Annotated in this window: 41 protein-coding genes and 1 pseudogene (1 of these 42 only partly in view); 10 read left to right on the top strand and 32 right to left on the bottom strand. The window is 54.2% G+C overall.

The genetic code is table 11. From position 1 onward, the window contains the following. Positions 1–321 precede the first annotated feature (321 nt). Positions 322–1,461: a glycoside hydrolase family 88 protein gene (locus MKY12_RS06070; protein ID WP_339254669.1), complete on the bottom strand. Its 1,140-nt coding sequence runs from the start codon at positions 1,459–1,461 to the stop codon at positions 322–324. A gap of 16 nt (positions 1,462–1,477) precedes the next feature. Continuing rightward, positions 1,478–4,612 (bottom strand): alpha-mannosidase, encoded by a 3,135-nt coding sequence (locus tag MKY12_RS06065; RefSeq protein WP_339313186.1) that lies wholly within the window; start codon positions 4,610–4,612, stop codon positions 1,478–1,480. A 182-nt stretch (positions 4,613–4,794) separates the two neighbouring features. Here MKY12_RS06065 and MKY12_RS06060 point away from each other — a divergent pair, with 182 nt between their 5' ends. Next, positions 4,795–5,706, top strand: coding sequence for an AraC family transcriptional regulator (locus tag MKY12_RS06060; protein ID WP_339254665.1), 912 nt, complete (start codon positions 4,795–4,797; stop codon positions 5,704–5,706). 27 nt (positions 5,707–5,733) lie between these two features. Then, entirely contained in the window at positions 5,734–6,123 is a 390-nt protein-coding gene (locus MKY12_RS06055; protein WP_339254663.1) for a hypothetical protein, read from the top strand. A gap of 77 nt (positions 6,124–6,200) precedes the next feature. Here the strand turns inward: MKY12_RS06055 and MKY12_RS06050 are convergent, their stop codons facing one another. Continuing rightward, entirely contained in the window at positions 6,201–9,038 is a 2,838-nt protein-coding gene (locus tag MKY12_RS06050; protein WP_339313185.1) for a glycoside hydrolase family 3 C-terminal domain-containing protein, read from the bottom strand. A 255-nt stretch (positions 9,039–9,293) separates the two neighbouring features. On the opposite strand from MKY12_RS06050, the gene MKY12_RS06045 reads away from it, so the two are divergent. After that, on the top strand, positions 9,294–10,505 hold the full coding sequence (locus tag MKY12_RS06045) for a sugar efflux transporter (protein ID WP_339254659.1): 1,212 nt from the start codon (positions 9,294–9,296) through the stop codon (positions 10,503–10,505). A 24-nt stretch (positions 10,506–10,529) separates the two neighbouring features. On the opposite strand, the gene MKY12_RS06040 is transcribed toward MKY12_RS06045, so the two are convergent. The 4 genes from MKY12_RS06040 to MKY12_RS06025 all read right to left on the bottom strand — a co-directional run bounded on the left by MKY12_RS06040 (position 10,530) and on the right by MKY12_RS06025 (position 13,407). Next, the gene (locus MKY12_RS06040; protein ID WP_076076464.1) at positions 10,530–11,228 is read right to left on the bottom strand and encodes an SDR family NAD(P)-dependent oxidoreductase; all 699 of its coding nucleotides are present in this window, start codon (positions 11,226–11,228) and stop codon (positions 10,530–10,532) included. Positions 11,229–11,261: 33 nt separating this feature from the next. After that, the gene (locus MKY12_RS06035) at positions 11,262–11,738 is read right to left on the bottom strand and encodes a VOC family protein (protein ID WP_339254656.1); all 477 of its coding nucleotides are present in this window, start codon (positions 11,736–11,738) and stop codon (positions 11,262–11,264) included. A gap of 139 nt (positions 11,739–11,877) precedes the next feature. Then, on the bottom strand, positions 11,878–12,705 hold the full coding sequence (locus MKY12_RS06030) for a metallophosphoesterase (RefSeq protein WP_339254654.1): 828 nt from the start codon (positions 12,703–12,705) through the stop codon (positions 11,878–11,880). Positions 12,706–12,825: 120 nt separating this feature from the next. Continuing rightward, positions 12,826–13,407, bottom strand: a complete 582-nt coding sequence (locus MKY12_RS06025; protein ID WP_339254652.1) for a TetR-like C-terminal domain-containing protein — start codon at positions 13,405–13,407, stop codon at positions 12,826–12,828. A 299-nt stretch (positions 13,408–13,706) separates the two neighbouring features. Here MKY12_RS06025 and MKY12_RS06020 point away from each other — a divergent pair, with 299 nt between their 5' ends. Then, entirely contained in the window at positions 13,707–15,137 is a 1,431-nt protein-coding gene (locus MKY12_RS06020) for a DHA2 family efflux MFS transporter permease subunit (RefSeq protein WP_339257351.1), read from the top strand. A 162-nt stretch (positions 15,138–15,299) separates the two neighbouring features. Next, positions 15,300–15,590 (top strand): hypothetical protein, encoded by a 291-nt coding sequence (locus MKY12_RS06015; protein WP_036725809.1) that lies wholly within the window; start codon positions 15,300–15,302, stop codon positions 15,588–15,590. Between the two features lie 44 nt (positions 15,591–15,634). Here MKY12_RS06015 and MKY12_RS06010 read toward each other — a convergent pair whose 3' ends face one another. Together MKY12_RS06010 and MKY12_RS06005 are read right to left on the bottom strand one after the other, a co-directional pair. Further along, positions 15,635–15,976 (bottom strand): hypothetical protein, encoded by a 342-nt coding sequence (locus tag MKY12_RS06010; RefSeq protein ID WP_339254650.1) that lies wholly within the window; start codon positions 15,974–15,976, stop codon positions 15,635–15,637. A 195-nt stretch (positions 15,977–16,171) separates the two neighbouring features. Next, positions 16,172–18,550 (bottom strand): ABC transporter ATP-binding protein/permease, encoded by a 2,379-nt coding sequence (locus MKY12_RS06005; RefSeq protein ID WP_339254648.1) that lies wholly within the window; start codon positions 18,548–18,550, stop codon positions 16,172–16,174. Positions 18,551–18,764: 214 nt separating this feature from the next. Between MKY12_RS06005 and MKY12_RS06000 the strand changes: the two genes are divergently transcribed. Next, positions 18,765–19,439, top strand: a complete 675-nt coding sequence (locus tag MKY12_RS06000; protein WP_339254646.1) for a response regulator transcription factor — start codon at positions 18,765–18,767, stop codon at positions 19,437–19,439. Further along, on the top strand, positions 19,436–20,479 hold the full coding sequence (locus MKY12_RS05995) for a HAMP domain-containing sensor histidine kinase (RefSeq protein ID WP_339254644.1): 1,044 nt from the start codon (positions 19,436–19,438) through the stop codon (positions 20,477–20,479). Before MKY12_RS06000 ends, MKY12_RS05995 begins: the two co-directional genes overlap by 4 nt. A 120-nt stretch (positions 20,480–20,599) precedes the next feature. On the opposite strand, the gene MKY12_RS05990 is transcribed toward MKY12_RS05995, so the two are convergent. The 16 genes and pseudogenes from MKY12_RS05990 to MKY12_RS05915 all read right to left on the bottom strand — a co-directional run bounded on the left by MKY12_RS05990 (position 20,600) and on the right by MKY12_RS05915 (position 40,350). Continuing rightward, the gene (locus MKY12_RS05990; protein ID WP_339313184.1) at positions 20,600–20,959 is read right to left on the bottom strand and encodes a hypothetical protein; all 360 of its coding nucleotides are present in this window, start codon (positions 20,957–20,959) and stop codon (positions 20,600–20,602) included. Between the two features lie 378 nt (positions 20,960–21,337). Further along, positions 21,338–22,018, bottom strand: a complete 681-nt coding sequence (locus MKY12_RS05985; RefSeq protein WP_339313183.1) for an RAP domain-containing protein — start codon at positions 22,016–22,018, stop codon at positions 21,338–21,340. Positions 22,019–22,416: 398 nt separating this feature from the next. Further along, positions 22,417–23,583 (bottom strand): Gfo/Idh/MocA family oxidoreductase, encoded by a 1,167-nt coding sequence (locus tag MKY12_RS05980; RefSeq protein WP_339313182.1) that lies wholly within the window; start codon positions 23,581–23,583, stop codon positions 22,417–22,419. A 28-nt stretch (positions 23,584–23,611) separates the two neighbouring features. Then, positions 23,612–25,216: a response regulator transcription factor gene (locus MKY12_RS05975; protein WP_036725823.1), complete on the bottom strand. Its 1,605-nt coding sequence runs from the start codon at positions 25,214–25,216 to the stop codon at positions 23,612–23,614. Between the two features lie 43 nt (positions 25,217–25,259). Continuing rightward, complete coding sequence (locus MKY12_RS05970; protein ID WP_339254638.1) at positions 25,260–27,023, bottom strand: sensor histidine kinase; 1,764 nt, start codon at positions 27,021–27,023, stop codon at positions 25,260–25,262. Positions 27,024–27,223: 200 nt separating this feature from the next. After that, on the bottom strand, positions 27,224–28,069 hold the full coding sequence (locus tag MKY12_RS05965; protein ID WP_339254636.1) for a carbohydrate ABC transporter permease: 846 nt from the start codon (positions 28,067–28,069) through the stop codon (positions 27,224–27,226). After that, on the bottom strand, positions 28,066–29,028 hold the full coding sequence (locus MKY12_RS05960) for a sugar ABC transporter permease (RefSeq protein ID WP_036725828.1): 963 nt from the start codon (positions 29,026–29,028) through the stop codon (positions 28,066–28,068). The genes MKY12_RS05965 and MKY12_RS05960 overlap by 4 nt, the downstream gene beginning before the upstream one ends. A 175-nt stretch (positions 29,029–29,203) precedes the next feature. After that, positions 29,204–30,553, bottom strand: coding sequence for an extracellular solute-binding protein (locus MKY12_RS05955; RefSeq protein WP_339313181.1), 1,350 nt, complete (start codon positions 30,551–30,553; stop codon positions 29,204–29,206). 201 nt (positions 30,554–30,754) lie between these two features. Next, the gene (locus MKY12_RS05950; protein WP_339254633.1) at positions 30,755–31,939 is read right to left on the bottom strand and encodes a hypothetical protein; all 1,185 of its coding nucleotides are present in this window, start codon (positions 31,937–31,939) and stop codon (positions 30,755–30,757) included. After that, complete coding sequence (locus tag MKY12_RS05945; protein WP_235191889.1) at positions 31,921–32,478, bottom strand: RNA polymerase sigma factor; 558 nt, start codon at positions 32,476–32,478, stop codon at positions 31,921–31,923. The genes MKY12_RS05950 and MKY12_RS05945 overlap by 19 nt, the downstream gene beginning before the upstream one ends. Before the next feature lie 181 nt (positions 32,479–32,659). Further along, complete coding sequence (locus tag MKY12_RS05940; protein WP_036725832.1) at positions 32,660–33,151, bottom strand: pyridoxamine 5'-phosphate oxidase family protein; 492 nt, start codon at positions 33,149–33,151, stop codon at positions 32,660–32,662. 107 nt (positions 33,152–33,258) lie between these two features. Further along, positions 33,259–33,966, bottom strand: coding sequence for a DNA alkylation repair protein (locus MKY12_RS05935; RefSeq protein ID WP_036725834.1), 708 nt, complete (start codon positions 33,964–33,966; stop codon positions 33,259–33,261). Between the two features lie 19 nt (positions 33,967–33,985). Further along, entirely contained in the window at positions 33,986–34,471 is a 486-nt protein-coding gene (locus tag MKY12_RS05930) for a molybdenum cofactor biosynthesis protein MoaE (RefSeq protein ID WP_036725835.1), read from the bottom strand. 114 nt (positions 34,472–34,585) lie between these two features. Beyond that, a complete protein-coding gene (locus MKY12_RS05925; protein ID WP_339314799.1) occupies positions 34,586–35,443 on the bottom strand; it encodes an Rpn family recombination-promoting nuclease/putative transposase in 858 nt (285 codons plus the stop codon). A 212-nt stretch (positions 35,444–35,655) separates the two neighbouring features. Then, the gene (locus tag MKY12_RS05920; protein WP_339257347.1) at positions 35,656–36,942 is read right to left on the bottom strand and encodes a cellulase-like family protein; all 1,287 of its coding nucleotides are present in this window, start codon (positions 36,940–36,942) and stop codon (positions 35,656–35,658) included. A gap of 60 nt (positions 36,943–37,002) precedes the next feature. After that, positions 37,003–40,350 (bottom strand): annotated as a pseudogene (locus tag MKY12_RS05915) (DUF5107 domain-containing protein). A 934-nt stretch (positions 40,351–41,284) separates the two neighbouring features. On the opposite strand from MKY12_RS05915, the gene MKY12_RS05910 reads away from it, so the two are divergent. Then, on the top strand, positions 41,285–42,181 hold the full coding sequence (locus MKY12_RS05910) for an AraC family transcriptional regulator (protein WP_339313180.1): 897 nt from the start codon (positions 41,285–41,287) through the stop codon (positions 42,179–42,181). A 105-nt stretch (positions 42,182–42,286) separates the two neighbouring features. Here the strand turns inward: MKY12_RS05910 and MKY12_RS05905 are convergent, their stop codons facing one another. After that, positions 42,287–43,990, bottom strand: coding sequence for an ABC transporter substrate-binding protein (locus tag MKY12_RS05905; RefSeq protein ID WP_339313179.1), 1,704 nt, complete (start codon positions 43,988–43,990; stop codon positions 42,287–42,289). A 141-nt stretch (positions 43,991–44,131) separates the two neighbouring features. Between MKY12_RS05905 and MKY12_RS05900 the strand changes: the two genes are divergently transcribed. Continuing rightward, on the top strand, positions 44,132–44,992 hold the full coding sequence (locus tag MKY12_RS05900; RefSeq protein WP_339313178.1) for a helix-turn-helix domain-containing protein: 861 nt from the start codon (positions 44,132–44,134) through the stop codon (positions 44,990–44,992). Between the two features lie 75 nt (positions 44,993–45,067). Here MKY12_RS05900 and MKY12_RS05895 read toward each other — a convergent pair whose 3' ends face one another. The 4 genes from MKY12_RS05895 to MKY12_RS05880 all read right to left on the bottom strand — a co-directional run bounded on the left by MKY12_RS05895 (position 45,068) and on the right by MKY12_RS05880 (position 50,156). Continuing rightward, on the bottom strand, positions 45,068–46,591 hold the full coding sequence (locus MKY12_RS05895; protein ID WP_339313177.1) for a glycoside hydrolase family 43 protein: 1,524 nt from the start codon (positions 46,589–46,591) through the stop codon (positions 45,068–45,070). Positions 46,592–46,738: 147 nt separating this feature from the next. After that, positions 46,739–47,404, bottom strand: a complete 666-nt coding sequence (locus MKY12_RS05890) for a serine/threonine protein kinase (RefSeq protein ID WP_339313176.1) — start codon at positions 47,402–47,404, stop codon at positions 46,739–46,741. A gap of 180 nt (positions 47,405–47,584) precedes the next feature. Beyond that, the gene (locus tag MKY12_RS05885) at positions 47,585–48,622 is read right to left on the bottom strand and encodes a Gfo/Idh/MocA family oxidoreductase (RefSeq protein ID WP_339313175.1); all 1,038 of its coding nucleotides are present in this window, start codon (positions 48,620–48,622) and stop codon (positions 47,585–47,587) included. 1 nt (position 48,623) lies between these two features. Then, a complete protein-coding gene (locus MKY12_RS05880) occupies positions 48,624–50,156 on the bottom strand; it encodes a DUF5605 domain-containing protein (RefSeq protein ID WP_339254615.1) in 1,533 nt (510 codons plus the stop codon). Positions 50,157–50,473: 317 nt separating this feature from the next. Between MKY12_RS05880 and MKY12_RS05875 the strand changes: the two genes are divergently transcribed. After that, positions 50,474–51,511 carry a LacI family DNA-binding transcriptional regulator gene (locus MKY12_RS05875; protein WP_339257343.1) on the top strand — a complete coding sequence of 346 codons (1,038 nt, stop codon included), beginning with the start codon at positions 50,474–50,476 and terminating at the stop codon, positions 51,509–51,511. Between the two features lie 128 nt (positions 51,512–51,639). On the opposite strand, the gene MKY12_RS05870 is transcribed toward MKY12_RS05875, so the two are convergent. Then, entirely contained in the window at positions 51,640–57,348 is a 5,709-nt protein-coding gene (locus tag MKY12_RS05870; protein WP_339254613.1) for a HAMP domain-containing protein, read from the bottom strand. 4 nt (positions 57,349–57,352) lie between these two features. Next, positions 57,353–57,671, bottom strand: partial view of an ATP-binding protein gene (locus MKY12_RS05865; RefSeq protein WP_339254611.1) — the end only. It continues 911 nt past the right edge of the window; only the last 319 of its 1,230 coding nucleotides appear in the window; its start codon lies off the right edge, out of view — the gene reads right to left on this strand; the stop codon is at positions 57,353–57,355.

Below are 57,671 nucleotides of genomic sequence, written 5' to 3'. Positions count from 1 at the left end.
TCGGGCCATGCGGCGGTATGTGAGCACAACGTATGCTGTTTTCCACATACATTCGGGCTATGCGGCGCTGCTGTACCAGCCGATTGCATTCGGTTTTTCGCATACCTTCAGCAACACAGTTACTCTACGAATCACTCTAAGAACTCTTATCCACAAATTTCCACACACCTTATCCACTGCAGGAGGAAACGATAGCTTCCTATGCAAAAAAAGCGGCAGCCGAGGACGATTCGTCCTTGGCCGCCGCTTGTCTGATCCGCTGGCTTCTGTCACCTGCCCACTTCCTGTTCCGACTCTTCTCGACTAAGCAGAGTTTCCGCCTCAGCAATAATGCAGCGCTTCACCCAGCGCGACCAGCGCCATCGCCTGGCCGTAGGCCATCGGGGCAATGATGATCCCTTTGTAGTCCTCCTTGGCTGCGCCGATGGGAGTACCGCCGGACACGCCGAGCACTGTGCCTTCGCCGTCAATTCTGTCCAGGATGGCGCGGATTGCCCGCAGAGCCGGTTCGCTATAGGCCTCCGGGAGCAGCCCCCGGCGCACACTGTTCAGAATACCAGCGGCAATCGCAGCCGAACCCGAAGTCTCGGTATAGCTGCCGGGGTCATCCAGCAGGGTATGCCATAGTCCGTCCCCGCTCTGACAAGCGAGCAAGGCTTCGGCCTGGGCCTGTAGCGTCTGCTGGAGATAGCTGAAGACTCCGTCTGCCAGATAGGGCCGCATCAGCTCCAGATATTCCGGCAGGCCGAGAGCGAACCAGCCGTTGCCGCGGCACCAGAAGGCTTCACTGAAGTTATGGCGCTCTGCAAAATGCCAGCCATGGAAGAAGAAGCCGGTTTTTTTGTCATACAGATATTTAATATGCAGCAGCAGCTGATGCAGCGAGGTCTCGCGCCACTGCGGGTTGTCGTACTTCACACCCATTTTGGCAGTGAACAGAATCGCCATGAACAGCGTATCAATCCAGATCTCGTTCTCATGGAGCGAGACCTCATGCTTCTGAGTCCCCGTAGTCACATGCTGATAGCCTTGCTCCAGCGTCCGGGGCAGGCCGTGCATTAACCATTCTATCCATTCGAGACTCAGCTCTCCGGCCTCTTCCAGTTCCATCAGCGAGAGCAGCGGGGCAGTCGTATTAATATTCCGGCTGGGTAGTCCCTTCGTAAGCTGCCGGGCCATCCACGGCTTGGTATATTCCGCATAACGGCCGTCCCCGAAATGCCGGTCAAGCTTTTGCAGGCCATACAGCCCCACTCCCTGCGGCCAATCCCACTCTTCCATCCCGAAGTCCCTGGCAAAATACCCCCGGCGTCCCGCGTCTTCCCCCAGGTTCTGCAATTCCGCTTCATTATCCGGCCGGCCCAGCTTCAGCAGCTTATTCGTGACCAGGTCCAGCTTCTGCATAACCTCTTCCTTGCTCACACAGCTAACCGGCACCGCTTGCTTCTCTCCTGCTCCCATCCTAGCCTCTCTCCTCTCAGCTCTGCGCCCCGCGCAGCTTGATTCTGAACGTCCTGATCTCATACGGCTTCACCTGGAAGCTCAGCTCCTCTGCTTCCTGCCAGTCTCCCAGCGGCTCCTCCATCAGATTGCATTCCTGCCAGGAAGCCATAGAATAGGCGCTATCTACAGTAATCTGTGTCCGGGAACCGGCGTACTCATGCAGCCGCAGCACCACATCCTTGCCGTCCTCCGAACGTTTGATAGCATCCACTGTCACATGTGCGCCATCAATATAGAGCAGCGGGGGCCCTTCCAGCTCACCTGCCACACTGCGAAGCGGATTATTCAGCTCCCACGCCTCCTGGACCACCCTGCCTTCGACGAAATCACCGGTATGCGGGTACAGGGCATACGTAAATTCATGATGCCCCTGATCCTGCTGCGGATCGGGATGAACCGCCGATTTCAGCAGCGTCAACCTTAGCACGCTGTCCTTGATGTCATAGCCGTATTTGCAGTCGTTGAGCAGCGCTATCCCATAGCCCTTCTCGCTGATATCCGCCCACTGATGGCCCACCGTTTCGAAGCGGGCGTAATCCCAGCTCGTATTCCAGTGTGTAGGACGCTTCACGTTACCGAACTGAATGTCATACGTAGCCTCCAGCGCATGAATATCCACCGGGAAAGCCACCTTCAGCAGCTGGTTATGCCCGTGCCAGTCCATCTCTGTGCGGAAGTCAATCCGCGCGGTATCCCGGTAGAAGATGATATCCTGGGTAACCGCTGTGCGGTGATAAGTCCAGGTCATACGCAGCACTGCCCGAAGCGGGCCGTTCTCGGTCAGCTCACATCCGGTCAGCTGAGTGATCTCTGTCATCTTTTCCTGGTAGAAAATATCGATATCCCACGCTTCAAAATCCAGCGGCTTATCCTCGAACACCTGAAGTACATTCCCGCGCTGTCCTGGCGCCAGCAGCTCACGGCCGCTCTTCCGGTCGATTATTGAAGTGAAGTGCCCCTGCTCATTCCACACCACTTCCACAAGCGGTGTGCTCAGCGTGTTGCCGGATACGGCTGCAAGCGGCTGAACCTGTGACTTCCCGGAGGCCTCAGCTGCTTGTCCGTGTACTACCTTCAGCACCGCCGTGCCCAGTGCAGGCACAGACGGAACATAGACCAGCACTTGTCCGTCTGCCGTCCGCTGCTGCCACAGCCGGTTCCCGTCAGCGTCATGAACCTGTGCAGAATCTGCGGCACCTACAGCAAGCAGTGCATAACGCGGACGGTTCCAGTTCGAGCTGTTCATCAGCGTGAGCCTGCTGTCATCCTTTTCCTGGACTACACCGTTAATCAGAGCTAGTGAGCGGGCTTCTCCTTCTGCATATTCAGCATCACTGTCCTCATAGACCTCAGCGATCGACGAACCGGGAATGATGTCATGGAACTGGTTGCGCAGCAGAATCTCCCAGATCCCGGTCAGTTCAGCCGCAGGATAAGCGGTTTCAAGATTCCCCTGTCTTACACCCATCAGCGTATGCAGCCACTCGGCATCGCGCAGCAGTAGCTCCAGGCGGCGGTTATATTTCTTGTTGCGGGCTTGTGAGGTATACGTGCCCCGGTGGCATTCGAAATACAGCTCACCGTTCCAGGTGTGTACGAACGCCTCCGTCTTCCCGATCCGTTCATGCAGTCCGGTGAAATACTCCCCGGCACTGCCCATCTCAATCTTCGGAATGCCCGGAAGCTTGTCGAAGCGCCGGCGAAGCTCCAGCATCTCCCGCGTCGGCCCGCCGCCTCCGTCACCCCAGCCGTATGCAAACATCAGGTGATCGTTGATCTCCTTATCCTGATAGGAATTCCAGATTCCGCGCAGCAGCCCTGCCGTCATCCGTCCGTTATATGTGTATTCAGCTCCATCCTTCTCGGAGGTCGTGATGAAATGCGTCAGCACCTCTGAGCCGTCCATCCCCCGCCACCAGAAGGTGTCATGCGGCATCCGGTTGAACTGATTCCAGCTGATTTTGGTCGTCATGAACGTGTCGATGCCCGATTTGCGCAGAATCTGCGGCAACGCCCAGCTGTATCCAAAGACGTCCGGCAGCCACAGGTACTTACTCTCTACGCCGAATTGTTCACGGAGATAGCGTTTGCCCAGCATAATCTGGCGGACCAGCGACTCGCCGGACGGGATATTACAATCCGACTCCAGCCACATCGCCCCTTCCGCTTCCCAGCGCCCTTCCTTCACCTTCTCGGTGATCCGCCCGAACAGCTCCGGATAATCCTGCTCCAGATAAGCGTACAGTTGAGGCTGTGTCTGAAGGAACTGGTACTCAGGGAACTCCTCCATCAGCCGCAGTACGGTGGAGAAGGAACGGGCTGTCTTTTCACGGGTATGCTTCAGCCTCCACAGCCAGGCAACATCAATATGGGTATGACCCACAGCCGTAAGCGTTACGTCAAAAGTCTGCGGCATCGCCTCTATCGCCTGATTCAGACTGGCGCCTGCCTGATACAGCGAAGCAGTATGCTCTGGCGAGCCCGGCTCCGACCAGTCGATCAGACGGAAGGCTTCGTTCAGCGCTCTAAGCAGCCACTGCTTCTCCGGCTGGTCTCTGCCCAGGTAACGGAAGGTGTCGAGCGCTGCCTTCGACATATAGAACAGATCATCAATGCTCTCGTCCAGATAGCCGATGAATGCTTCGCTGAGCCGGTGCTCCTGAATTCTGGGCACTCCGCCGCCCTCAAGTCCCGACCACAGCCGGAAGGCCAGCTCTACCGTCTGTCCGCCCCATTCATCACCGAAGATTACCTCTCTATGGTTGTTATCTACGCCCTGATAAGGCGACCCGTTCACGAACAGCAGCGATTCGAAGCCGGAGTTATTGAAGTCCCCTGTTTTGCCAAAATCAAATCTGCCGGCAATTTTGAAGCCTGCCTGACTAGGCGGCAGCACGATCTCTGTGCGCAGCCAGATGTAACGGTCCCGCCCGCGCCAATGCTCCTGAAGCCTGATGATGCCATCAAAGGCCACCGACTCCGGGTACACACCGTTAGCCCCTTCCTCATCTTCAGCGAACGCGAACTCAGTAAGCTCCTGAACCTTAAGATATCTATACTTTTCCACTTCGGCCTGGCGTTTGATCAGCTTTTCTTCTGTGAATAACATCTCTATCACTCCCTGTATCCGCTTTCATATGGTCACTATAGCAAACCTTTCACTCCAAAAACTACCCAACTCTTGCTGTATTCCGACCGATTCATTGCATATTTTGCTTTTTTGAGCCTATAATATACAGGTGGAAACGGCTTGGACTTCTATAGTAAACGGCAACGGTGAGGAGAGAGGCTATGCTTGACAGCGACCTGTTATATGACCAAGGATATAGCATACGTATCAATACTCCGGCTGATCCGCTCTTTTACTATTTCGACTACGATCAGCGCTCTCACGACATCAATATGGAGTTTCAGCACGATCATGACTTTTATGAGATTCATATTCTGCTGGATTCCAGCGCTACTCATATTATTGAAGGTAATGTACATGCCCTGCAGCAATATGACATTGTTCTGCTTGCTCCGTACCGGCTGCATATGACCCAGTATCCCGCAGGCCCGCCGCATAAGCGGCTGATTATCAACTTCAACCTGCCCAGGAATATACCCGGATTTGAGACCGCTTACAATGCAATGCTGCAGCCATTCTCCGAGGAGGTTCCGATCTACCGGTTCACCGGAGGCCCGCGCAGTGCCGTGTTCGAGCCGCTCAATGCTATTTTTAACTGTTCCCGCAGCGCTTCACCGCTGAACCCTGTGCTGATTCACAGTCTGTTCCAGCAGTTTCTGTGCAGTCTGTCCCAGCAGAATGACAAGAATGCGTACGTGCTGGAAGAGATCGGCAATGCCATGATGCAAAAAATCTATTCAATCACCGCCCACATTCACAGCCATTATGGCAGTGAGTTGTCCCTGGACTCCATCTCCAAGGAATTCTATATCAGCCCTTATTATTTATCGCACCAGTTCAGAACCGTCACCGGCTTCACCTTGACCGAGTACATCCAGATGACCCGCGTCCGCAAAGCCCAGCAGCTCCTGCTCCATACCCGGCACAAGATCTCCGACATCGCCGGACAATGCGGCTTCAACAGCTTCTCACAGTTCAACCGTATCTTCAATAAGCAGAGCGGCATGTCTCCGTCCGCGTTCCGCAAGGCGCAGGGGGCGTCTGGCGGGGCTTCGTCTTTGAGTTCGTATTGAATTAAATATCGAGGAGGAAAATGGAACATGGAAACGCTAAACTCCAGCAAAGATAACAGCGGCGGTGTCACGTATACAATCAGCACCCAATATGAAACCTATGCAAACTACGCGATTGAAGCCTCCCTTATCACCGATATCGTTAACGGCTTCGCCGAAGATCCGGATGATTTCATCGTCATTGATCCCAGTATGCCGGTAGAGGGAAGTCTGTATATGCAGGCCGCCCCTGTCCGCCATACTCCCCGCAGTATCGTTGTTGAATTACGCCTTGGCTATCCCGACGGGTCCTTCAGGCATTTCTCCAGGGAGATGACGGACAGAGATAGCGTGATCCGGATGCTGCTGGATTATTGGGGCTTGCAGAAGCTGCCTGCTTATTCCGCCTGGTCAGATGTGACGGATGAATTAAGCTAGACTTATCCGGGGACCGGATACACAGCAAAGCAGCGCTTCTCCCGTTACAGGAGAAACGCTGCTCTGTTAGCTTCTTGCTACACCATAAACTGAACGCGGCTGAGCAGAACCTCACCCTGCATGACAAGATACACATCTGTGGTTCCGGCATCCACATCCGCTATAGCGGACTGGTTGTGCCACTGCTGGACGCCGCCGGACGAAACCGCAAGTGTAGCCGCCAGCTTGCCGGACGGGCTGCCGGTCCGCACTTCAACTACGCCTCCCAAGGCGGAGGATACCAGTATCTCGACGCCTGCCGCCCCCTCTGCAAACCGGACATTATGGAAGGCGATCCATGCCCCTTCCTTCACCGGATGCACCGCAGCGCCGCCAGCCTTGCATTCATCAAGGAAAACCGCTTCGTAATCATCGTAATTCTCAGCCTTAACCGGCGTATACAGATCACGCGGCGGAACGGTCTCGCCATGCAACCTGATTGTGGCTGACAGCCGGATATCTCCCGAGGAACGGCCTGCCATCAGCATGTATTCCCCATCCTCCACACAGTACTGTTCGCGGCTGACGTCCCAGAAGGAAAGTTCAGCGGCCGGTAAGGTGAAGGTGACCGTCTGCTTCTGTCCGGCAGCCAGCCGGGTTTTGTCAAACCTCTTCAATTGCTTAAGCGGACGCCTGATCCGGGTAGACAAGCACTGGACATACAGCTGAACTACCTCGTCACCGTCTACACTCCCGCTGTTCTCAAGCTCTACGTTCAGACTGATAATACCATCCTGCTGTACTTCCTCCGCTGCCAGTGATAGCTTGTTATAATTCACCTGCGCATAGCTCAGACCGTGACCGAACGGATAGAGCGGCTCACCGTCAAAGTACATATAGGTTCTCTTGCCTTTGATAATATCGTAGTCCATGAATTCAGGCAGCTGGCTGACGCTTCGGTACCAGGTCATATTCAGCTTGCCGGACGGGCTGTAATCGCCGAACAGGACATCTGCGACTGCATGGCCCAGCTCCTGTCCGCTGTGCGAGGTGTACAGCACGGCCGGAATATGCTCGTCGATCCAGGTGGAGGAAATCGGATAGCTGCCGACGATCACCACGACGGTGTTCGGGTTGGCGGCATAGACAGCCTTGACCAGATTCTCCTGCTCTGCGGGCAGTACGATATCCGGCCGGTCAATCTCCTCCTTGCCGTTCAAGAGCGGATGGTTACCGACGAATACAACGGCAACCTCAGCGGCCCGGGCCGCTTCCGCCGCTGCTTCTACGCCGTTCACGACAACTTTCTTATGGAATTGGGCTGCTTCGGCAGACGTTTGTTCTTCAGCAGCGCGAATAGTTCCGTCCTCAGCACTGATAACGAGCGGCTGATTGTTCCAGGTCCGCAAGCTGACGGTGCCTTCCCCCTCCGGGACCAGATTCAGCGATTCCTTCACATACCAGCCATAGATTTCATCAGCGGAAGCGGTCAGTGTGCCGGCATCTGTCAGGGTAACATATTGTCCCCTGCTGGCAGATTCAAGGGTATGAGCGGTCCAGCCCCACGCCGTATGGCGGAACATCTCTCCCCGCTCCGGCTGATCATGCAGCACTGCGAGCCGTCCGTCCTCGCCCGTGATGCCCACTGCTTGTCCGCTGGCAGCGGAGGTCAGAATGATCCGGTCATCTCCGCTCTCGAAGGTGACCTGCTTACCTGCCAGCTTCTTGATGATTCCCTGCAAAGGGGTCACCGCATATGGCAGCGTACCGGAATACCAGTCTCTGAACGCTTCGTCCCCCAGCGTGCCGATCACAGCGACCTTGGACAACGTGGCTGCATTCAGCGGAAGGGCATTATCGTTCTTCAGCAGCACTATGGATTCCTTCGCAGCTTCGAGTGACAGCTCGCCATGCGCTTTGCTGAGAATGGCCGAGTCGTCTATCTTCGTATACGGATTACCTTCCTCCGGATCGAACTCACCGAGCCGGAAGCGGACGCGGAAGGTGTTCGCCAGCGCGCGGTCCAGATCCGCCTCGGTCAGCAGCCCTTCACGGATCGCCTCGTGAATAACCTTAATGGTCTCCTCTGTCTCTTCGGTCACACTGTCAATACCATTCTTGATGGATTCCGCCATGGACTGGGCGAAGGACTCATAATATTTATGGTCCTTCACAATCCCGAACAGATCTCCGGCATCGCTGACAATGAAGCCGTCCATCTCCCATTCGCCCTTCACAATCTCCATCACCGCCGGATGGAGGATAACCGGCACGCCGTTCACCGAATTGTAGGCGGTCATCATGGATTGTGCGCCGCCTTCCTTGAAGGCAGGCTTGAACGCTTCCAGATAATATTCGCGCATATTGCGCGGGTCAATGCTGGACGAAGCCACGCCCCGGTCGATCTCATTATTGTTCCCGAGGAAATGCTTCAGGGTCGCTACCGCTTTCAGATACACCGGATGATCCCCCTGAATTCCCTGGACGAGCGCTGTACTCAGCCGGCCTGTCAGCTCAGGGTCTTCCCCGTAGGCTTCCTCTGTTCTCCCCCAGCGCGGGTCCCGTTCCATATCCACAGTCGGTGCCCAGAGAGTCAAGCCGTTAATAGTGGGATTCTTGCGGTAAAAGGCTCTGGCCTCATCCCCGATCGCCGAGCCGATTCTCTGCAGCAGCGCCGGATTCCAGGTACAGGCGAGGCCGCTTGGCTGCGGGTAGGAGGTGGCTTTGCCCAGCCATGAAATCCCGTGCGCTCCCTCCGTTCCATGCTTGTAACCGCCTACACCCAGCCGTTCAATGGCAGCCTGATATTGCGGCATCAGACTGACTTTCTCCGCAAGCGTCAGCCGGGAGAGCAGATCCTGAACACGTTCATCTAATGGCAATTCCGTTTGTCTAAAAGGATATGCAGCAGCGTCCAAATGTAATCTCTCCTTCATTCTTCATGATAACGGTTTCATCTCCAGCCAAACCAGCGTCCTCTTTCCTCCGCACAGCCCGGCTGTCCTATCCTCCTCCATCTTAAAAGATCCTTCCTGACAATAACACCTGAACAATTGGCCCAAAAATCAGTTCATTATTAGGGATTCCGTACTGTAAAGACGTTAATCAGATACATCACATACTATTGACGTTATACTATAGATAAATCGAAGTTAAGACTAAACAATGCTGAAAGGAAGTTCACACACTCTATGCTCAAAAGAACCTATGCTCTGCTCCTCATTCCAACCTATCCTATATTCCTGCTCTGCATGCTGTTCCAGGGAATGGCCATCTCGATCAGCGCTCCATTCCTGGCGGTCTACTTCACAGAAGAACTCGGCGTATCCGCCGGAACCTTCGGAATATTTACAGCGGTGACGCTGCTTAGCGGAGTAGCCTTAAGCATGTTCATTGCCAAACGCTCCGACGCCGGGCTGAACCGCCGCAGGCTGATGGTGATCTGTATGATGTTCAACGCGGTGGCTTTTGCCGGATACATATTCATCCATGACTTCTACCCGCTGCTGGCCTATATGACAATATTCACCGCAGCCGGCGCCCCGGCGATGCCGCAATTATTCGCCAGTGCCAGAGAAGCTGTGAGCGCCAGCAGCTCTCCTGATCATGCCTTGGCTAACTCGGCCCTGCGCTCGATGTTCTCCCTTGGCTTCATCAGCGGTCCGCTGGTAGGAGCCGCCCTCCTGAGCCGCTTCGGATTTCAGGGGATCTTCTCGTCGACCACTCTGATCTTCCTGCTCAATGCTCTTCTGGTGTTCAGCTTCGTACGGCCTTCAGCCGCTAAGCAGCAGCCTCAACAGCGTGTCCGGCAGCCCGCCGGGGTGCAAAGGAATGCCAGGGTACTGGTTCCTTTTCTCATCCTGACCCTGCTCTATACCGGACACTGGGCCAATAATCTGAATATCTCCTTGTTCATTGTCAATACGCTGGGAGGCACTACACAGAATGTAGCTTCGGTGGCCAGTATCTGTGCGTTAATGGAAATTCCGTTCATGCTGGTGCTGGGGCTGCTGTCAGCCAAATACACAAGCAAGGCGCTGCTGGGCTGGGGAATGGCAATGGGGGGAATCTATTATGCGCTGGTGATCGGAGTAGGTGAGCTGTGGCAGCTCATCGCCGGACAGGTACTGCTGGCTTTTTTTGTCGCTGTGATCTCTGCAATTGGCATCAGCTATATTCAGGATCTGCTGCCGGACCTTCCCGGCTATGCCTCCACGCTGTACACCAATGCTACAACCATCGGCAGACTGGCCGGAAGCCTGGCGGGAGGAGCCGCAGCCCAGTGGTTAGGATACCGCCATTCCTACCTGCTCTGCGTAGTGCTGGTAGTCTGCTCACTGGGATTGCTGCTCTGGCCCCGCCGCTCTCCGGACGAGAACATTACAACTCCACTCGCCTCTTGACAGGTGAAGTGCCGGGCATGGCAGCTAGATATCCATATCCTTACCTGTGTAATCCACGAATCTGAAATGGCCGGACGGCTCGGCTCTCTGCCCGATCAGGTCCAGAATCCCTTCGGCACTGGTGCGCGGGTGAAGCGGTGCCTTAGCTCCGCCCATATCCGTAGGCATCCAGCCGGGATGGACGCTGAGCACATGGATGCCGCGGTCCTTCAGCGTGACATGGAGCTTCTGCGTGAACATATTGAGCGCGGTCTTGGAGATCGTATACGGATAGCTGCCCGGGTAAGCATTGGTGATACTGCCTGCCTCTGATGAGATATTAATGATTGAAGCATCCGGCCCTGTCAGCAGAGGTAGAAGGTGCTTGACCACCCGCATCGGCCCGTACAGATTGATGTCCATGGCATGCTGCATCTCTTCCATATCCAGCTCTTCAAGCGGGGTGTCCGTGGCATTCAGCACTGCGGCATTATTGATGATGACGCCGAGTGTCCGGGCCTGCTCTGTCAGGCTGGCGGCAAGTGCTGCTATTCCGGCCTCGTCCGTCACATCAAGCGTTACTAGAGTCAGCTTATCCCCGTGTACTGCCGCCAGATCAGCTAAGGCTGCCTGCCCGCGCGTCAGATCCCGTACCCCGGCAATAACAGCATGTCCACGCTCCAGCGCAGCCGCCGCCAGCTCAAGGCCCAGTCCGCGTCCCGCCCCTGTAATCAGAATATTCATTGTATAATTCCTCCCGTCTGAATTCTATTTGTATTACTGATCCTTATTATTACTGTTATCGTTGTCATTCTCCAGCAGTTCCAACACTACCTTCAATTCCTTGAACGTATCCAAGTAGGCATACCGTCCGCCGGTATACTCGCCCTTCTGCTGGAGCGGGAATCCCTTGCCTTCGAGCAGCATGATCTTGTCCTTCATGCCTTCGACCACGAACGCAATATGGTGAACCCCTTCCCCGTGCTCATTCAGGTAATCCCGCCAGGTGCTCGGTTCATGATCCGGTTCAATCAGTTCCAGTTGCAGAGAACCCATGTCGAAAAAAGCCAGCTTCGCCCTCGACCCTGTCCCTCCGCCGTTATACTCCGTCCGGGCAATGTCTGCCGTGTCCGTGATGCTGATCTGAGGCTTGTCCAGTCCGAAAAAGTCTGCATACGCCTGACTCACCTTCTCGATATCGTGAACCAGAATCCCAATCTGTGTCATGAAGTGATTTCCAAGTAATCCTGACATTCTGTTCTGCCTCCTTTATCTGCTGACCAGACAACCATACCCAACCTGTGAAAGGGCTGTCAAGTTCTCATAAGGCAGCAAAAGACAAAAGAGAATGTCCTTGAAGACATTCTCCTCAGTTATGCTCCGTCTAATTAGCTTAGTGGGCAATAAAAGCCTCGACTTTATAGCCTGATCCGCTGCTGGTTAATGTGGCGTTATAATAGCCCATATTCCCGCCGGGCTTGCATTTGTAGTCCCCGGAGCAGCCGGTGACGAAGAATTTGGTCTTGGTGTACCCCGGATAGATGTTATTCAGCTTCCGGTAGAATTTGTGACCATGATGTGTGAAGATCGCCAGCACCTTCTCTCTGGCTTTTGCCGGAATGGCTGTGAAGAACTTGGAGGTCTCGGCCGCACTGAGCACATGGCTGGAATCCACCGTAATGCCCTGTACCCGGAGCGGCCAGTGGAAATCAATAATATAGAAATACCTGTCATCCAGATTACGCAGCAGATTGAGGCTGGCCGGCGTGAACTGGCCCAGTGCGCAATCCAGCCATACATATCTCACCTTGCCCTGCGTTCCCGGAAAATTCATCTGTCCGGACACCGCCCCCAAGTATTGAGTGAACAACGACCGTGTGCTGGCCTCCCAATTTCCAATAGATGCCTTATAAGGGATGCTTCCCAGCGTACTGGTAACGGTGTCCTTGAATTCCTTATAGTACGTCCCGGCGTTATTCCCGTGATCCGCCCCCGCCTGGGTGTTATCTCCCCCGAAGATGATAAACCGTTTGTTCCCGCTGCTCACTGCCTTAGGCAAAAGACTCTTAAAGATGCTCAAGCTGTTACCATATCCCACATGGCTGTCACCAAACACCGCAAACTCAACTGTCTGTGCCTTGATTCTGCGCTTCACTCCGGGTACAGCCTGCCGCTTGGCGCGAAGCACCCGCTTCCGTGCCGGTCTTGCCTGTCTCTTCATCTCGCACCACCCCACCTCATCAAAAATAGCTTCAGAATACATAGTAGTCTCTACTATTTATATGCGGGAGGAATTGGCTGCTCTTGGACCTGTGGAGCCATCCTGATCTGCCTCCGGCAATCAATTCGCCCGTAGCGAAGTGATCTGCTTGGCCAGATACTGCGGTGTATACGGCATATCCTCCCGAAGCCAGGCGATGATGGTGCCAATGAGGGCCGCCGAGCCGTACCACACAGCGATGTCCTTCTGTACCGTTACTTCGGAAGCGTCATGCGCGGTAACCCTGCTCTCCACCCGTGCAGAAATAATGTCTGCCATCAGTTTAAAAAGCCGGTCGGTAAATATCGTGCTCTTCCGCGACGTAAGTACGATTTTGTAGAATTTGGCGTTCTCTGCAATATGCACAAGCAGGTGCTCCAGCATCGGCCACTTCTCTTCTGGTGCAGCTCCCATAAAGTCCGTATCCTCTCTCACCACTTCCAGAACCTCCTCAGCCATATCATCCGCCATTTTCTCCAGCATATCCGGGATATCCCGGTAATGCAGATAGAAGGTCACTCGGTTAATTTGGGCCCGCTGCGCAAGGCGGTTGACGGTGATTTTCTCTATGCTCATCTCTTCCATCAGCTCAATCAGAGCCTCTTTGAGGAATTGGCGTGTACGAAGGACGCGCGGATCTGTCCGCTCGTTGAGATTAGTCATATCTATTCGCTCCAATCTGCTCCCGCCCGAGAGCAGGCTACAATTTCAGTCTAAAGTGTCGTTTTTCAACCACATACACTACACATATCCTCTAAGTGTAAACTAATTTACATTTTCCCGAAAATCGTTGCTTGATTACATGATATTTTCATTTATAATCTACTTTATACATTGTAAACTATACGACACATTGTAAATTTAGTCCATGAGTTGGCGGTTTGAAAGGATGAAGAATAGTGAGTAACAAGACAGCAAGCAAAGAAGCCCAGTCCATTTCCAAGGGACCTATTCTTTTCGTAATGATTCTCGGTGCCTTTCTGGCTACGCTGAATCAGACCATTATGAGCGTGGCTACACCGGAGCTGATGCATGACTTCAATATTACGGCGGCCACGGCCCAGTGGCTCACTACCGGCTATATGCTGGTTAACGGTGTGCTGATTCCCATTACGGCCTATCTAATGCAGCGATTTACTACACGGGAGTTGTTCCAGGCCTCGATGTTTATTTTCTTTGCGGGTACCCTTGTATCAGCGCTCGCGGGAAGCTTCCCGGTGCTGCTTACCGGACGGATGATTCAGGCTGCCGGTGCCGGCATTATCATGCCGCTGCTCACCCAGGTTATTTTGACCCTCTTCCCGCGTGAGAAAAGAGGAGCCGCCATGGGGATGGTCGGGCTGGCCATTATCTTTGCCCCGGCTATCGGCCCTACGCTGGCCGGATATATTATGGAACGTTATTCTTGGGAGATGATGTTCTACGGCATGCTTCCACTCACGGTTATGGTCATCGTATGCGGTTTTATTTATCTGAGAAATGTGGCCGAGCGATCTTTTCCCAAAATCGATATTACCAGCGTGATCCTGTCCACCATCGGATTCGGCACCCTGCTCTATGGCTTCAGCCGGGCAGCCAGTGCTGGCTGGTCCAGCGCAGAGGTGCTATTGTCGCTGGCCGCCGGCGCCGTGTCCCTAGGATTATTCATATGGAAGCAGCTCACCTCCGTGAGCCCGCTGCTGGATCTGCGGGCCTTCCAATACAATATGTTCTCCTTGACCACCGTCATCAGTGTGGCGGTTACGATTGTGATGTATGCGGATATGATGCTGCTGCCGCTCTATCTGCAGAATGCCCGCGGCTTCACCGCTATGGAATCCGGCCTGCTGCTGCTGCCCGGCGCGGTGATTATGGGGGCGCTGATGCCGGTCACCGGCAAGCTGTTCGACCGCTTCGGAGCGAAATGGCTCGCCATTATCGGCCTGACGATCACGATTCTGACTACACTCAGCTTCGTGAATCTTACAGACTCGACAAGCTACGGTTATTTGATGCTGATGTCCACCGGCCGCCGGATCGGCATGGCCTTGCTGCTGATGCCGATTCAGACCCTCGGGTTGAATCAGCTGCCCTCCAGGCTGAATTCACATGGTACAGCGATCTCCAATACCGTAAGGCAGGTTGCCGGCGCAGTAGGCACTTCTCTGCTGGTCACCGTGATGACCAGCCGTACCGCCACTCACTTCCAGGAACTCGCAGCCAGCGGCGGAACTGCCGGCGAGACTCAGAAGCATATGGTAATGGAGGCTTCCATCCAGGGCATCAACGATTCCTATCTGGTTATTGTGGGCATCGGCATTATCGGGCTCTTACTCTCCTTCTTCATTAAGCAGGTGGGTCAAGCCAAGGAACCGGCCCTGAAGCAGCAGACCGTTGTCGCCGAGGAGGTCTGAGGAGAGCACCTGCCTGCTGTGCTATTCCATAGGCTGCTGACAGAAGAAGACCCGCGGAGCGCACTCCACGGGTCTTCTTCTACATCCTCGCATATACGTAGCGCTTATAGTACAATGATATCCTGAATGCTTATTATATCAAGAAAAGTAAGAGGTGCCCGAATGGCTATTAATTTCACAAAACCGGTGCTGGATCGTTTAAACCAGGAGATCGCAGAGATGGAAGCCGGTATTACAGAGCTGCAGAAGAAGACCCGCAAGACCAAGCTCAAGATCAACCAGCTGGAAAAAGACTGTAAGCTTAGCTCATCCCCAAGCTCCCTCAGCAGTAAAATGAGCCGTATCACCAAGCTGCAGGCCGAGCTCAAAAAAATCTCCCAGCAGCAGTTAGAGCTGTCCAAGGAGATTAACAAAAAGAAAACGCTGCGCGCCCAGCTGCCTTCTGCGGAGTAATCCCAGACTGCTGCTCCGGCTACCTCCAATGCAAGCGGCTGCTTTTATCTTGAGGGGCTTAGCCGGTCACGCATCCAGACTAACAAATAAATGACGCATAAGAACATCCAAAAGCCATTAGCGAATATACTCTGCTCCAGAACTACGGACAAAAGAATATGGTATGCGCAAGTGAATATCAGCAGTGATACTAACGCTACCGTCATCGTTCTGCCGGATACCTGCTGCGGAAGACTGGTTTTGGAAAGAAAATAAGCAGCGGCTACCGCTACAGTGATCGATAATACGATTCTCAGATTCTGATTCTCCAGCACATCGTGCAAGGTAATAATAGCCGCCAGCATAAGAAAACCTGCAATGACCTGTAACTTGCCTCTGGTCTTCATTTAATCCCTCCTGGATACATGATTAACTCTCTATTTCCTGTTATTTTATCCCACAATATCCCTGTATGTCTGTGATCTATGACGATTTATCATGCGGAAATTAAATGCAGAAAGAACCAAAGGAACGGATTCCCTTGGTTCTTCGTCATTTCATCATTTCGTTATTTCAGTCTGGCTGATCTGGACTACGGCTGGTTATTCACTGCGCAGGGCAGTCACCGGGTCCTTCTTCGCCGCCATCTTGGCCGGAATAGCTCCGCCCAGCATAGTGAGCAGGACGCTGATGACACCAAGAACGAGCGCGTGGAGCGGATTCAGCTGGGCGACATTTTTCAGCTCCGTCAGGTTGTAGAGGACTGCATTGACAGGGATGGTCAGCAGATAAGTGATGCCGATGCCCAGAATCCCCGAGCATGCTCCGATAATGAAGGTCTCGGCATTGAACACCCGCGTGATATCCTTCTTACGGGCACCCAGTGCACGCAGTACGCCGATCTCCTTCGTACGTTCCATCACGGAGATATAAGTAATGATCGCAATCATGATCAGGGAGACCACCAGGGAAATCGCCGCAAAAGCAATCAGCACCATCGTAATCCCGTCCATAATTCCGCCGGAAATGTTGGTGACAATAGCTGCGAGGTCGGTGTACTGTACCTGAGCTTCGGCAGCCTTCCCTTCATTCCACTTATCGAGATAAGCCGTTACAGATTCCTTGGCGCTGAAATCAATCGGATACAGCGAGACTGCGCTTGGAATATCCGTGGCCCCCAGCGCTGCAAGGGCATTCTCCTTCGTCATGGACGACATGCTGGCTGCCGCTGCCATCCCGGCGTTCACTAGCGGCATCTCGCCCATTCCGGTACCGGAGCCTCCGCCTGCGACCCCCTCCGACAGGGCTTGCCCCGTCAATACATTGATATCAGATTTCTCTTGTGCGAGTACAATTTTCGATTTCTGTGCATCTGCAATGAAGGAAGCCGCCAGCTCATCGGAGTAGACCAGGCCGGGCGACAGCGTTGAGATTGTCGACCCCTCCTGTGCGCGCAGCACACCGACAATATTAAGTGTTACTGCCTTAGGGCTGTTGTAGAGGTCATTCAGATTCCCTCCGGTTGCATTGACTACAAACTGTTCACCATTTTGCTTATAATAATCATTGTTCATGACCAGCTTAAGCGGAGTTCCGACCAGATCACTCAGATTGATACTCTTTGCTTCATAATCCAGTCCAAGCGCATTCACTGCTCCATCGGTCAGACGGTTGTACTGATCCACGATCAGCACAAGATCCGTCTTCTCTGTCGGGAATTTCCCCTCCAGCAGATCATAGTATTGCTCCAGATAGCTGCCCGAGGCACTGCCCTGTTTGCTTGGATACGGTGCTACTGTGATCTTGCTTTTATCCAGAACCGACGCTTTGTCCCCATTCTTCACCAGCCAGTTCATATTCACGGTACGGGTGTAAGAGACGCCGTCAATCAGCTTGGGATCGATTCCGTCAAGGTACTCGATATACTCCTTGGTCAGCACGTTCGTGTGGATGGCTGAATTCACCGTAGGGTCGTATGGATACAGCTTTTTCTCAGCCGGATAGGAGGGGAGCTCCGTTGTTTCCTGGCCTGGAGGACCTGCATTCTGCAAATTCATTGCCGTCTGGTTGATGGAGATCGGGAAGTTGGATAAGGCCCCGGTTTCATAGGAGCTGATCTGTTTGTCGAAGCCATTGGACAGGGACAGGATCAGGGCAATACCGATGATTCCGATACTGGAGGCAAAAGCGGTCAACCCCGTGCGCCATTTCTTGGTGGCAATGTTTTTGCCGGATAATTTGAGGGCTGTGAAAAAGCTCATGCTTGTCTGCTTCAGCTTATACGCACTTGAGGTCTTCTGTGTAGGCAGCGGATTGCTGTCCGAGATCGCATGACCATCCGAGAAGCGGATTACGCGGTCTGCATAGTTCTCTGCCAGCTCAGGATTATGGGTAACCATGATGACGAGCTTATCCTCGGCAATCGACTTGATCAGCTCCATGATCTGCTCACTGGTCTCCGAATCCAAGGCTCCGGTAGGCTCATCGGCCAGGATAATATCCGGATTGTTCGCGAGCGCACGGGCAATCGCCACACGCTGCATCTGTCCGCCTGAGAGCTGGTTCGGCTTTTTGTGCACATGATCCTTAAGTCCGACCTTCTCCAGTACCTCCAGCGCCTTGCGGTGCTTCTCGGCTGAAGATACCCCGCTGAGTGTCATCCCCATCTCCACGTTGTCTGTGATGCTTAAGTGCGAGATCAGATTATAACTCTGAAAAATAAAGCCGACACTGTTATTGCGGTACGCATCCCACTCGCTGTCCTTGAAGCGCTCCGTCGATTGGCCGTTAATGATCAGCTCTCCGCTGTCATACTGATCCAGTCCGCCGACGATATTAAGCAGCGTGGTCTTGCCCGAGCCGCTCTGGCCCAGAATCGCAACGAACTCACTTTCTCTGAAATTGAGATTTACTTTATCCAGTGCAACTTGAGTGAATTCGCCGGTCTTATAGCTCTTGGTAATGTTTTTTAATTGCAGCATTGTCCAGTCTCCCTTTCCATTCCTATACTCTTATTCTCTGTAGGTGCGACACACTTCCTGTCCTGCTGTTCCCCAGTATAATCGTCCAATATAAACTAAACCTAAACTCCCGGTTGAGATTAAGTTGATCTTGATGAGGTATACTTAAAAAACCACAGAACATATATACAGGCTATACGTTCTATAACATGGAACCGTTCCAGGAGGAGAACCTATGTTTACTATTCTTGTAGTTGAGGATGACGCCAAGCTGCGGCAGCTCTTCTGTACTGTACTGACCAGACACGGCTACCGCACGGTTCCGGCTGTGAATGGCGAGGATGCGCTGGCGATGCTGGATAAGGAATATATCGATCTGATGATCTGCGATATTATGATGCCCGTGATGGACGGCTTCGAGCTGACACGGATGATCCGGGACAACAATAGTCAGCTTCCGGTCCTGATGGTGACGGCGCGGGAGAATTTTGCCGATAAGCAGCAGGGCTTCCTCGTTGGCATTGATGATTATATGGTCAAGCCGGTCAATGTGAATGAGATGCTCCTGCGTGTGGGGGCGCTGCTGCGCCGGGCCAAAATCATCAGCGAACGCAAAATCGAATGGGGAGAAACGGTGCTGGACTATGATGCGTTAACCGTGATTCAGGGGCCTGAGCGCATCGTGCTGCCGCAAAAGGAATTCTATCTCCTCTATAAAATGATCTCTTATCCGAATAAAATTTTCACCAAGCAGCAGCTCATGGATGAAATCTGGGGGATGGACTCCGAGTCGAATGAGCATACGGTGGTGGTTCACATTAACCGGCTGCGGGAGCGTTTCAGGGACAATCCGGATTTTGAAATCGTCACGGTCAGAGGGCTTGGCTATAAGGCGGTGAAGCAGGGATGATTCGGGGAAGAGACAGGGGGCTATGGTGGTATTTCGTCTCAATGGTGTTCGTGATCATTCTGTTCTTTGTCTTCATCCTGGGAGTCATAGCCTTCCTGTATTACCGGCTGGGCAATCATACCAGGGAGCACGGCAATCCGTTTCCGCCCGTTCTGACGATGATGCTGTTCAGCCTGGTCGTCGGGACCACGATCACTATTATGGTGGGCAAGAAGATCCTGGCCCCGATTACAGACTTCAGCAAGGCAGCCAAAGAGATTGCAGACGGCAACTTCAATATCTATCTGAATGAGTCCCACCGGATCAATGAGATCAGTGAGGTGGCACATCATTTCAACCTTATGGTTCAGGAGCTTCGCAGCATCGAGACCCTCCGTAATGACTTCGTCGTGAATGTGTCTCACGAATTCAAGACGCCCATTGCAGCAATCGAAGGTTACGCCATGCTGCTGCAGGAAGAGAATCTGAGCAAGGAAGAGCATAACGAATATACCGGAATGATCATTGAGAGCTCACGGCAGCTCTCCAACCTGTCCGGTAACATCCTTAAGATATCCAAGCTGGAGAACCAGGAGATGCTCTCCGAGCTGGCCGAATATCCGCTGGACGAGCAGCTCCGCCAGGCCCTGCTGCTGCTGGAATCCCTCTGGTCCGCCAAGCAGCTCAATCTGGATATTGAGCTGGATGAGCAGCGGTATTATGGCAACGAGGAGCTGATGATGCAGGTGTGGCTTAATGTGATCGGCAATGCGATCAAGTTCACGCCGGAGGGCGGAACGATCTCGGTCGCGCTCCACTCGGACGGGGCCTGGATCTCGGTGGTCATCGCGGACACCGGCATCGGCATGACCCCGAAGGTGCGCAAGCACATCTTCGAGAAGTTCTACCAGGGCGACCCCGCCCGCGCTGCCGGGGGCAACGGCCTCGGCCTGCCGCTCGCCGCGCGCATCATCAGCCTGAGCAAAGGCACCATTGAGGTGCGCAGCGAGCCGGGCCAAGGCTCGGCGTTCACGATCAAGCTGCCGGTGGGCGGGGGGTGAGGGTTAGTTGAGGGGTTAGTTGTGCGCTCCCTTGCGGCCGCTTATGACGGGATCAGGCGGAATCTGGTGCACTAATGCTCCTCATTTCCGCCTACCCCACTTTCTGCGAATTCAGGAGCACTAATGCCCCTCATCTCCGCCTCGCCGCCGACTTTCTCCGCATTCAGGGGCACTTGTGCCCCTCATTTTCGCTCGCCACCGACTTTCGCCGGATTCAGGGGCACTTGTGCCCCTCATCTCCGCCTCGCCGCCAATTTTGCCGGATTCAGGGGCACTTGTGCCCCTCATCTCCGCCTCGCCGCCAACTTTGCCGGATTCAGGGGCACTTGTGCCCCTCATCTCCGCCTCGCCGCCAACTTTGCCGGATTCAGGGGCACTTGTGCCCCTCATCTCCGCCTCGCCGCCAACTTTGCCGGATTCAGGGGCATTAATGCCCCTCATCTCCACCTCGCCACCGACTTTCTCCGCATTCAGGGGCACTAATGCCCCTCATTTCCGCCGCGCCGCCAACTTTGCCGGATTCAGGGGCACTTGTGCCCCTCATCTCCGCCTCGCCGCCAACTTTGCCGGATTCAGGGGCATTAATGCCCCTCATCTCCACCTCGCCACCGACTTTCTCCGCATTCAGGGGCACTAATGCCCCTCATTTCCGCCGCGCCGCCAACTTTGCCGGATTCAGGGGCACTAATGCCCCTTATTTCCGCCTGCCGCCGACTTTCGTCGGATTCAGGGGCACTAATGCCCCTTATTTCCGCCTCGCCGCCGACTTTCTCCGCATTCAGGGGCACTTGTGCCCCTCATCTCCGCCGCGCCGCCAACTTTGCCGGATTTAGGGGCACTAATGCCCCTCATTTCCGCCTACCATATCTCTGAATCAATGAAACTATGAATCAGCTCGTACCGGCAGACTCGACTACTATCCTGCGCCAAAACGGGTTTAAATTTGCCTTTCTCACATAGAATATTGATATATTTCCTCGCAGTCCGCCGATTTACTCCAAGCCCCTCCACCACATCCACCGGCCGAATCATCCCATTCATCCGGCTCGCCATCCGCAAGATGTCGCGCTCTATCCTCGTAAATTGACTGCTCCCCTCCGAACTGGTTTTCAACAAACTTGGGGTTAGCAAAGCTTTCAGCAGGGAGATGGTCTGCTCCGGTGCAGACTCCAGATCATCGTACGGGATGGCGATGACGCGGTATCCGGCAATCTGCAGATACGTCTCCCGGTTCAGCTCTTGGCGGTATCTGGTCCGGTCCGTGTTCTGAACATGCGTCCCATATCCCTTGATCTCAATAGCGAACTTAACCTGTCCAGGCTTCCACACAAAATCCACAAAATACGGCCTGCCCCGCCAATCGGCAACCTCGTACTCCGGATGAAGATCATCCAACTTCCCGAAAATCGGCCACCATACCCGCTCCACAAACATTTGCTCCCCATGCCGGTGCCCCCGCTCCAGCCGGTCCAGACGTTCCCCCGTCCTGCGTTTCTTATGATACTCCAGCCATCTGTGATGCTCTTCAGCAAATCCCATTCCTCTCGTCCTCCTCAATAAAATTGACTCTCTCCCCGCAAACAGAGGTTGATCATCCCACTTGCTCACTTACTTCTTGGGGCGTCAAAACCTAAAGTTACTGACATATCCACGCACAAAAAATCCCGCACCCGATCAATCAGGGTGCGGGATGTGCTTCATCCGTTTTTCAGATTATAGTACCGGCTTGCTCCCCCCGTCAATAACATACTCCACTCATACAGTGACTTCGCATAAATAAATGCCTTTCCACTGCGAAAATGGCGGGGCCAATGTCCGCATGAGGCCGGGGTTTGAGCGAAACGAAGTTTGATCAAGCACACATACAGCCACAGCAATAGCTCAAGCCGGGCCAGAATGTGAGCAGCATAACCAGCAGCTACACTCCCGCCACAACCCTACTTCCCCTCCGCCCAGCACATCCGCTCTGCTCTTACGGCTTCGCCGGACTCAATGGCCTTCTCAATCAGCTTGCCGAGGTATACATCCTGCGAGGCTTCCTCCAGTCCGTAGAAGCCGGGGCCGCCAGCCGCATAGAGGGCCATCTTATCCAGACAGGACGCAATGGCGAGCTCGTCATCGTACAGCCGAGCCGGGGCGAACGGGTTGTTATACAGCCATTGCTCTCCGCAAATTATCCCTTGGAGGTAATAGCCTTCGGCATTCTCCTGTTCTCCACGGTTGATGCGCTTCAGCTCCATTTGCAGTGGCACCAGATTCTCCTGCTGGATCAGCACCCGGTTGTCGAAGATCTCCCCGCGCTCTCCGCGCACGCTAAGATGATTCGAGCGCGTCCATGAGCGGTGCTGGTCCTTGGTGAAATCGTAAAGGCCCAGCCGGTCTCCAAAATCCAGCCAGGCCAGATCCCTCTGCAGCGGAATCAGCTTGTCTTCAGCCGGAGGGCCGCTGCGGGTTGGTCCGCCAACCCAGCTGGAGTCGAACCGCATCCCCCGGATGACCGCCTCCTCGAACCCGATGCCGAGCATCCTGCGCATCAGGGCTGCCCCATGATACAGATGGGATACCGAGACCGTCGTCTCGGTGATTCTGCCCAGCCTGCCGGAGCGGATCAATGACAGCCGCGCCTCCTGGACCGGATGGTACGGGTACTGCTCTGCGACTTGTATCCAGGCCCCGTGCACAGTCAGCTCCTTATGCAGCTGCTCCAGCTCTTCCAGACTGGAGGCAGGCGGTGTCTCTGTCAGCGCCGGAAGGCCAATCTCGGCCAGCTGGTACAAATAGTTCATTGCCGCCCCGCCGCTGACGGAGACTACTGCGAAATCCGGGTCCTCATTCCGCAGCAGCTCGTCAAGGGAACGGTATGTCTGAACACCCCACGCAGCTTCTATCTCCTGTCCCTGGGCCCGGTCCCTGACTACAAGGCCGCCGATCCGAAACAGGTCCGGCAAGACCCGGGCAATTCGTAAATAATACTGTGCGCGGAATCCTCCTCCGCCGATAATGCTGAAGTTAACGGGCATACCCCTGTCCTCCTTGATGACACATTGATGTTGATGCAGCTCAGCCGCAAGTCCCTGCTCTGTCATCGCGGCTTCTATCATCATACTTGTCTCTAGCGGATTATATGTGTCATCATTTGATCAGCTCCGTGGGATTCATGCCGGTGATCTTCTTGAATAGAGTACTGAAATAAGGAATGTTCTTGTAGCCAACCCGCTCCGCCACTTCATAGACCAGCATATTGCGTTCCATGAGCAGCTCCCTGGCCTTCTCAATCCGTACCCGGGTCAGGTAATTGTTGAAGGTCTCCCCGGTAATGTTCTTGAAAATAATCGACAAATGATTCCGGGAGATGAACACCTTATCCGACAGATCAGCCAGCGTAAGCTCCTCGGCATAATGCTCATGAATGTAGTTCGTCATGAAATCAACGACCTGCCGGTGCTTACTGCTGCCCTTCCATTGACGGCTGGCACAGATGGCTGTGATTTTGGCGGACAACCAGCTTGCCAGCTGGTCGGGTATGGCCAGGTTGCCGATCTCCTGGGCAATCTGGTCATTGGTGAACAGATCATCGAGCACGAATCCGGACTCATACAGGGAGTAGGTGATAATGCCCCATAGCTCGCTGCCGAGCATCTGCACATAGCTGGCGGAGACCCCTTGCTGCGCTTGCAGCTCGGTAATGTATCCGTATACAAGCTGCTGCGCCTCCGCCTCCTGTGAAGCCTTCATCGCGGCGGCCAGCTTGTAAGAGAACTTCACCGGGAAGAGCACCCCACGGTCCTGCCCGCTGCTGTGGCTCTCCCGGTAGCAGTACACCTCATAGGCCGGACTGATCCGTAAGGCTCCGTGATCCATGGCGCGGAACGCCTCCTCCGTCGATTCTGGAATCTTCGTCCATGTATCCTTCAGTCCTCCAATCCCTATGCGGACTACCAGCCTGAGATACGAGTGGATGCTGTCGACCAGCCGGGTCCCCAGCTCCTCCAGCTGCTGTGTGCATTCTGCCTCGGGGTGAATAATCAGCAAGGCCCGGTAGCTGTTCAGCTCAGTGTATTCCATATTAGCGTAATGCTTGCGCGTAACCTCACAGGCAATGTTACTGACTGCGAAGCGCAGCAGATTCCAGTCCGAGACCGAGAAGGAGCTGGCCCGGTCATCACGGATCAGCTCGATCCCTATGCTTGCATGCCTGCCTTCCAGCCAGTAATGATACGAAGGCGGAAGATGGGAATTGTTCCGGTACGAAGGCTCCAGGGTGCCGACCGCAGCGGACCGGACCCATTCCTTCTCGACAAAAGGCTCATACAGCATCATTTTCAGCTCCAGCTCGCCTTGTCTGATCACCTTCTCCTGCTCTCTGAGCAGCTCTGCAATAACCTTGTGCAGGATCGTTCTAAGCGTAGGCAGACTGATCGGCTTGGAGACATAGTCACTGACCTGAAGCCGGAGGGCTTGTCTGGCATGCTCGAAGTCTGAATAACCGCTTAGAATAATGATTTTGCCCTTGAAGCCCTCGTTCCTTAATTGCTCCATCATCTCCAGGCCGCTCATTACCGGCATATAGATATCCGTGATTACAATGTCCGGGCTGGTTGCCCGGATCATCGCCAGACCGTCCTCCCCGTTCAGCGCCTCACCGGCCCATTCCGCACCCAGCTCCTCCCATGGAATCGCCCGTTTCATCCCCTGAAGTACTTGGCGCTCATCGTCAATAATAGCGATCTTCCACATCATGTCTGCCTCCTTAAGCTTCTCTGGCCCGCAGCAGCTGTCCTCAGCCTTCCTTCGCAGCGAGAGAAGCAGTCAGTATCTGTGCCGGAGCCTCTGTGAGCAGCGGCAGAACAATCTCTACCCGGGTCCCTCCCTCTTCACGTTCACTCAGTGTAACCCCGTAGTCATTTCCGAAATATCCGGCAATCCGCTCTCTCACATTCCGTATGCCATAGCCGCCGGTATGCCGCCTGTGCGGCCGCGCCTCCGGCTGCTTCAGGCCTGCCCCGTTATCATCAATTATAATCTGCAGCGTCTCCTCTACCTTAGTTAAGGAGATCCAGACATATCCGCTGCGCTGCTTATTGAAGCCGTGCACAATGGAATTCTCCACGAACGGCTGCAGGGTGAGCTTGGGAAGATAAGCCTCCTGAAGCCCCGGTTCCACCTCGATCGTGTACTCCAGACCGTCGCCCCAGCGGAGCTGCTGGATTTCGAGATAACACTGGATATGCTGCAATTCCTCCGATACCATAATGAAGCTTGCCCCGTTGGATAAGCCGATCCTGAACATCTGGCCCATCAGCTCCAGAATCCGGCTCAGCTCATCCTGTCCGGCCTCAATTGCCATCCAGTTGAGCTGGTCCAGCATATTGTAGAGAAAATGGGGATTGATATTGGCCTGCAAGGCCTCAATCTCCGCTTTGCGCTGCTGCTCGTACCGCCGCTCCAGCGACAGGTACAACTCCTCGATACGCTCGGTCTGCTTGCGGTAGCCGGAGAATAAATAACCGAATTCATTCTCGTAGTCGCTTGGCAGCTCTTCCTTGTGCCCGCCGACTGAATATATTCTCATAGCGCTTACAAGCTGCTTAATGGGCTTGGAGAATTGCCTGCTCAGATAATGCGTCAATAGCAGGACCAGCAGAATCGCTCCAATCCCGATCAGCCCGATCCATTCCGCCAGCTCCAGACTGCTTGCCGTAATCTGCTTCCAGGAGGTGAACTCAATCAGCGTCCAGATGGAATTATCCATTCTGGAGTAGACCAGCAGCGTATTGCCGGTATCCTTATCGCCGGGAATGTGGACATAGCCGGATTTGTTGCTCTTGAGGTCGATCCATTTCGACCACTCGCTCTGCTCCAGCGTCTCCCCGATGCTCAGAATCTGCTTGCCGGCGCTGTCCGCCATGATCCGGTTCGACCCGGAGGAGTTGCCGGTCAGCAGCGCACGGATTTCCCTGGCTTTAATATGAACGACAAGCACACCGAGATAGTCGTTCTCGTTCATGATTTTCCGGGCGAAGCTAAGCACCGGAATGTCTCCCTGCACACTGGGAATGGAATGTTCCCCCGACCAGGCGAAATCGCTTTTCACCAGATTCCTGGCCCAGGACTGTTTATCCAGATCGCGAATATTCCGGAATTGGATATAGCTCTGGCCGTCGCTCGGCATCGGCTCATCCATATACAGGTCAATCCCTTGAATCAACGGAATGGCATAGGTCAAATTGCCAAGCGCACTCTCAACGCTTACACGCTTGCGGTACCGCTCGAAATCATCCTGCCTGTTTAAGAGAAAGGTCGTCAGCTCGTTGTCCCGGGAGGTGGATAGTGAGATCTGCTCAATCATATCGAGCCGGGTGGTAATCTCATTGTTCAACTCATCCAGCAGCCGCTGCTGATAATGGGAGGTGGTCTGTACAAGGGCCTTGGAGGAGTTGCTGTAGCTGGTCCAAGCCGTTACCGCTATCACCAGAATAATTATAATGGCAAAGCTGTGAAAAAACAGACGGTCGATCCTGTACTTTTTAAAAGGATTGGTCAAGCGATCCCCTTCCTTCGCCTCCGCTTCATACGAAATAAACGGTAAAGCGTCGAATAAGGCTCAGGCGCTTTACCGTTATCGGACGGATGTTTTTTAAAAATATAAGAATTTATCTGTTTCACACAATAACTTATCCTTCTATTTCTCGCTGAAACGGTACCGCCCTTTAAAAGGACGGCAAAGTCGTTTCCACTTGCATCTTATCCCTTTATGCCTGTTGTCGCAATCCCGTCCACGAAATACTTTTGCAGGAAGGTGAACACAAGCGTTGCCGGAACAATAGAGACAAGCGACATGGCCAGAAGCTGGCCCCACTCGGCTGCAGACTGGGAGTCATTAATCATGCGCAGCGCAAGTCCCACCGTGTATTTGTCTACCGTGTTGATGTACAGGAGGTGTCCCAGGAAGTCATCCCAGTTCCACAGGAAGCAGAAGATCGTCACCGTAACGACCGCCGGGAAGGCGAGCGGCATGACCACTCTCCAGAAAATCCCGAACCAGGAGCAGCCGTCGATTTTGGCCGATTCGTCCAGCTCCTTGGGCACGCCGCGGATGAACTGGATCAGCAGGAAGACGAAGAAGCTTCCGCCGGCCCCGCCCGCCAGCAAATGGGGAACGACAAACGGCAAATACGTGTTCACCCAGCCCAGCTGATGGAACAAGGCATACTGGGGAATAATCAGCACCTGGCCCGGCATCATCAGCGTCAGCATCAGAATCGAGAACCAGAATTTCTTCAGCGGAAAATCCAGTCTGGCGAATCCGAAAGCAACCAGTGTAGTAGATAGAAGCGTTGCGATCAGCACCATAATTTCCAGCCAGAAGGTGTTAAGATAGAAATCAGTGAATGTATGTCCGGGCACCGAGTTCCAGCCTTTGGTGAAGTTCTCCCATTGCGGAACGGACGGGAAGATTCCCGGTGAACTCAGCTCGGTGCTGTCCTTCAGCGAGGCTCCGACCCACCAGACAATCGGATAGACCATGAGGAAGCTGAAGAGAATCATGAACACATGCCGGAGTGCAGGCTTCCAATTCAAAGTTGTCATTTGCGTTTTTTCCCTCCAGTGTCAGTCTCATAGAATACCCAGTACTTCGAGGTGTAAGAGATCAGAAGTGTTGCGGCCACAATGGCGACCAGCATAATCCAGGCCAATGCAGAAGCGTAGCCCAGCTCGTAGCGGCTGAAGGCCCGTTCGTACAAATACATGGCATATACATATGTAGCGTTCATCGGTCCGCCATTCGTAATCACGAAGGCCGAGGTGAACATCTGGAAGGCGTTGATCACGGCCATAATCAGGTTGAAGTAGAGAATCGGCGACAGCATAGGCAATGTAATGCGGAAGAATTGAATGAACCTGTTCGCCCCGTCTACCGAGGAAGCTTCATACAAGTCATTGGGAATCTGCTTCAGCCCTGCCAGGAAGATAACCATGGTGGAGCCGAATTGCCAGACCGTGAGCAGAATCAGTGTGCTAAGCGCGGTGTCCGGGTTGGTAATCCAGCTTTTCCCTTCGATGCCAAAGACGGCAATCAGCTTGTTAAAAATCCCGTCTACCCCGAAGATGTTACGCCAGAGCAGCGATACCCCGATACTGCCTCCGATTAGAGAAGGGAAATAGATCGCTGTGCGGTAGACGCTAATCCCTCTGACCGCTCTGCTGAGTACCATGGCCACGAGCAGGGCCGCAATCAGCTTAAGCGGCACGGAGGCCAGCACATACATGACTGTGACTTTGGCGGATTGAATGAATTTGGGGTCTGCGGTGAAAATCCGTTCGTAATTGCGGGACCCGATCCATTTCATCGGCTGCATCAGGGTGTAGTCGGTAAACGAATAATACAGGGATAAGAACAACGGATACGCCGTCAGTACCAGGAACCCGATCAGCCAGGGCGAAATAAACAAATAGCCTGCAAGCGGAGCGTTCCACCGGCTTTTGAAATAGGAGCTTTTTTTCGGCGCTGGCGAGGCTTGGGCTAAAGTGGTTGTGGAGCGGTTCATCTGTGGTCACCTCTTGTGGTCAATTTGTATAGCTTAAGTATAGTATTGGCCCGCACTTTGGCTAAAGGAGGGCAATGCTCGAATTCTTTCAAAATATAACGATTAATTCGTACATTCTTATGTTTTAAAAAGATAAAGCCCGGAACATTGCTGTCCCGGGCTTACAGTTCATACCTTATTTCTCGTAGGATAGCGAGGCTTCCTTCAGCTGCTTGAACGCCTCTTCCGGTGTGGATTTACCGAAGCTGAGCTGGTCACGGACCAGTACCCAGTCTTTATCCACGAAGTTCGTCCAGCCGCCGGCTCCGGCCGACCAGGTCTGGCCATCCGGCTCCGTAGCACGGAGCAGAGCCAAGCCTACCTTATCCAGATCGCTCATATTAGCTTCCAGCAGAGCGGCGTTATCCTTGTTGGCCGGGAGGCCACGGAAGGTCTTGGTGATTTGGGCAGCCTCAGCATCATTCACGAACCAGTTGATGAATTTCTTGGCTTCTTCAGCATGCTTGGAGTTCTTGGAGACCGCCATGTACATCGACGGCTTCAGCCAGCCTCCGGCCTCTTCGGCACGCGGCATGGTTACAAGTGCGTAGGCTCCCGGCTTAATGCTGTCCCAGGTTCCCAGATTGTTGGAGAAGCTGTAACGGAACAGCACCTTGCCTGCTGCGAGCAGATCCATTTGCGGATCATTCTCCTTATCGGAGGCATTCACATCCGCCGGAGGAACAAGCCCTTCCTTGCGGAGCTCTTCGAACTTGCGGGTCCAGTCCAGATAAGTGGCTTCATCCACGTTGAAGTGGCCGTCATCTGTGATGACCTGCCCTTTGCCTCTGGCATACTGATACGCCGAGTACATGAAATAGTTACCTGCATAGTCGAGGGTGAAATACTGTCCCTTCGGCAGCTTGGACTTGGATTCCTTCGCCAGGGCGAAGAACTCATCCCAGGTCCAGCCGTTAGCCGGATTCGCAATGCCCAGCTTATCCATAGCGGCTTTATCATATACCATACCGAAGGCCACCGAGCCGAGCGGAACGGCATACTGCTTGCCGTCCAATTGGCCGCCTGACAGCAGCTTCGTGTCGAATTTGCTTACATCCACCTCAGGAGCCAGGTCGGCCAGCTGCTGGCGGGCCATCCAGTCCGGCATCCAGCCCGGGTCAAGCTGAACAACATCAGGTGCGTTGTTGGCCGCAGCCTGCGTGGATAATTTGTCCAGATAACCGTCCATACCGGAATACTCCGGCTCGAAGGTTACGTTCGGATTATTCTTCGTGTACAATTCCAGGGCCGCCAGGGTAGCTTCGTGACGCGGCTGGGAGCCCCACCACATAATCCGCAGCTTGACCGGCTCATTGGTGCTTGGTGCATCAGTTGCAGCAGCCGTCGCAGCAGCATTGGTGCTGGCAGGTGCTTCTGTAGCCCCTCCTGCATTGTTTACTTTATTCCCTCCGCCGCCGCAGGCAGCCAGTGTACCTAATATCGCTGTCATCGCCAGGACCGAAAGAGAACGCTTCCATTTCAACATCTTTAACCCTCCTGTATACATCTGTATTCTCTTGCTACATTGCTATAGTAACAATATGGAATTGAAGTTCATAGGAGAGCAATGCACGAATTCTTATAAAATCTTACGAATATGCCATCCTGCAGACAGTCCAAAAACATTCAAAGGCTGCTCCGCTATCCTAAGATAGGGAAACAGCCCTGAGTGTCAACTCTGCGTTACTTATTTCATCATACTGGCGGCAATGCCGATAAGCTCGTCTTTCGTTAGCTCCGTATTCTCCTGGCCGGCGATCACAGAATAGATAACCTTTCCACTCGGATCAGACCAAACTAACTCGTACTTAAACCCTAAGTCAAGCTCCTTGTTGCCGGAGTCATCCGAAAAAATAGCTTGTCTGCCTTTGATCTCTATATTCTCCATCTTTGTATGTTCACTCCACGAGAGCTTATCAGCCGGGTTTTGGTAGTCATCCACACGTGAGACACCGATTCTCACCTGAACCTCCCCCTTCTTGTATACCAGTGAGGAATACGGGTAGTCAATGTTCTCCGCCTTCTCCACTCTCCAGGCCAACTGGAAGTTGTCTCCCAGGTCTCTCTCGTTTCCGCCTTTAAGCTCCTGCACATCCGGAACTTTTAAGAAAGAAGGCTTAATGATTGCCTCGTCCAGGGCATACCCTTCCGGCAGATACGCCGGCTGCTCCAGGACCGGAGCGTTGTGCTCCTCTACACTAGTCTTATAGGCGGTATAGTCCTTGAACGTGAGGGGCGGGCGATACATGTTCATACTCCCCTCTCCCTCCTCGTCTTCACGCGTAATTACATAGGTGGCATACTCTCCGGGAAGCAGCAACTCCTTCATGAGTGCTGCCCCCTTTGAATATTTCTGGTTATAGAGAATACTCAGCTTCTGGTTGGCTTCATGCTCAATACCCGGCTGTGCTTCCGGGATATAAGGCTTCAAGGGTTCTTTCGCCTTCTCAATCAGCATTCCGCCGGAAGCCGTCGCCGGAAGCGGCTGATACGGAAGCACCTTATACGGGGCTCCGGCCCCCTGCCGGACTTCACCCGAACTCTGAGCTTCAGCTCCTTGCTGGAGTTTGCCGGAGAATTGGGTATAGCCGCCGCCCAGCAAGACCAGTGCCAGGACCGCCGCCGCCCAGCCCTTCACCGGCATCCGCTTCTGTCTCCGCCCGGTTCTTGTTTCCATTCTGCGCATTACTTTTGGTGCCTCTCCGCTTGGCGGAAGGGTCTGAAGCAGAGTCTCGTCTTCTTCAGCAGTCAATGCCCCCTCAAGCCCGAGCGCCTTCATTACTGGTTCATGAACATCAACGGTGTTCCAATGTGCTGAACGGTCTCCCTCCTTCAGAAACTGCTCCTCTGGAGTTAATTCACGCTTGCCCATAATTGTTTCTCCTTTCTCTCAATCGCTTTTTTAAGTTTTTCCCTGGTCCGTTCATATCTTTTGCGTACGGTAGCCGTACTCACACCCAGAATTTCACTGATTTCCGCAAATGATTTATCTTCATAAATCCGCAGGATCAATAGATTCCGGTCCTCCACATCCAGCTTCCCCAGAGCAGCCGAGACCGGCTCGCTGAACAGGCGGTTCTGGGCTATTTGCTCTGCACTTTTCTCCGTAACCTCCTGCCGGAGCAGCTTCCGCACCTGCTGCTGGAATTTCTGCCGCCGCAGCAGGTTCAGGCAGTGATGATAAGCAATTTTGTAGAGCCATGAGGTGAAATCTGCCTGAGGCTTGTACTGCCCGATATTCTGGTAGGCCTTGATCAGGATGTCCTGTACCGCATCTTCCGCATCTTCCTTGTTATTCAGCAAGCGGTAACAATAGAGGTAAATCCGTTGCTGGTACAGCCTGATCACATCCGAGTACAGGCCTCCTTCCCCGTCTTGTATCCTTCTAATTTTCTCTTCGATAGGGTCCACGATAATCTCCTTTCTGCAAATCATATAGATATAACACTTGAGCCGTATGTAATGTGACAATTATCTTTTCCCGGCTCCACAGCAAAAAAAGAGACCCACAGATGAATTCTGTTGATCTCTCCGTTGCAGAACCTATGAACCTATGGCTTCCTAGAACCGTCTGTCTGTCTGTCTGTCTACTCTACTCCAGCTCGACCGTCTGATTCAGATTCAGCTTGTCAGTGTCCTGGCCGGTCATCCGTTTGAACATGTATACCGCCTTCTCGGCCAGGTTGCCGCTCTTCCAGTATTCAGCCGCTTCGGCATGGACTTTAATCAGAATGACATTCGGGTCATCATAGCTTGTCTTCAGGAACGCCTCGTACCCTGCACTCCAAAACTCTTTTTTCTTACTTACATCGGTTACAATCTCGGCCGTTCCACGGATGGAGACATAGGACTTGTCGGCATACACGACATTGACGCGCGGGTCATACAGTATCTCCCCGAACTTGCTCGTATCCTTCTTGGTCAGGAACCACAAGTCTCCGTCGAATTCAACCTCCTGTGTCTTCATAGGCCGGGAGACCAGCCCTTCCTCCGAAATCGTGGTAAGCATAGCCATATCAATACCCTTGATCAGCTTGCGGACCGTCTCAACGGCTTCCTCGTGACTATGGTGTGTAGTTGACATCTTAACCGCCTCTTTTCTTCCGGGATAGGGAATAGGTTATCCAAATGCATAGCATTTATTAACCAGAAGCGGCGAAGCATTACCGGATGCCGGTGAAAACCGGGAAATCAGCAGCGTACATGTTTGCGTTTGAAGCCGGTCCGTCCTTTGCCGACAGCCTTCATAATATTATCGTAAGCGCTGATGAGCTTGCTCTTCGGCTTGTCCTTGTCCACCTCGACCGGACCCACCCGCTCCGCCGTCTCACATGCCAGATCATGCAGCGGTAAATAGGACACGGCTACGGTATACATAAAATTGTTCATAGAGTACCGGGTACGCTCCGGGGAGTCATGAATGGTCTTACCCACAAGCTCCAGCATCCCGGCCAGCTTGTCGCGCTGGAACTCCTGATCGGGGCGGCTTCCCAGCAGCCAGCAGTAACAGCTCCAGCCTGCCGACATCCGGAGATCCTCTCCGCTCCTGATCCACTCATCCGCCACCTGCTGGGCAATATCTGCTTCAGCCAAGGTTACAGCCACCACGAAATCAGACAGCATATAGAAATAAGCCCCGTCCATCCAGCGGTTATAGTCCGCTTCTGTCATCCCATTCGGGTCGGCAATGATCCCGGCAAAATACATCGCATCATAATTACCTGTAGCATACAGCTCCTCAGCCAGCGCCTGATCGATCTTGGTTTGCTTGAAGATCGGCTTCATTGCACCGGTAGCCACACCAAAGAGCGGCTCCCGTGCGCCGTTTGCGGTATACATCTTCTTGGTCCGTTCCTTGCCAAGCGCTTCAAGCTCCTGCATCACTTGTTCTGCATTCATTGAACGTTCCTCCTTTTAGCTACCTCTCGTCTTCCGCCGGAATATCTGGCAGCAGCGGACGGCCCTCAGGGTAGGCATTTTGATTCAGCTGGTCGCCAATCCACGCTTTGCCGTCCTCGCCGGTTTCTTTTTTCCAGATGGGGACGATTTGCTTGATCCGCTCAATCACGTATTCATTCGCTTCATAGGCAGCCTTACGGTGGGGCGAGGAGACTGCGATGACCACTGCAATGTCGGTAATCTCAAGCTTACCTATCCGGTGGGTGACTGCAACCTTCGTATCCGGCCAGCGCTCCAGCACTTCCTGCCCGATGCGCTTCAGCTGCGTTACAGCCATGGACGGGTATGCTTCATATTCAAGATACAAGGTTTTCTTCCCTTGTGTGAACTCACGCACCGTCCCAATGAATAAGGTAATCGCCCCGGCTTCTCTGCGCAGAACTTTATCAGATACCTCAGCGGGTATAATCGCGGACTCTGTAATTTCAAATAACGAATGGCCCATTCGCTCACTTCCTTTCGAGTGAAACATATAAATTACTTATATTTCCAAAAAAACTGCCCCAAGTTGGAGCAGTCTTTTGAAAAATATGAGTTTCACCGGTTTATCCATGGAGTGTTAATTCTTCCGCAGGTTCTGAACTTCCTGTTCTGAAAGCTCGGTGAGTTTAACTATAAAATCAAAATCATGTCCCATTGCCAAGAGCTTTCGAGCAGTTTCTCTTTTTTCTCGAATTGCACCCTCAGCAATCCCCTCAGCAATCCCCTCAGCCTTAGCACCATTCATTCGTGACGCCTCATCACGTAAATACTTCATCCGGGCATCATATTCCATACGTGTAGCGGCATCCTGACTCAGGAACTCTAGCGTATCCATTGCTTTTTTCAACATCGGTTCATTCATGGTTAGCACCTCCCAATTTGGTTGTTCAACACCCTTCAGGAATAATAACCAGTTGATCAGACCACCAGTTAATGGAACGGCCTGCTCCTCGAGCTTTGTTAATTCCATCACATGAATCTCAAGATCATTGTTAAGAGATATCCCGGTATGATCTTCCCGAAGATGAAACACATTATGATGACGGTCATTCGGCAGACAGGAGTAGTTCAGTATATTGATCGTCACACACTTCTTCAATTGACTGTAATCGTCGCCTTTTTGAATTTGGTGGTAATACATCTCGCTCCAGTAGAAAAGCGTCCGCTTCTCCATATTGTATGGATTGAACAGCTGCATTTCGATGTTGATCCGTTTGCCCTCAGCCGTTTTGGCCTTGATATCCAGAATAGACTGTTTCTCCACTGGAGCATCCTTATCTGTGTACGGATTCATTAATATAATTTCTGTCAGCGGGGGTTCGCCTGCCTCCATGAAGGTACTGTTGAGGAAGGCCAGCAGGACATCCTTGTTATTCTCACTGCCGAAAATTTTCTTGAAGATAAAGTCATTCCGAGCGTCGAGTAATTCCACGATTATCACTCCAATCATATACACTGATTATATCATGGCAGAACTACTCGTTGTAGACAAGGCCAGCTTTTTGGGCTCCATATACTGCTATTCTGTCCCCTAAGCTCTATAAAACATACAGCCAAGACAATGCGCTCTCTCGTGTTACTTCGGAACGGCTGTCCGCTAAGAAGAAACGCAGCATGACAAGCCAGCGGGCCGCCGCCCTGACTCTGCTACTCCGCTTCAAGAATGTACCGGTTCCACCGCTGCTGCCAGGCTACATCCTGCCAGAACGGATGATGCGGCGCACAGTTGGAACACAGCGTCATGCCCCAGAAGCCCAGTGCCATCCCCTTACGCAGCGCATACTCGGCAATGAATTTCCCGACCGGGCCTTCCTCGAAGCCTGCAAGAAGCGGGGTATAGCCGACATAGCCTTCGCCGATTACCACCGGCAGGCCCGAATGTACCGCCCATTCCTGCGCTTCTTCCAGGCGCATGTCCGCTTTTTGCAGCATCGCCAGCTTATGGGCTCCATAGCGGTCATACAGGTAGAGATCCCATAGATCAGGGTCGGCCCAATCATGCAGATAGATCAGCTTCATCCCGACCGGATTGCCCTCCATCCGCCACTCCTGCCCTGCGGGCAGGTTCCATTCCCCGAAGGGCGGGGCATCTTCCCTCAGCATAGACCGGACAAAGGTATTCGGAAAAGGCACCCCCTCATCATTCAACCCCGCTGCGTCCATAAGCTCATTCAGCACGCCTTTGATATAGAGATGATAGTGAGCCACCTGTAAATTACGGGCTACATATGCCTTCGGATAAGCTTCGTTCAGTGTATAGCTGGCTGTGATCAGAACATCGGGATGCTGCCCCCGGAGATAACCCACCGCTTCCTCGATATAAGGCTGCATGGCCTCCACCAGCCTAGGCGTATCCGCTGCGCCGATTCCCTGCACGGTACCCACGGCGGTAAGCTGCCCGAATTCCACTTCATTATGCAGCTCGGCATAAACAATTCGATCAGCGAAGCCTTCCCCCTTGATATACCGGATGAGCTGGTCCATCGACCGGGCCAGGGTCATGAACCGCTCTGCGGGAGCAACTGCAGCCAGCTCATCACGCAGCGCGGGATAGGCCAGGAAGCTGGGGCTCTGCTGATATTCCCAGGAAGACAGCATAATATAGAGTCCCTGCGCCTTGGCCTGCCTGAACAGCTCCAGCAGATGCGCATGCCCGTCCAGCTCGGCACCGCCGCGGCAGTTGTACCAGCGGGTACGCTGGCCCACTTCCCCCAGACTGCCGAAGTGCAGCGGTCCGGGGCGTTTGCCTTCCGCTGTGAATAACAGGAACGGCATGGCGCAGATCCGGATGGTGTTGTATCCTCTGTCGGCTGCCTCCTTGCATCTTGCCGCCAGATCATGATAAGGCTCGCCCGGCAAGGTCATGGTGTACCAGGAGAAATCCCACATGGTAAGGGTAAGCTTGCGGGGCAATCTGTTCAGCACTGCATCCATACTGTCCATGCTAATCCTATGCCGTCCTGTTGTATGCATAATCTGTTGTCCTCCTTCTGCTTAGAGTTGTCCCCGGTTCAGGACATGATCGGCCATCCGTCTGTGAACCCCAGCTCCTTGATGATTAGGGTCCAGGGCAAGAGCGGAATTAAGCTCCGCTGCCGCTGCTTCATACCGGCCCAGCCCGAGAAGCCCGAGCCCCCGCATGTAGCGGCAATGAATGACATTGCGCCGGTTGAGGTCATCCTCAAACACCAGGAAATCCGGCAGCGATACGGCGAAATAGTCCAGCTTGATATCATCGAAAAGATGACGCTCGGCATAATCGATCAAGAGATTGAAGCGGCGCTTGGCCTCCTTCGGCTGCCGAAGCCTCAACCAGGCCAGCCCCTGGTAGAAAATCATCTCCGGCGGCTGGTCATTGTAGAACACCGCACTTGCCGGCTCCGCCAGACCTTGTGAAGCCGCCCTGTAGCAGCGCTCAGCCTCTTCTTCTTGCCCAAGTCCTTCGTATACCCGGCCAAGAGCATATTGAATATTATTCTCCTGCGCCCCTTCCAGCCTCCCTTCGCCCAGATTATGCGGATAGGCCAGCGCCAGCCGGAAATGCTCAAGCGCCGCTTCATACTGCCCGTTCTCCAGTGCCAGTCTGCCAAGCCCGCTTGGGCGAATTGGTATTGCCCGGTCACCTTCCCCTCTCCGCCCTCCCAGGGATGGAAGTTACGCGAGCTTAATGCCCTAACCGCTTCGTCATAGCGCTCAAGCTGGTTAAGCATCGTTACATATTCGATATACAGATCATCCCGCTGCTCCACCAAGCTGCGCCGTGATTCAAGATGTTCCAGCCGTTCCCCGGCGGACCACGCGAGCTTCTTGCGCAGCTGATCCAGCTCATACAGAATCCGCGCATCCTGCGGCGCACAGGCGAAGGCCTGCTCCAGTGAAGCGAGCGCCGCCTCAGGATTGTGCTGCTTGTTGTAATAGGCCAGGGCCAGATTGCGGTGAACGATGGCGAAATCCCCTCTCAGTTCACGTGAACGTTCCCAGCTTGCCGCCGCTTCCTCCGGCCGCTTCTTGTCATAATAGAGATTGCCGAGATAGTAATAGGCTTTATCATCCAGGGGATTCGCCCGGACGGCACTTAACAGCCATTCAAGCTCGGACAGGGAGTTCGGGAAGCAGTGCAGCGGGGAGGCTGCTTGCCCCTGGGCGGGCCTCCCGTGCCTGCTCATCTTGTCCCGTACACTCATAACATTCGCCAAGGGCATAATGCAGCATCGGATAGACGGATTCAGGTTCAGATTTGAATCCGGTTTCAGATCCGGGTCTGCCCCGCTGGGCCGCCCTCTCCCCTACAGCAAGAGCTTCCGCATACAGTCCGCAGCCCATATAATCTGCCATAAGATTAAGGTAATTGTGTGCATCATCACGCATAAGCCGTTCCAATTCTGTCAGCGCCTCTTCTGCCGCAGCAGGGTCACCCAGTGCTGCAAGGGCCAGGGCCAGTTCGTTATATGCGCCAAAATCAGCAGGATCAAGCTGCACAGTCTCACTTGCGAATCCCCTCGCCTGCTGCGGCCGGCCAAGCCTCCGCAGGAGAGCTGACTTGAGGTTCCTCGCCTTATAGTTACGCGCATTGCGGATCAGCGAACGCTCCGCCAGCTCCAGCGCCTCGGCATACCGGCCCTGCCGGCAGGCAATCTGAGCTAGTGAGTAATACCCTGCATCCTGCCAGGCTGCCGACCATACCGCTTTGTAATAAGCAGCAAAAGCCTCATCCAGGCGGTTCTGACCGCGCAGGGCAACCCCCAGCTGATAATAGGCTTCGCTGTCATACGGGTTAGGATTACGCGAGGTTAGACGTTCAATGGCGCGGCGGAGCAAAGGCTCACTCTGCGCATATTGCCCGCGGCGGAGCAGCAGCGTTCCATACGCTACATTCAGCCGGATATCCCCGCTGTCCCGTTTAAGCCCCTCCAGATAATAGGCCTCCGGCTCAAAGGTGGCATGCCGGTACTGCTCCAGATGCAGGCCGGCCAGATACAGCTCCTCTGCTGAGCGCAGCTCTTCCGGCGGGGCCAGCGGCTTCGCCGCCTCAGGGATACGCCCAATCTCCGGACGCTTCGGCTGATAGGCGACCAGCAGCCTGCCCTCCCCGCTATGGACCGTCAGCTTGAGGTCATGCTCCTGCTCTCCATGGTCCAGCATAACCGTACGCTCTATAGCCTCTGCGGGAGACAGATCTGCAGTCTCCCGCAGATATTCGCCTGCGGCTCCGCTTAAGCTGATCACGGCCTGCTCCAGCCGTGAGGTCACGTATACCTTCACCACCGCCTGAGCTAATGCCGCATCCACCTCCAGATTGACCGCAGCGTCTACCGAGGCATTTTTCACCAGACCGATGCCCTTGTACGGCATGAAATACTGGGTGAAGCTCTTCTCCTCATACGGCTGCAGCCAGGTGAAGTCAGGCTGATTATCGGTGTACACACCTGTCATAAGTTCAATATAAGGTCCGTCTTCATCGGTCAGCTGGCGGTCCCAGGCCTGGCCGAACTCCCCGTTCCCCCAGGTCCATTGCTTCTTTCCCGGTGAGATATGATGATCAGCCACATGCAGCAGCCCCGCCTGGACACCGTGATCATATCCACCGACGAAATTATAATCCGACTTGTAGGCCATATAGGAGGTCGGAACCGGAATATTCTTATAGCGGGAGATGTCCACGCCTTCCGAATAATCCTGTTTGTAGTAGGTACCGGTCGCAATAGGGAACCGCGATACATCCCTTTTGCCATGATCGAAGACGGCTGTGACATCAGGCGGAAAAACAGACTGCGTCTGATCATTCACCGCAACCGCCGGGTTGGCCCACCAGAGGAAGGTCTGCGGCAGCGGCGTCCGGTTATAACACTGCGCATGGACCTCCAGATAGCCTCTCCCGGGATAGAGTCTGAACGCAGCCGTAACCTTCGTTCCGTACATCCGGTCAATCTCGCTCACCCATACGGCAGCGCTTCCATCCGCAGCAGCCTCAAGCTTATATTCAACGGGGCCGAACGTATTCGGGCGGTGATGCTGGGGCCAGTTAAACTCAATGCCCCCGGAGATCCAGGGACCTGCAAGGCCGACCAGCGCAGGCTTGATTACACGGTTATAATAGACAAAATCATAATTGTTCGTCTTGTCGAGCGCCCGGTAGATCCGCCCCCCAAGCTCCGGCATGATCTCTATCCGCAGATATTCGTTCTCCAGAATAATTAGCTTGTACGTCCTATCCTGCTTCACATTCGAGATGCTCTCAATCACAGGATGCGGATACACACGCCCCGAGCTTCCTTGATAGACTCTTTTCTCCAGAAACATAGGATTTGGATCAGCGGCACCTGCCTCATAGGTTGGTATCATCACACTGGTCTCCCGTACCTGTACCCGGTCTGCTCTGTCCGTATTGTCCCTGTTGTCTGCGTTGCCCGCATTGTACGTTTTGTCCGCATTGTCCACATTATCCGCATTGTCCCCATTGCCACCGTTGTCAGCGTTACCCCCGGCTGCCTCCGGCATCTTGCCCCCACCTGCATACTGCATGCCCTTCACTGCCTCCCTTGACTTGATAGTTCTACTCTAGCCGCTGGCCGGGGAGTTTCCAATTGACGAAATGCGGGAAGTGATGGATTATATTCTTATTCTGTGTAAGCTTAGATTTCGGGCGTCACTGCGATGAGCATACGCTTTCCCAACCGTTGGGGTTGGGGTTGGGGTTGGGGTTGGGGTTGGGGTTGGGGTTGGGGTTGGGGTTGGGGTTGGGGTTGGGGTTGGGGTTGGGGTTGGGGTTGGGGTTGGGGTTGGGGTTGGGGTTGGGGTTGGGGTTGGGGTTGGGGTTGGGATAAATCCTGCCCATAATGCAACATTCCGCTCCTGAATTCAGCCTTAAACCGGAATTGTTGCACAAAAATCAACATCTGTCCTCCTTCCTGAGGCCAAACGGGGAAATTCCTGCATTTTGTGCAACAATCCGCCTTGGCACCACTGTACCAGAGAATCAAAATTGCAAAATGTGCAACATTTTCATCATCTCAGCATCCGAGCACCGAGCACCGAGCACCGAGCACCGAGCACCGAAGCATCTTAGCATTCCAGCACCCAAGCATCTCGCATTCCCTATATTCAGTCTCTACGGCTCCCAAAAAACTCAATTGCACTTCTTTTGGAAGGGGATATCCCGTTCTAAGCCTTCGAATGAATACGCTGATGTCTACGAGAAGAGATTGGAAAGTTAGTTGTTGGGCCAGGGTGTCTAACGTTTGGTTTATATACGATCTATTCAGGAGGGGGAAGCGGCATGAATCACGGTCATATCCGCAAGCCGGAAGGGTTTGTGGAGGAGAAGCTGTATGTGCTGCCGGAGTACTGGATGAAGGAATTGGAGCAGGAGGAGCTGACCGCCTCCTTGTTCATTACGGACATTGGTTATTTCCCGAATGCCCGTTATCATTTCAGGGAACGCCTGGAAGGCAGCCCGTCGCATATCTTGATCTTGTGTGAAGCGGGGGAGGGCTGGGTGGAGCTGAATCATGGGGAGCAGATGACCATGCAGCCGGGGGACATGGTGATTATTCCTCCACACACCCCGCACCGGTACGGGGCCATGCAGGAAGAGCCATGGAGCATTTACTGGTTCCATTTCAAAGGAAATCATGCGGACCGGCTGGTGAAGCTGTTCGGATTGTCGGGTGCCCCCCTCGCCCTGGCCCCGAGCGGCAAGGCCCGGCTCATCGAATGGTTCGTTCCTGCCTATGAGCTGCTGGTTGAGCGGACCTACGCCCTGGCTACCCATGTGCACATCGCCCAGACGGCCAGACAGCTGCTCTCCGGCATCGGCATTACGGCAGGCCCGTCCGCGCAGGAGAAGAAACGCGGGACGTATCTGGAACAGGCGATCCAGTATATGAACGGACGGCTGGGCAGCAACCTCACCCTGCCTGAGCTGGCTAAGCAGGTCGGCGTGTCGAAGCAGCATCTGATCTATATCTTCAACGCCGAGACCGGGGTCTCCCCGATCGAGTATTTCCTGCGGCTCAAAATCCAGCGCGCAGGCCATCTGCTCGATCTTACCGAACTCAGCATTAAGGAGGTCGGCTCTGCCGTAGGCATCAACGACCCTTATTACTTCTCCCGGCTGTTCAAGAAGATTTCGGGGTTCTCTCCTTCAAGCTACCGGAAGATCCCGAAGGGCTGAATCTGCACTTGAACGAAAAGGGCTTTCAAGGCTAATTTCTTAGCCGCAGAAATGCCCTTTTTGAATCTCTCTGAATATCTCTGCCGCGTAAGCTAAGCAGCTCTGCTATTCAATCTCCTTCCCGGTAAACAGCGAGACTCTCGCTTTAACCAGCTCCGTATATTCCTTCTCCATTTTCTCTGCACCCGCTTTATTCAGCTCCGCAATGAAATCGTCGTAGATTTTATCGAAATCGGCTGTGCGGGAGAGAATGGCTTCGGGAATCCTTTTATGGACGATATCCTGCGTCTTTTGATAGATTACCTGATAATCCCCATCTGTCGGCACCGGCATATTGTACAGCGCGCCCCATTCCTTGACCGGGAATTCATCCTCCGCCGGGAACAGGTCTTTCCAGGTTGTTGCGTTATACGCAGCCAGACTCGCCTTCTCCGCATCCGAATATTCGGCCAGAATCTGTTCCGGGAAGTTCGTAGTATAGTACTTACCTGTAGAATCCTTCACACCGTCCCCGTAGCGGACTCCCAGCGTGGAATACAATCCCACCCCTGTCGCCTTGGTGAAACTTGCTGCATCGTTGACCTTCTGATCGAGAATGTCGGCAGGGATGACGCGCTTCCCGTTCTCCACATTATAATGCTTGCCTTCGATCCCCCAGTTTCTCAGCACCTGGCCTTCTTCCGAGGAGAGCCAGTCCAGGAATTTAATTGCGCGGACCGGATCTTTACAAGCCGTGGTGATACTGATCCCGTAGCCGTCCACTCCGACAGACTGCATGGCGTGATCCTTGTACTCCTCACTCAGCGTAACCGGGAAGTGGGCGTACGTATATTCGTCTTTGCCCGCAGCCTTCAGGGCGTTCTCCGCATCCTGATACTCCCATTCTACTGAGGTGAGCCCCAGCACCCGGCCGCTGGAGATTTTGGATTTGTACTGGTCATCCTTTTGAACAAAGGATTCCTTGTCGAGCAGCCCTTCATTGTACATATGGTTCAGCCAGCGGAAGTACTCCTTCTCTTCAGGCTTCTTATAATGCAGCATCGTCTCGTACGTCTCTGGGTTCACATAATATTCGCCGTCATTGGTTCCTCCGGTGGTGATATCGCCCTGGTTGGTCACCGTAATCATGATCTTCCAGCCGTCAGCATTGACGGTCAGCGGTATGGTCGGCTGCCCGTCCGTCGTTGGATGCTTAGCCACATACGCCTTGAGGACATTCTCGAAATCCTTTACCGTCCGGACTACGGGATATCCAAGCTCTTTCAATACGCGGTGCTGAATCTGAAATCCGTTCGTCGCATCGAAGCTCTGTTGATCAATGCCGACATTCGTCGGGATCGAATAGATTGCCTGATTATCCTTGCTGTATTTCATCCGGTTCATGTTCCCATCCATGACTTTCTTTATATTCGGAGCATATTTATCAATCAGCTCGGTCAGGTCGATAATGGCTTCGGCATCCACCAGCTTGCCCAGCTCCCCCTTGGCATAGATCATATCAGGATACTCTCCGCTGGCTGCCATCATTGAGATTTTGTCCTGTCCCCCTCCGCTGCCCACATCATATTCCGCGTTCAGGGTAACACCTGTTTTGGCAACAATCTCCTTGCCGATATCATCCTCCATCCTGTTCCAATTCGGACTGGCATCGGCGCCGAAGAAGGTAAACGTTACGGGAGCTGTATCATTTGCGCTGTTATTTCCGTTCGTTGTATTCTTTGTGTTATTTCCGGCACTGCTGCTGTTGCTGCAGCCTGCCGAAATGAGCAGCATACTTGCCAGCAGACCCATCCCTAATCTTCTTGGCATTTGTTTTTTCATCCGTCTCATCCCCTTTGGTTGAATGCGTTTACAGTTATATTTTAGCGTCACCTTTGGCGGATAACCTTGATTTTCAAGTCGCAGACTAGCATTATATAGACAAATACGTATTTCTGAGGTGGGAGCTTTGTGAGCAATGTATATTTGAACTGGTTCACGACTGACGAGCATTTTCCTTTCTTTATCCAATATGGCGGGCACGAAGAAGACACCTCCCTCCATCAGCATGCAGACTTCTCCGAGCTTGTCATTGTGCTGAACGGACATGCTGCGCATATCGTCAACGACGAAGAGGCTTTTATCAAGAAAGGCAATGTATTCGTGATTAACGGCGGCACTCCCCATGCCTATAAGGACCCTTATGATTTCAGAATTTGCAACATTATGTACAAATCAGGCATGCTTAAGCTGGCTGGACCGGACTTAAGAACGCTGAACGGCTACCAGGCGCTGTTTGTCTTAGAACCCTTTTACCGCAGCATTAACGCCTATAAAAGCAAAATGAACCTCCCCATCGTCAGCCTGGAGGCTGTCTCATCGCTTGTGGCCAACATGATTACCGAATATGAACAGAAGCAGCACGGCTATCAGACCATGCTCGCCTCCAAATTCATGGAGCTGGTCGTGTATCTGTCCAGACATTATGACATTCAGGAAAAGGGCGTGGACAACAGCCTGATGCACCTCGCCAGTGCCATCTCCTATATTGAGGATCACTATCATGAACCGGTTACTCTTGATGCCATTGCCGCCAAATCGGATATTTCCGTCCGTCATTTGAACAGGATATTCCAGGCGTATTATCTGACTACACCGATTGCTTATATTCAGCGTCTCCGGCTGGAACATGCATGCTCACTGCTCAAGCAAACCAGACACCCTATTACAGACATCTCCTATAGGTGCGGGTTTAATGACAGTAACTACTTCGCCCGTCTCTTCAAAAAAACGTACGGCAAGTCCCCGAAGGCCTACCGCAATCAGCAGTAGTTGTGCAGCAGCCAGGTCCATACGTCGTTTAACGCAAAAAAGAGCAGCATGTCCCAAGGAAATGCTGCTCACACCTTATACCGCCGGCTGATCCAGCGGCTCATAATCGAACCAGTCATACGCTGCCGGAGCGCCCTGTCCCGTCACGGACGTTGCATACATGGCAACGAATACCCCGGTGAACCCTCCTGAGATTTCGGTGCTGAGATAATGTGTCTCTCCAGCCCCCAGCTCGATCACCCCGGAATCCGGTGCCTCAACCGAGGCTTCTATGCTGCCGGGCAGCGCCTTGATTCTCAGGATGACCGGCCCGTCAGGACACTCCTCCACATGCTCCACCCGGAGTGAACCGACCGTCCGCCGGAACACGGCGGCTCTCCGCCCGCTGACAGAGCGGATCACCAGCTCATAATGATGCTTCTCGTTCTTGTACACTGCAATTCCGGCTTCTTCCCCTTCATGCTGCGGCTCATAATCCAGCTCTGCTGCTATATTGGCCGTGAAGTGGCTGAGGCGGCGGCCCGCAAAGGCAGGTGCGGCGGCTTCATTCAGCGTAGCCTCGTGGCCATGCAGAACGAGATGGCCCGGCCGTTCTTCAAGCGACCAGCTTCCTTCTGCCGGATTACGCAGAAAAGTCCAGTCCAGCCCCAGCCGGGTATCATCGAAATGGTCTCTTACGGGCTTCGCCGGCCAGCGGACTTCCGGCAGCAGCGGCGAGTCCATAACCGGCTCGATGTGGCCGCCGTTCCCGATAACCGGCCAACCCTCGGATGTCCAGGTTACGGGAGCCAGGAAGCTCTCTCTGCCCAGATGATGGCCCATCGGATAGGAGACCGGACGGATGCCTAAGCACACCGCCCACCAGCTCCCGTCCTGCGCCTCAACCAGATCGGCATGGCCTGTAGCTTGTATGCTGATTGCCGTACTGCGGTTGGACAGAATCGGATTATGGGGACAAGCAGCATACGGGCCATAAGGCTGGCGGCTTCTGGCGATGGTCTCCATATGCCCATACTCCGTTCCGCCTTCGGCGATCATCAGATAATACCAGCTGTTCTTCCGGTACAGATGCGGAGCCTCGGGATGAGCGCCGCCCGTTCCTGTCCAGATCAGCACGCTCCCGGTCAGCATTTCCCCGGTCGCGATATCAATCTCGCACTGGTAGATCCCGTTCCCCTGTCCGCCGTCCATGGCGGACTGGAAATATACGCGCCCGTCCTCATCGAAGTACAGGGAAGGATCAATTCCGCTCTGCGCAACCAGATAGGGCTCCGACCAGGGGCCTTCCGGATGCTGTGTTTTGACGAAGAAATTGCCCATCCCGCTTACATTCGTGGTCACCATATAGAACCAGCCGTTATGGTAACGGAGGGTCGGCGCGAATATTCCGCCTGAGCTCCACGAATTCTCCAGCGGCAGCTGTTCTACCGTTGTAAGGCAATGGCCGATCTGACGCCAGTGGACAAGATCCCTGCTGTGAAAGACTGGTACTCCCGGATAATATTCGAATGTGCTGGTTACCAGATAATAATCATCCCCTACCCTGCAGATGCTGGGATCGGGATGGAAACCGGATATGATGGGATTGGTATAGTGCATGAAGCCGCGCTCCTGTCCATTTTCAATTGAATTCTAGGTTCTATATCGATTATATCTGGAATCGCTCTGCCAAACCTTCACTTTCAAGTCACGGGAATAGCAAAATCCAGACATGGCCGCGCTTAGTTCCGTGCAGATGTTATATAGTTACCTTTTCAAATCATTGAAGCCGCTCCGCCTCTGCTTCCGCCGACGCCATAACCGGTACCCTCTGCGGACCGTCTCCAGAATCAGACGCGGAACCGGAAATACCCGGCGGGAAGCCACGGGCCGGTACAACCGGTAATACAACCTCTTGAAGTCCTCCCACATGCTGCAGTCGTCATCCTTCAGGAAATCCGAGACATCTACAATCAGTCCCCGTCCGTCCCGGAGCATCACATTCTTGGCATGGATATCATGCGGGCGCAGTCCCCGGGATCTCGCATACTGAAGCGCGTTGTCGATGTCTTCAATAGCCTGTCCGGTAATGAGAATGCCGCGTTGCATGGAATCGTAGAAGGTGACTCCGCCCAGCCTTTTGAGGACCAGGAAATCCGCTCCGGCATAATAGCACTCCGAGAAGGCCGGATGCTGTCCAAGGCGGCAGTACACTTCTGCTTCTTCCTCAATGCCCGGCCTGCCCGGCGCGTAGATCTTCACTGCGAATTCCTCGGCTCCCTGCCGGCAGAAGACAGCCGCATAATTTCCGGTTCCGAGCACACTCCAGGGCTTTGGTACACCGCTGACCTTCACCGGCTCCAGCGGATTCACGCTCTCTATATTAACCTGACCCAGCAGCTCGCCCGTGATCTGCTCCAGCAGCTTGTCCATCCTTCTCACCCCGCAGCTTAAGTTCAGTAATGACTCTATCCACCCAGTGTACGCTATTCCCCGGCGATCAGCCAATCTTGCCGGTAAGCATGGCGAAGAACCGGACAACAGCTCTCCGGCTCTTCGTATAATCAACGGTATCAGGTACAATCGCCAATAGTGGACCCCGCCCCCTTAGAGCTATGCCAAATGAATGACCTCATGCTCCTCCGCACTTCGGTAGGTTCCGAATACAAGCTCCAGCGTCTTCAGATTATCTTCGCCGCTCGTCTGGAATTCCTCCCCAGTGTTCAGGCATTCAATGAAATGCGACTGCAGCCGGTAATGACTCTCTTCAAAATCAAGGCCGTTATCCTCCGAAATCGCTGTCTCTAGCCCGTTATTATCAATCAGGCTGAGCCTGCCGCTGCTGTACAGCTTGATCGTTGCCTGATCGCCTTCGATAATCAACTGCTCCTTATGGTCCGGCAGCACCGGCAGGGTTAGCGGGCCGGGCAGATTCTGCCGGGTGGCCCAGCTCATATCCATCAGGCCCATATAGTCCTCATAGCCGAGGGTAATCAGCCCGGCATCCTCTCCGGCAATATAAGGGCTTACCTTCCGGGTCTCCGCATATAGCCGCTTAGGCTCCCCGAACAGAAAGCGCCATGTATCATACCAGTGAACCCCCATCTCATAGAACAGCAGCTTCGGCATCTCCCGGAAGAACGGCTGCGGAAGCTCATTCTCCGGGGCAAACCGCGGTGAATAATAATCCGTGTGGATATAGCGGATCATCTGGAGCCGTCCTGCCACTCCCTCATCCAGCAGCTTGCGGATGGCCTGAATCGGCTGCAGCCAGCGCCAGTTCTCTGTAACCATCAGCCGGACGCCCGCAGCACGGGCCGTTTCCACCATCTCACAGGCTTCCTCCATGGAGCGGGCAAACGGCTTTTGGCACAGGATATGCTTCCCGGCCCGTGCGGCCAGTCCGACCAGCTCAGGATGAGTATCCGGCGCGGTAACAATATCTATAATATCCAGCTCCGCAGAAGACAGCATGTCTTCCAGTGTAGAGTACAGCATGTCCCCGGGAATCCCGTATGCCTCCCCCTTACTGTGCAGCTTAACCGAATCCAGGTCGCACAGGCCTTGAATCTGAACGCCGGGGATACGCTGCCATGCCTGCAAATGCTTGTCCGACCAATACCCGGCACCCACAACACCAATCTTCCACATCCTATTTAACCTCCAAGTCATGCTCATCGTGCAGGCGCGTCATTCTCACCGCCATATATGTCCGTCCCGGCAGATCGACCCTGAAGGTTCCCTGATAGCTGCCCGCAAGCTCATCCACCGTCATGTTCCAGGTATCCAGCAGCTCCACCTTATAGCGGAACTCCGGGTTCATCGTGAACTGGCGGAACTTCGGCCGGTTGAATCCGAAATAATAGAGAACATATTCATCCTCCACCCCGGCTCTGGGCAGATCCCACTCCGAAGGCAGCGGGTTCAGACCCTCAGAAGGCCCTTCTTCCAGCACGCAGCGCAGAAAAGCAATCCGTTCAGGGCTCGTGCCATACAGCCGGCCGCCCTTGGCCCACCAGAGCTTATCTTCCGGGTGCAGATAGGTTTCCCCATGTCCGACATACCCTCCACGGACCGCGCCTTCCCAGAAACGGCGGACCATCTCTTCCCCGGTAATATTCCCCCAGCCATGCTCGACATTACCCTCGTAGGCACATTCATCGATCACGACAGGCTTATTCCAGCGCCGTCTCCATTCATCCGTATGCTCAGAGGTCTTGTAAGCATCCACACGCTGAATGCTGCAATGCGTAACCCAGGGCTGGTTGAAATCATAGAAGGCAATGCCATTATGATTAGAGATCAGGTGCCCGTAAGGATCATAAGACGTTACAATATGCGCGTACCTCTCCCAGTCGGCCAGCACCTTGTTTCTCATAAAATCATATTCATTGGCCAGCGACCACCAGATATGGCGGTACGCCGAGAGCCTGGCTACAAGATACCGGAGATAGCGGTCATCCGCCTCCTTGCCCATATCTGCGAAGCCCCAACGGTCATACGGATGGAATAGGATCAGGTCGGCCTCGATGCCCAGCTCGCCAAGGTCTGCAATCCGCTCCTCCAGATGCCGGAAGAACGCCGGGTTGAACCGGCTGTAATCCCAGCCTGCTCGGGCCGAGCCTTCATAGGGATAGTACTCCGGTTCATTCTCGTTATAGGAGTAGGATTTCGGGAACACGCACATTCTTATTTTGTTAAAAGAAGACGCTTTCAGCGTATCCAGCGTCTGGCGCTCCATCTCCTCCCCCTGATGGGTCCAGGCGTAGCAGGTCGTGCCGACAGGAAGATAGGGCGTTCCGTCCGCATAGGCAAAATGAAAGGTATTCCGCACCCGGACCGGACCGTGATTCCCGCCTGCCGCAGCCGTGCATTCCAGTTCCCCTTCAAGCTCATGCAGCGCAGGCTCATTACTGCTGGTCCGGAACGTCCACTTCCCCTGCTGCTCCGGCATGAAGCGGATGCGGTATACCCCGTCTCCATCATAGAAGCCCAGAACAAGAACCGAACGTTCTCCCATCGAAAATTCCGCCTGCAGCGCTACCTCCGTAAACGGATTGCCCCCGGCAGGGCCTCCGTGCAATACAATTTCACATACGCCCCACTGTGAAGTCTGGTCAGGCACCGATACGGAGACCCTCCCCTGAAATGCTTCAGCCCGCCCTGCTTCCTTCGGATTAGCCATAAATCCTGCTCCCTTCTGTATGAATCCTAAGATATACAAATAGCAACATCAAACTAAACAATAACTAAACAAAACTAATATCACTAACTATAAATTTATTATAAAGCAATCCTACAACACCTTCACGCCATCGTCAACGTTCTTATTTAAGCTAAAAACCAGCTTATTCAACTATTATATTAACCTCGATGATATGACAAATTAACTAAACATAACTAAACAAAAATACAATTTACGCTTCATTGCTAAAATTGGCGCCTTCCCTTACACTAAACATACTTAAGCTACGATGCTGAATGGAGGTCTTGTCATTGAATATGGAGGAGCTTGCCCGGCTGGCCGGGGTCTCCAAAGGGGCCGTCTCGCTGGCGCTGAACGGAAAGCCGGGGGTCGGGCCGGAGACACGCGGGCGAATCCTGCGCCTGGCGGAGACCTACGGATACACCGGCAGGGGAAGAGCAGCGGCCGCCGAAGCGAACGCCACCACCCTGCGGTTCCTGGTGTTCACCAATGCCGGGCTGGTTCATGAGGAGTATTATCAGCAGCCCTTCTTCCGGGAGCTGATTCATCATATCGAGGAACGCTGCCGGATGGGGGGCTACAGTCTGATGTTCTCAGCGCTTGAAGAGAAGAACTATGAGCAGGGCATTCAATCAGTGATGGAGGAGCCCACCAGCGGTGTGATTCTGCTCGGGACCAGCCTGGATGCGGCCAGAATAACCGATATTGCGGACAAGCTGCCCGGCTTGATCGTGCTGGACACCTGCTTCGATGCGCTGCCTGTCCATTTTGTCGAGATCAACAATTATATGGGGGCTTATCAGGCAGGCACCTATCTGACCGGCCACGGGCACCGGAGAATCGGTTATATCGCATCCGAGGAGCGGATTCATAACTTCGGGGAACGGCAGCGCGGGTTCATGGACGCCATGGCGGAGGCGCGGGTGGAGATTCCCCGGAGCAGCCTGCTGGCGGTGCCGCCGACTTTATTTTCCTCCCAGGGACCTTTACGGGACAAGCTGCAGCAGCTCAGGGACAGCGGCCAGCCTTTTCCCACCGCCTTCTTCTGTGAATGTGACTACATCGCCATCAGCGCGATCAAGGCGCTCAGCGAGTTGGGCTTCTCCGTCCCGAAGGATGTATCCGTCATCGGCTTCGATAATATCAATGAATCGCAGATTGTAGCCCCGGAGCTGACCACGGTTCATGTAGAGAAAGAACGGATGGCCGCATGGGCAGTGGATCTGTTCACCGCTTCTCTTCACCGGCAGTCCGCAGTCAGCACCAAGGTCAAAGTCGACACCCTCTTGATCGAGAGAGCTTCCTGCCGGCGGCTCGAACCCTCTACGGATTAATAAGCTACACTCACAGCCTATTTGCAAAAAAAACAGGAGCCAGCCCTAACCGCATCATCGCGGCTAAGGGGTTGGCTCCTGTTCCTGTTCCATGCACCTGTTTCAGGGTCCGTACTAATCGTCCTGCTCTATTCGTCCAGCCAGGTACGCATCATCGATAACAGCTGTCCGCTGTTCACCGGCTTGGTAATATAATCCGAGCAGCCTGCTTCCAGGCACAGCTCCCGGTCCCCTTTCATCGCCTTGGCAGTAAGCGCAAGAATCGGGAGGTCCCTCCACTCCGGCTTCTCCCGGATCGCCCGGGTTGTCTCGTAGCCGTCCATTCCCGGCATCATGATGTCCATCAGGACAATTCCGATATCCGGCGTCTGCTCCAGCAGCGTGATCGCATCCTGGCCGTTCTCCGCAGGGATCACCTTCATCTGATGGCGCTCCAGAATGGAGGTAAGCGCAAAGATGTTGCGGATATCATCATCCACGACAAGCACCTTTTTATACTCGATCATCTCATCCGATTGATACAGCTTCACCAGCTTGTCTCTGGAGAGCGGCGGCAGATCCTCTGCCTTGCGGTGCAGGGCGAGGGTGGATTCATCAATCAGCTGGGCATCCGATTTCACCTCTTTGAGCACCGCCATCTTGGCCAGCTCATCCCATTCGGTTTCTTCCTCCGGCGTCAGCTTCCGGTTCATCTGCACCAGCACGGGGATTCTTTTGTTCCTGGCGTTCTTGTACATCTCCCGGAGGAAGCGGATCAGATTCATGTCTGCCAGGCTGCTGTCCAGCACGATCGCATCGAACGTCTTGCTGTTCAACTGGTTCAAGGCTTTGCGCCCGGTCTCTACGGCGGTGAGTGTAAGATCCGGATTGTCCAGCAGCTCGGCTATATGCTTGCGCTCCTGTTCATCCTGGACGGCGACCAGCAGATTAGCCGTGGTGTGATCCGCGAACCGGTTCAGCCGGTCCAGCGCATTCTCCAGCTCCTCATTGGTCACGGGCTTGCGGAAGTAGTCGTAAGCCCCCTTCTGCAGCAGCTGCACCTCGTCTTCATCCACGGTCATTACGCAGACCGGAATATGCCGCACCCCGATATCGTTCTTGAGCTGCTGAAGCACCAGCCAGCCGTCCGTATCTCCGCCAAGATGCAGATCCAGCGTGATGGCCGACGGCTGGTATTTCTGAACCAGCTCCAGGACATCCCAGCCGCTGGTGGCGATAACCGCTTTGATTCCTTTTTTGTGGAGCATCCCCAGAATGATCTCGTTGAACTTCTGGTCATCCTCAACGATCAGGAACACCCGGTCTCCCGGTTCAATCCCATCGCGGTCATCCGCGAAGGGCTCCTCTTCCGGCTTGACAAGGCTGCTTCTGCGTTTGGCCGGGGTAATGTCAATGACCTCCGGAACATGAGCCTTCGGAGGCTCATGTTCAGTGAATTCCGCATCTGTCGGCAGGTACAGGTTAAATACGCTTCCCTTGCCCACTTCGCTGTACAGGCTAATCTCTCCGCCGAGCATCTCGGCGATCTCGCGGGAGATGGCAAGCCCGAGACCCGTTCCGCCGTATTCCCGGTTCGTACTGCCGTCCGCCTGCTGGAACGCTTCGAAGATAATCTGCTGCTTCTCCGCCGGAATGCCGATTCCCGTATCACTTACCGAGAAGCAGATTACGGTGGTGGCCCGCTCAAGCGACTCCTTATCCGGGTGCCACCCGTCAGCCGCTTTGCGGATCTGCAGCATAATCTGCCCCTGCTCGGTGAATTTGAAGGCGTTCGACAGCAGGTTCTTCAGGATTTGCAGCAGACGCTTGGAATCCGTGGCGATGCTGGCCGGTACACCGGGATCAATCTTGATCCGGTAGTCGAGCTTCTTAGCATCCACCATATGGCGGAAAGTACGGTCCAGCCCGTCCGTCAGCTCCGCCAGCGAGACTTCGCTGAAATCCGGCGTGATCGTGCCGGATTCGATTTTGGACAGATCGAGGATATCATTAATCAGGTTCAGCAGTTCCAGCCCGGAATCCTGAATTGTCTTGGCGAACTTCACCTGCAGCTCATGCAGATTCTCATCCGGATTCTCGGCCAGCTGTTCTGCCAGAAGCAGCAAGGAATTGAGCGGCGTGCGCAGCTCATGGGACATGTTAGCCAGGAATTCGGATTTGTACTTGGAGGTAAGGGCAAGCTGCTCCGCCTTCTCCTCCAGGTAACGCTTGGCCACCTCCACCTCATGGTTCTTGCTCTCCACCTCCGCCTTCTGGAGTACGAGCAGCTTCGCCTTATCCTCCAGCTCGTCATTCGTGCTCCGCAGCTCCAGCTGCTGCTTCTGCAGCTCCTCGGTGAGCGATTGGGACTGGATCAGCAGCTCCTCCGTACGCTGGTTCGCCTGCATCGTGTTGATTACACTGCCGATGGATTCCGTAAGCTGATCCAGGAAGGCGATGTCGATATCGCTATAAGGCCGGAAGGTCGCCAGCTCCAGAATCGCCAGCACCTGATCCTCGAAGATGATCGGCAGCAGAATGATATTAAGCGGCGTTGCTTCGCCCAGCGCGGACGAGATCATCACATAGTCGCCCGGAACATTGGTCAGCAGAATCCGTTGCTTCTCAATCAGGCACTGGCCGACCAGCCCCTGCCCCGCCCGGAATTCATTCGCCAGATGCTTGCGGTTCTGATAAGCATAGCTGGCGAACAGCTTCAGCACCGCTTCCCCGCCCGAGGGTTCATTAATGTAGAAGACGCCATGCTGCATCGATACCAGCGGAGCCAGCTCGGACAGGATCATCCGGCTGACCGCATACAGATCGCGCTGCCCCTGGAGCATCCGCGAGAACTTGGCCAGATTGGTCTTCAGCCAGTCCTGCTCGGTGTTGATGCGGGTCGTCTCCTTCAGATTACGGATCATCTCGTTAATGTTATCCTTGAGCGTGGCAACCTCCCCGGAGGCGGACACATCAATCGCCCGTGACAGATCGCCGTTGGTCACTGCGGTAGCCACATTGGTGATGGCCCGCACCTGTGTGGTCAGCGTACTCGCCATGTAATTGACGTTGTCCGTCAGATCACGCCAGGTACCCGCGGCCCCCGGCACACTGGCCTGACCGCCCAGCTTCCCTTCGGCTCCAACCTCGCGGGCCACGGTAGTGACCTGATCAGCGAAGGTGGCCAGCGTCTCGATCATGTTATTAATCGTATCCGTCAGCTCGGCAATCTCGCCCTTGGCCTCCACCGTCAGCTTCTGCTTCAGGTTACCGTTTGCCACTGCCGTCACGACCTTGGCGATTCCCCGCACCTGATCGGTCAGATTGGTAGCCATAATATTCACGTTGTCGGTCAGATCCTTCCAGATGCCCCCGACACCGCGCACCTGGGCTTGTCCGCCCAGCTTACCGTCCGTGCCGACCTCGCTCGCTACACGCGTTACCTCAGAGGCGAACGAATTCAGCTGATCCACCATCGTATTGATCGTGTTCTTCAGCTCAAGCAATTCGCCTTTGACATCCACCGTAATCTTCTTGGACAGATCCCCGTTCGCTACCGCCGTGGTTACACCGGCAATATTGCGCATCTGAATCGTCAGGTTGCTCGCCATGAAGTTGACGGTATCGGTCAGATCCTTCCAGGTGCCGGACACATCCTTCACCTCGGCCTGCGCGCCCAGCTTGCCGTCCGTACCCACCTCGCGCGCTACACGCGTCACCTCGGAGGCGAAGATGGAGAGCTGATCCACCATCGTGTTGATCGTATTTTTCAGCTCCAGAATCTCGCCCTTGACGTCTACGGTGATCTTCTTGGACAGATCGCCCTTGGCTACCGCCGTGGTCACATCTGCAATATTACGCACCTGGTCCGTCAGATTGCGGGCCATGTTATTTACGCCTTCGGTCAAGTCCTTCCAGGTGCCGCCGACCCCCTTCACCTGCGCCTGGCCGCCGAGCTTGCCGTCTGTACCGACCTCGCGCGCTACACGCGTCACCTCGGAGGAGAACATGGAGAGCTGGTCGACCATCGTATTGATCGTATTCTTCAGCTCCAGAATTTCGCCTTGCACATCCGCAGTGATTTTCTTGGACAGGTCCCCGTTCGCCACCGCTGTCGTTACGACCGCGATGTTACGCACCTGATTCGTCAGGTTGGACGCCATATAGTTCACGCTCTCGGTCAAATCGCGCCAGGTCCCGGCTACGCCCTTCACCTGCGCCTGTCCGCCCAGCATGCCTTCAGTGCCGACCTCACGCGCCACGCGCGTCACCTCGGAGGCGAAGATCGACAGCTGCTCCACCATGGTGTTAATGGTGTTCTTCAGCTCCAGAATCTCGCCGGTCGCATTCACCGTAATCTGCTTCGACAGATCCCCCTTCGCCACGGCAGTTGTCACTTCAGCGATATTGCGCACCTGATCCGTCAGCGTACCCGCCATGAAGTTCACGCTGTCGGTCAGATCCTTCCAGGTTCCGGAGACTCCCTTCACATCGGCCTGTCCGCCGAGAATTCCTTCTGTAGATACCTCGCGCGCCACACGCGTGACCTCGGAGGCGAAATTGCTGAGCTGGTCCACCATGATGTTAATGGTGCTTTTCAGCTCCAGAATCTCGCCCTTCGCATCGACGGTAATCGTCTTCGACAGGTCGCCCTTGGCTACCGCCGTGGTCACTTCCGCGATATTGCGCACCTGATTCGTTAAGTTGGACGCCATATAGTTGACGCTTTCGGTCAAATCCCGCCAGGTGCCGGACACGCCCTTCACATCAGCCTGCCCGCCGAGAATCCCTTCCGTACCCACCTCACGCGCCATCCGGGTCACCTCGGAAGCAAAGGTCGATAACTGATCCACCATGATGTTGATCGTGTTCTTCAGCTCCAGAATTTCGCCCTGCACATCAGCGGTAATCTTCTTCGACAGATCGCCGTTGGCCACCGCCGTGGTCACCACCGCGATGTTCCGTACTTGATTCGTAAGGTTGGACGCCATATAGTTGACGCTCTCGGTCAAATCCCGCCAGGTGCCGGAGACATCCTTCACATCGGCCTGTCCGCCGAGCTTGCCTTCGGTCCCGACCTCGCGCGCCACCCGGGTCACCTCAGAGGCGAACATGGAGAGCTGGTCCACCATTGTGTTGATCGTATTCTTCAGCTCCATGATTTCGCCGCGCGCGTTGACCGTAATCTGCTTCGACAGATCGCCGTTTGCTACCGCCGTTGTCACCGCTGCGATGTTGCGCACCTGATCCGTAAGATTCGTCGCCATGTAATTGACGCTGTCGGTCAGATCCTTCCAGGTGCCGGAGACCCCCTTCACATCAGCCTGTCCGCCCAAAATACCTTCGGTACCCACCTCACGCGCTACACGTGTAACCTCGGAGGCGAACGTGCTGAGCTGATTGACCATCATATTGATATTGCTTGCCGTTCGCTGGAACTCGCCCGTAAGCGGCCGTCCTTCAATCGCCAGCTCCACCTGCTGGGACAGATCGCCCTTGGCTACGGCATTAATGACCCGGACCATCTCGCTGGTCGGCTGAATCAGGTCAATCACCAGTCCGTTCAAGGAATCGGTCACCGTCTCCCAGGACCCGCCCAGATTCTTTTGCACGAACCGTCTGGACAGGTTCCCTTCCTTGCCGACCACTCTGGCCACCGTCTGAACCTCGTTCACCAGGCTCTCCTGAATCTCCATAATCTCGTTGAACGTATCCGCTACCTTACCGGCGATTCCCGTCCGGTCATACGGCATCCGGTGGGAGAAATTGCCCTTCTTCATCGCCATCAAGGCGCTCAGCAGTTCACCGGCGTCTATTCCATCGCCCTGGTTTTCTTTGATTTGGTTGTCATCGCTCATAGTATCAACCCTGCCCCTTATTCAGCACGTATTTTTGCTCCAATCCAAGATGCTCACGAACGACAATTGTAAAAACAAACGTAGCCCCGGGCTCCTCCGATGGCTCTACCCGGATGCTTCCGCCCATCAGCTCCACCAGAGCTTTGCTGATCGATAAACCAAGCCCCGTGCCTTCGAACCTGCGTGTGGTAGAGGCATCGAGCTGGGAGAAGGGCTGGAACAGCTCGCCGATTTTATCCGGGGGAATCCCGATTCCTGTGTCTCTGATTGTGAATTCAAGTGTAAGCTTCTCTGCCAGTCCCTCCAGCTTGTTAACCATTATG

Origin of the sequence: Paenibacillus sp. FSL M7-0896 (assembly GCF_037975415.1) — a bacterium.
In the GTDB taxonomy this organism is placed as follows: domain Bacteria; phylum Bacillota; class Bacilli; order Paenibacillales; family Paenibacillaceae; genus Paenibacillus_AQ; species Paenibacillus_AQ silagei.
The sequence above is the reverse complement of the archived record's forward strand: the minus strand, read 5'-3'. Positions and strand labels throughout refer to the sequence as shown.

Bases quoted from the DNA above. Each gene is read 5' to 3' on its own strand.
- MKY12_RS06070 (WP_339254669.1), bottom strand. From the start codon at position 1,461: ATGGGAGCAGGAGAGAAGCAAGCGGTGCCGGTTAGCTGTGTGAGCAAG.
- MKY12_RS06065 (WP_339313186.1), bottom strand. From the start codon at position 4,612: ATGTTATTCACAGAAGAAAAGCTGATCAAACGCCAGGCCGAAGTGGAA.
- MKY12_RS06060 (WP_339254665.1), top strand. From the start codon at position 4,795: ATGCTTGACAGCGACCTGTTATATGACCAAGGATATAGCATACGTATC.
- MKY12_RS06055 (WP_339254663.1), top strand. From the start codon at position 5,734: ATGGAAACGCTAAACTCCAGCAAAGATAACAGCGGCGGTGTCACGTAT.
- MKY12_RS06050 (WP_339313185.1), bottom strand. From the start codon at position 9,038: ATGAAGGAGAGATTACATTTGGACGCTGCTGCATATCCTTTTAGACAA.
- MKY12_RS06045 (WP_339254659.1), top strand. From the start codon at position 9,294: ATGCTCAAAAGAACCTATGCTCTGCTCCTCATTCCAACCTATCCTATA.
- MKY12_RS06040 (WP_076076464.1), bottom strand. From the start codon at position 11,228: ATGAATATTCTGATTACAGGGGCGGGACGCGGACTGGGCCTTGAGCTG.
- MKY12_RS06035 (WP_339254656.1), bottom strand. From the start codon at position 11,738: ATGTCAGGATTACTTGGAAATCACTTCATGACACAGATTGGGATTCTG.
- MKY12_RS06030 (WP_339254654.1), bottom strand. From the start codon at position 12,705: ATGAAGAGACAGGCAAGACCGGCACGGAAGCGGGTGCTTCGCGCCAAG.
- MKY12_RS06025 (WP_339254652.1), bottom strand. From the start codon at position 13,407: ATGACTAATCTCAACGAGCGGACAGATCCGCGCGTCCTTCGTACACGC.
- MKY12_RS06020 (WP_339257351.1), top strand. From the start codon at position 13,707: ATGATTCTCGGTGCCTTTCTGGCTACGCTGAATCAGACCATTATGAGC.
- MKY12_RS06015 (WP_036725809.1), top strand. From the start codon at position 15,300: ATGGCTATTAATTTCACAAAACCGGTGCTGGATCGTTTAAACCAGGAG.
- MKY12_RS06010 (WP_339254650.1), bottom strand. From the start codon at position 15,976: ATGAAGACCAGAGGCAAGTTACAGGTCATTGCAGGTTTTCTTATGCTG.
- MKY12_RS06005 (WP_339254648.1), bottom strand. From the start codon at position 18,550: ATGCTGCAATTAAAAAACATTACCAAGAGCTATAAGACCGGCGAATTC.
- MKY12_RS06000 (WP_339254646.1), top strand. From the start codon at position 18,765: ATGTTTACTATTCTTGTAGTTGAGGATGACGCCAAGCTGCGGCAGCTC.
- MKY12_RS05995 (WP_339254644.1), top strand. From the start codon at position 19,436: ATGATTCGGGGAAGAGACAGGGGGCTATGGTGGTATTTCGTCTCAATG.
- MKY12_RS05985 (WP_339313183.1), bottom strand. From the start codon at position 22,018: ATGGGATTTGCTGAAGAGCATCACAGATGGCTGGAGTATCATAAGAAA.
- MKY12_RS05980 (WP_339313182.1), bottom strand. From the start codon at position 23,583: ATGATGATAGAAGCCGCGATGACAGAGCAGGGACTTGCGGCTGAGCTG.
- MKY12_RS05975 (WP_036725823.1), bottom strand. From the start codon at position 25,216: ATGTGGAAGATCGCTATTATTGACGATGAGCGCCAAGTACTTCAGGGG.
- MKY12_RS05965 (WP_339254636.1), bottom strand. From the start codon at position 28,069: ATGACAACTTTGAATTGGAAGCCTGCACTCCGGCATGTGTTCATGATT.
- MKY12_RS05960 (WP_036725828.1), bottom strand. From the start codon at position 29,028: ATGAACCGCTCCACAACCACTTTAGCCCAAGCCTCGCCAGCGCCGAAA.
- MKY12_RS05955 (WP_339313181.1), bottom strand. From the start codon at position 30,553: ATGTTGAAATGGAAGCGTTCTCTTTCGGTCCTGGCGATGACAGCGATA.
- MKY12_RS05950 (WP_339254633.1), bottom strand. From the start codon at position 31,939: ATGGGCAAGCGTGAATTAACTCCAGAGGAGCAGTTTCTGAAGGAGGGA.
- MKY12_RS05940 (WP_036725832.1), bottom strand. From the start codon at position 33,151: ATGTCAACTACACACCATAGTCACGAGGAAGCCGTTGAGACGGTCCGC.
- MKY12_RS05935 (WP_036725834.1), bottom strand. From the start codon at position 33,966: ATGAATGCAGAACAAGTGATGCAGGAGCTTGAAGCGCTTGGCAAGGAA.
- MKY12_RS05930 (WP_036725835.1), bottom strand. From the start codon at position 34,471: ATGGGCCATTCGTTATTTGAAATTACAGAGTCCGCGATTATACCCGCT.
- MKY12_RS05920 (WP_339257347.1), bottom strand. From the start codon at position 36,942: ATGGATGCAGTGCTGAACAGATTGCCCCGCAAGCTTACCCTTACCATG.
- MKY12_RS05910 (WP_339313180.1), top strand. From the start codon at position 41,285: ATGAATCACGGTCATATCCGCAAGCCGGAAGGGTTTGTGGAGGAGAAG.
- MKY12_RS05905 (WP_339313179.1), bottom strand. From the start codon at position 43,990: ATGCCAAGAAGATTAGGGATGGGTCTGCTGGCAAGTATGCTGCTCATT.
- MKY12_RS05895 (WP_339313177.1), bottom strand. From the start codon at position 46,591: ATGCACTATACCAATCCCATCATATCCGGTTTCCATCCCGATCCCAGC.
- MKY12_RS05890 (WP_339313176.1), bottom strand. From the start codon at position 47,404: ATGGACAAGCTGCTGGAGCAGATCACGGGCGAGCTGCTGGGTCAGGTT.
- MKY12_RS05885 (WP_339313175.1), bottom strand. From the start codon at position 48,622: ATGTGGAAGATTGGTGTTGTGGGTGCCGGGTATTGGTCGGACAAGCAT.
- MKY12_RS05880 (WP_339254615.1), bottom strand. From the start codon at position 50,156: ATGGCTAATCCGAAGGAAGCAGGGCGGGCTGAAGCATTTCAGGGGAGG.
- MKY12_RS05875 (WP_339257343.1), top strand. From the start codon at position 50,474: ATGGAGGAGCTTGCCCGGCTGGCCGGGGTCTCCAAAGGGGCCGTCTCG.
- MKY12_RS05870 (WP_339254613.1), bottom strand. From the start codon at position 57,348: ATGAGCGATGACAACCAAATCAAAGAAAACCAGGGCGATGGAATAGAC.